Genomic DNA, 42,476 nt, shown 5'->3' on the forward strand with positions numbered 1-42,476 from the left:
GATGATCAGCGGCTCCAGCAGCGAAGTGAGTGCGTCGACCTGATTGTCCACCTCCTCTTCGTAGAAGTCAGCGACCTTGTCGAGCATGGTGTCGAGGTCGCCCGCCTCTTCGCCGATGCTCACCATCTGTACCGCCATGATCGGGAAGATCCGCGCACGGCGCATGGCGAAGGCGAGCTGCTGGCCGTTGCCGACATCCTCGCGCAGGTCGGCGATCGCCTGCTGGTGAACGCGATTGCCGGTCGCGCCTGCGGCGGTCTCGAGGGCCTCCACCAGCGGGACGCCGGCGTTGAAGGTCGTTGCCAGAGTGCGCGAGAAGCGCGCGATCGAGCCCTTGTCGAGGATGCCGCCGATCACCGGCAGGCGCAGCAGCAACTGATCGACTCGGTAGGCGAAACGCGGCGAGCGCTTGATCCCCCGACGCACGCCGACGATCACCACCACCAGTGCCAGCAGTGCCTGCCACCAGTGCGCCTGGGCCAGCTCGGAGAGGTCGATGGTGAAGCGCGTGAAGGCCGGCAGCTCGGCGCCGAAGCCCGCGAACAGGCTCTCGAACTGTGGCACCACCTTGATCAGCAGCAGGGCGGTGACGCCGATCCCCACGGCGATCACCGCGATCGGATAGTAGAGCGCCTTCTTGATGCGCCCCTTCAGGGAATCGATCTTCTCGCGATAGCTAGCCAGGCGTTCGAGCATGCGATCCAGTGCGCCGGACTGTTCGCCGGCGGCGACCATGTTGACGAACATGCGATCGAAGCGCTGTGGATGACGCGATAGCGCCTGCGAGAAGCTGGCGCCGGCGCTGATGTCGTTGCCCAGGGTCTCGACCAGGTTGCGCATCGCCGGATTGCGCAGGGTTTCGGCCACCACCTTGCATGCCTGCAACAGGGGTACGCCGGCTCGGATCATGGTCGCCAGCTGGCGCGCGAACAGGGTGATATCGCGTTGGCGGACCCGGCCAATGCCGAAGGGGCTGGTCTTGCGCGTGATGCGCTTGACGATGATCTTCTGGCGCGCCAGCTCCTGGCGCACCTCGCTGACCTCACTGGCGATCAGCTCGCCACTGACCGTGTCGCCGCGCAGATTCTTGCCGCGCCACTGCCAGCGGTGCATCACCAGTCGCTTGGGAGGCTTCGCCGTTGTTGCCATGTCGGACTCCTGAAAGCGGTGGGTCGAAAGGGGGTTGGTTCGCGTTTTGGCCGGTGGCGTGACGCGGCTCAGTCGATCGTCACGCGATTGACCTCCTCCAGGCTGGTCACGCCGCTGAGCGCCAGCTCGATACCGCTCTGGCGCAGACCGGGATAGCCGCGTTCGCGTGCCAGCTGCGCCAGCTCCAGAGCGTGGCCTTCGCGCATGATCAGCTGGCTCATGGCGTCGTCGATCGGGACCACCTCGTAGAGGCCCTGGCGCCCCTTGTAGCCCAGTGTGCAGTGGTCGCAGCCACCCGGGCGGTAGAGCGTGGCGCTGGCCAGACGCTCGCGGGTGACGCCCTCACCGAGCAGTACCTCGTCGGGCACCTGGGTTGGCACCCGGCAGTGGGGGCAGAGTCGGCGCGCCAGGCGCTGAGCGATGATCAGCGACACCGAGCTGGCGATGTTGAAGCTTGCCAGCCCCATGTTGCGCAACCGCGTCAACGTCTCGGCGGCAGAGTTGGTGTGCAGGGTGGAGAGCACCAGATGGCCGGTCTGGGCCGCCTTGACCGCGATCTCGGCGGTCTCCAGGTCACGGATCTCGCCGACCATCACCACGTCCGGATCCTGACGTAGAAAGGCGCGCAGGGCGCTGGCGAAGTCGAGCCCGATACGCGACTGCACATTGACCTGGTTGATCCCCGGAATCTTGAGTTCCACCGGATCTTCGGCGGTGGAGATGTTGCGCTCCTCGGTGTTGAGATGGTTGAGCCCGGTGTAGAGGGTCACCGTCTTGCCGCTGCCGGTCGGGCCGGTCACCAGGATCATCCCCTGGGGGCGCGCCAGGGCGCTCTCGAAGAGCTCGCGCTGGGGCGGTGAGAAGCCGAGAGCGTCGATGCCCCAGCCGGTGGCGCGGGCGTCGAGCAGACGCAGCACGATCTTCTCGCCGAACACCGTGGGCAGGCTGTTGACACGGAAGTCGATGGCGCGCTGGTCTTCGAGGCGCAGTTTCATCGCACCGTCCTGGGGCAGGCGGCGCTCGGAGATATCCAGGCGCGCCATCACCTTGAGCCTGGCCGCGATGCGGGTGCGCAGATTGAGTGGCGGGCGGGTCACCTCCAGCAACATGCCATCGACACGAAAGCGCACCCGAAAACTCGACTCGTAGGGTTCGAAGTGAACGTCCGACGCGCCGCGCTGGATCGCATCGCGCAGCACCCGGTTGACGAAACGCACGATGGGCGCATCGTTGTCGCCGCCGGCGTCCAGGGCTGCGGCTTCCTCCTCCAGATCGATCTCGCTGGTATCCAGCGTCACCGCATCACTGGCTTCATCGAGCGCCTCGAGCATGCCGGAGGTGTCCTGGTGCTGGAGGCGCCGGGCGAGGGCGCGCTCGAGCTGGTCGAACGGCACCAGGACGCCATCGATCGCCAACCCGGTGGTGAACTGGAGCTCGTCGAGCTTGGCCAGGGTGGCGGGAAAGGCGACCGCCACCGTGAGGCGGCGGTCGTCGCGCGCCAGCGGCAGCACCTGGAAGCGCTTGATCAGCTTCTCGGCGATCGGCTCGGCGATCGGCAGGCGCTCCCAGACCAGGTGCTGCAGGTCGAGAAACGGCAGGCCATACTCGCGTGCCGCGGCCTCGCCCGCCTGACGCGGATCGATACGCCCTTGGCGCACCAGGAACTCGAGCAGGGTCTGCTCTGCTTCTCTGGCCGAGTGCTGCGCGCGCTCGCACGCGGCGGCCTCGATCAGGCCGCGATCGATCAGACGGCGGGCGAGGCCGCTTTGGATGCCGGGGGAGGTGGTGGTCGGCACGTCGAGGCGCCTCTTGCGAATGAAGTGGCCGCCGCGCTGGCGGAGGTCATACCCGCGCTATCGGCACCGCCAACTTTTTCTTTAAGAATCCTGAGACGTTGCCGATAAGCGTTGCGAGTGTCACTAAATGTAACGTAGCGTATCGTTTTGACACGCACGCTGAGGCACGGCGCGACTCGATTCGCGCGGCACGGCGGCGACGCCGATCGGCACACCATCGATAAACAAGGGGATTCCCATGCAAGGGCAATACAAGCGTCGAGATCTACACCGCCAGGGCGGTTTCACTCTGATCGAGCTGATGATCGTGGTCGCGATCATCGGCATCCTCGCCGCGATCGCCATCCCGCAGTATCAGAATTATGTGGCGCGGACTCAGGTCAGCCGAGTGGTCTCCGAAGTCTCTGCGCTGAAGACGGCCGCGGAAGAGCGCTATGCACGTGGTGAGTCAACGACCGATGCCGGTGAGCTCGGCTGGACGCAGTCGAACCTGCTGGACAAAGTGAAAAACGAAGACGGTACAGATGTCGCCAACCCGGCTGTCGATATTCCGGCATCGAAGACTGATGGCACCATCACTGCGACACTCAATGGCGATGTCACCGGTGCCATCAAGGGAACGACCGTGACGCTGACTCGCAAGAGCTCAGAGAATGGCCAATGGACCTGTGCTTTCTCGGGCGACAATGACTACGCCACGGCTGCGTGCCCAGGCAAGAAGAGCTAGTGACGCGATAGTTGACACCAGGCCGGCCATTGCCGGCCTTTTTCTTGTCCAGCGCCCCACGACGCTGGACCGCCGCTCAGTAGAGCGCTTTTTCCTCGCCTACCACCTCGCGCAGCACTTCCAGGAACAGCCGGTCGGCGTCGGAGTGCTCCTTGGGGTCCTCCGGGATGTGCACGCTGGTGGTATCGGAGATCTCGTTGGCGATACGCGCCCACGCCTGTGGGTCGTTGCTGCCATCCGAGTGGCGCTTGGCGATCTCCAGAGAACTCTCCAGAATGCCCGGCTCCTGCAGCAGTTTCTTGATGAAGGCGCGCAGCTCGTGAATGACGCGAACCTTCTGCATTTCCGAAGCGGAACTCATGGCACTCTCCTTGCTCGAGTCGGGAAGATGGCGCCACGATAGCACAGCCGCCGGCGCCGCCGTACTCGCCTGGGTCGGGTGTCGTCACTGGCGTCCCGGCTCGCGCGCGGCGCCCGGCGTGTACCCTCGACGGCAAGTGGCAGTGTCGCAGCGTGGCCGATTGGCCTATCATCGCCAGTCGTTTGGCGCGTCGACAGCCGCTGGTGTGGCGTGGCGGCGAAGTGAAGTGCGCATCGAAGGGGAGAGAGACGTTGCAAGACGCCAAGCCGATTCTCAAAGTTCTGGCGCTGTTGTTGATCGTGCTGGCCGTGTTCATGCTCCCGCCGATCGTGCTGTTGAAGCTGGAGAACGATCCCGACCTGTGGGCCTTCCTCAAGTCGATGGCGCTGGTCGCGGCCACGTCGGCGGGGCTGCTGGCGTGGACCTGGCACACCCCGGTAGAGCTCAAGACCCAGCACATGTTCATCCTGACCACCTCGAGCTGGGTGGTGATCAGCGCCTTCGCCAGCCTGCCACTGGTGCTGGGGGCGCCGCAGCTCTCGTTCACCGATGCGGTGTTCGAGTCGATCTCGGCGATCACCACCACCGGCTCGACCGTGCTCTCGGGTATCGAGCACCTCTCCGATGGCCTCAAGCTGTGGCGCGGTCTGATGCAGTGGCTGGGGGGAATCGGGATCATCGTGATGGCGATCGCGATCCTGCCGTTTCTCAAGGTCGGCGGCATGCGGCTGTTCCAGACCGAGTCTTCGGATTGGTCGGACAAGGTGCTGCCGCGGGCCGGAGGGATCGCCAAGGCTTCCGCCGTGATCTACCTGGGGCTGACGCTGGTGGCGATACTGAGCTATCGGCTGGCGGGCATGCAGACCCTGGATGCGATCGTGCACGCCATGAGTTCGGTCTCCACTGGCGGCTTCGCCAACTACGACGCCTCCTTCGGCATCTACGAGAATCGCCCGTTGATCCTGTGGCTGGGCTGCGCCTTCATGCTCGCCGGGGCGCTGCCGTTCGTGCTCTATATCCGCCTGATCCGAGATTCCCGCGGCGCGCTGTGGCAGGACCAGCAGGTACGTGGCCTGCTCATGCTGCTGGTGGTGGTGATCGGTACCCTGACCCTCTACAGGGTGGTGGCCTTCCATGATGCGCCGTTCAGCGCCCTGACTGCGGTCGCCTTCAACGTGATCTCGGTGGTGACCACCACCGGCTATGCCAGCCAGGACTACAGCCTGTGGGGGCCGCTGGCGGTGACCACCTTCTTCTTTATCACCTTTGTCGGCGGTTGCAGTGGCTCGACCAGCGGCGGGATGAAGATATTCCGCTTCCAGATCGGCGGGCTGATGCTGCTCAATCAGCTGCGTTATCTGGTACACCCCAGTGGGGTATTCGCCCAGCGTTACAATGGCCGTCCGCTCAATGACGAAGTGGTGCGGGCGGTCATCGCTTTCTCGTTCTTCTTCTTTCTGATCTTCGCGGTGCTCTCGCTGGCGTTGGCTGCCCTCGGGCTGGACATGGTCACTGCAACCACCGGTGCGGCCACCGCGCTGGCCAACGTCGGTCCTGGCCTGGGGCCGATCATCGGCCCAGCGGGCAACTTCGCCAGCCTGCCCGAGGCGGCCAAATGGATTCTCTGCGTGGGCATGCTGATGGGCCGCCTGGAGATCCTCACCGTGCTGGTGCTGCTGATGCCGTTCTTCTGGCGCAAGTAGGTTCGCGTATGGCGTCGCCCGTGGCGACGTCTGGCCGCTCGATGGCGCGGTATACGGGGGAAGTGGGGAGGAGAGCGGGGGCACGCCTTGTGCGGCGAAGCCCCGCGCGGCCGCTGATCGAAGCCGTGTCTCTCGAGGGGGGGATCTCGACGGTCTATCGCTTGTCGAGATAGCCTCAGGGCGTATCGCTGTCCAGGCGCCCGGCACGGTTGAGGATCGGGTTGGCGTACTGCTTCAACCACCACGGGCGCAGCTCGGCCGGTACCTGCGCCAGCCGCGTCTGGAAGCGTTCGCGATCTTCCGCGGTGACCGCAGAGAGGTCGACCAGATCGGGGGCTAGCCCGGTCTCGGCCAGGGCCAGCTGATGGCTCGGGAACAGCGGATAGTTCGACAGCACCTGGCGATCGATCTCCGCCGCCACCGCGTCGGCGGCGTCGAATTCGGCCGACAGCGGGGTGCCGAAGGCCAGCTTGACCCGCCCCTTGTCGCCGATGATGCCGGAGACGATCGAGCGTATGTCCTCGAACTCGACCTTCTGGTAGCGGCCGTCGGTCTCCTTGGCGTGCAGCTCGCGCGCCTTGAGCAGATCGCAGGGGTCGTACTCGTAGCTGATCGACACCGGCACGATCTGCAGCTCGCGAACCGCGTGGCCGATGTCGGGATCGTTCTCTTCCAGGCGCCGCGCCATGCACAGCATCTTGACGATGGCGCTGTCGGTGCGATCGATGCCGTCCTTGGCGCGGCCCTCGCGCTGGGCCAGCCAGACCGAATGGTTGTCGTCGCTGATCGAGTGGCGGATATAGCCCGAGAGTGACTGATAGGCCGCCAGCATGGCGCGCTTGCCCTTGACCGAGCGCGGCACGATGAAGCTCTTGTTGAGCCGCATCAGATCGGTGACGAAAGGCTTCTGCAAAAGGTTGTCGCCGATCGCGATGCGCACGGTGTCGTGGCCGCCGACATAGAGCGCATAGTTGACGAACGCGGGGTCGAGGGCGATATCGCGATGGTTGCCGATGAACAGGTACGCCTTGTCCGGCGACAGCCGATCGAGCCCTTCGACGCTGAAGCCCCGCGTGGTGCGCGCAATCATGTGGGCCATGTAGTCGGCGATGCGCAGCTGGAAGTCGCGGATGGTGGCGACTCCGCGCACTTCGCGGCGCAGGCGGAAGCTGGCGAGCAGGCGCGCCAACGGCGGAGCGAAGCGCGCCAGCCGCGGCAGGCGATAGCGAGTGATGGCGTCGAGCAGCTCGCTGTCCTGGGCCAGGCGCGCCAGCACGCCGGCCACCTCGTCGTCGTGATAGGGGCGGATATCGGCGAAACGATCGAGATCGATCGCAGCCTCGGCGCTGTTGGGCGGCGTGGCGGAGCTTTGCGTCATGGCGTCGGGGCCGACATCTCGGCTTCACCGCCGAGCCAGTCGATCAGTTGTTCGATGAAGGTCGCGAGTGCCTGCGACATGAGCGCGAAGTCGGTCTCCAGCGCCACCGCGGGATCGTCGCCGTCTTCGGTCTGGCTGGCTTCGTCGAGCAGGGCGTCGTCGAACTGCAGCGACTTCAGTGCCAGGTCGTCGTGCAGCACGGTACGCAGCTGGCCCTCGCTGCCGATGCTCAGCTTGCTGGCCTGCCGGCCGCCCTCGAGCAGTGACTGGATCTCCTCGCTGTCGAGATCGACCTGACGTGCGCGCAGCACGCCGTCGTCCTCGGCGGCGCGCAGCTCGACCTGATCGCCGAGCAGCAGGCTCGCCGGGCGGCTGCCGGCATCGCTCAGCCACTGGGTCATGCCGCGCGACGGCGGGGTGCGGGTCGCGAGCGGCGTGACCTTGAGCGAGCCCAGGGTCTGGCGCAGCAGATCCAGCACCTCCTCCGCACGCTTGCGGCTGGAGGCGTTGATGCCGATCAGCCGGCGCCGGGTGTCCCACCACAGTTCGACGCGCTGGGTGCGGGTGAAGGCCTGCGGCAGCAGCTCCTCCATCACCTGCTCCTTGAGCAGCTGGCGCTCGCGCCGCGGCAGTGGCTGGCCCTCGGCCTGCTCGCGCGCCTCGGCGCGCTCCGCGACCTCTTCGTTGACCACAGACGCGGGCAGCAGGCGCTCCTGGCGCAGCATCGCCAGTAGTCGATGACCCTGAATCTCGTGCACGCGCTGGTCGCTGCCACGGCCGGCCGGGGCGCTCCAGCCGACCCGGCGTGCCTCTCGCGGCGAGACGGGTCGAAACGCGAATTCTGCCAAGGCGCTTTCCAGATCCTCCAGGGCGAGAATCTCGACGTCATGGCAGCGGTAAAGATGACAGTGCTTGAACCACATACGCCCGTGTTTCCGTTTGAAAGGAGGCACATTATGTCGAAAGGACCCAGCTGTTGCCACCGAGGTAGACCATTGGTATTTGCAGCCTTGTTTCAAACGAGCGTATGTTTCGAAGTCAGGGGCGGCGCGTGATCGGCGTCGCCAATGACCCGGAGATTCGCATGGATTCACGCATCACCCATACCCAGGTTCGCGTCCGTGGCTTTCATCTGGACGGCTATGGCCACGTCAATCACGCCCGCTATCTCGAGTTCCTGGAGGAGGGGCGCTGGGCCTTCGCCGACCAGCATCCCGCTTTCGCTGCCGGCATGGCCGAGGGCGTGGCGCTGGTCGCGGTCAATCTCAATATCGATTACCGCCGTGCCGCGGTCATCAATGACGATCTCGACATCGAGACCTGTCTCTCGCATATCGGCGGGCGCAGCGCCCGAGTAGCCCACCGTATCGTGCATCGTGACAGTGGCGAACTGGTGGTGAGTGCGCTGCTGACCTTCGTGCTGCTCGATCAGCGCAGCGGCGAGGTGGTGCCGCTCGAAGGGGTGTGGCGCGAGCGTCTCGAACCGCTGCTGGTCGCCGAGGCAGAAGCGCGCTGAGCCCTCTACACCACCCGGGGAAAAGACGTCAATGCCTGCCTTTGGAAGCCCTGAAATGGTATGATCGGTAGATTGTGCGGCCGAGGGTCTCGGTCGCCTTGTCGGGGCTTCATTAACGCTGCCACGGTCGTCTTCGGCCGTGGCAGCGGCGCAAAGGATTTGACGACCCATGGGTGATATCGCCAGAGAAATTCTGCCAGTCAACATCGAGGATGAACTCAAGCAGTCCTACCTGGACTACGCGATGAGCGTCATCATCGGGCGCGCACTGCCCGACGTCCGCGATGGCTTGAAGCCGGTGCACCGGCGCGTGCTCTACGCCATGCACGAGCTTGGCAACGACTGGAACAAGCCGTACAAGAAATCGGCGCGCGTGGTCGGCGATGTGATCGGTAAATATCACCCCCACGGCGACAGCGCGGTCTATGACACCATCGTGCGCATGGCGCAGCACTTCTCCATGCGCCACGTGCTGATCGATGGCCAGGGCAACTTCGGTTCCATCGACGGCGATAACGCCGCCGCCATGCGTTACACCGAGGTGCGCATGGCGCGGCTCTCCCATGAGCTGCTGGCGGATCTCGAAAAGGATACGGTCGACTGGGTCGACAACTACGACGGCACCGAGCGGATTCCCGAGGTGCTGCCGACCAAGGTGCCCAACCTGCTGATCAACGGCGCCTCGGGCATCGCGGTGGGGATGGCGACCAATATTCCGCCCCACAACATGGTCGAGGTGATCAGCGGCTGTCTGGCACTGATCCAGGACTACACCCTGACGGTCGACGACCTGATGGAGTACATCCCCGGGCCCGATTTCCCCACCGCCGGCATCATCAACGGCCGCGCCGGGATCCTCGAGGCATACCGCACCGGGCGCGGGCGCATCTACGTGCGGGCCCGCCACACGGTCGAGTTCGACAAGAAGAGCGGACGCGACCAGATCGTCATCACCGAGCTGCCTTATCAGGTCAACAAGGCGCGGCTGATCGAAAAGATCGCCGAGCTGGTCAAGGAGAAGCGGGTCGAGGGCATCGCCGAGCTGCGCGACGAGTCCGACAAGGATGGTCTGCGCGTGGTGATCGAGATCAAGCGCGGCGAGTCCGGCGACGTGGTGGTCAACAACCTGTTCGCCCATACCCAGCTCGAGACCGTGTTCGGCATCAATATCGTCGCCCTCCACGACGGCCAGCCCAAGACGCTCAATCTCAAGGAGCTGCTGGAGGCGTTCATCCGCCACCGCCGCGAGGTGGTTACCCGGCGCACCCTGTTCGAACTCAAGAAGGCGCGCGAGCGCGGCCATATCCTCGAGGGCCTGGCGGTCGCCATCTCCAACATCGACGAGGTGATCGAGCTGATCAAGGCTTCGCCCAATGCGGCCGAGGCGAAGGAGAAGCTGATCGCCCGCGACTGGCAGCCGGGGCAGGTGACCGGCATGCTCGAGCGTGCCGGTGCCACCTCGTGCAAGCCCGAGGATCTCGACGAGGGCTACGGGCTCACCGACGATCGCGCGCTCTACCGGCTCTCGCCGGCCCAGGCGCAGGCGATTCTGGAGCTGCGCCTGCATCGTCTGACCGGGCTCGAGACCGAGAAGCTGCTCGACGAATACCTGAGCATTCTCGAGCGTATCGCCGAACTCAACCATATCCTGGCGTCACCGGATCGGCTGCTGGAGGTGATTCGCGAAGAGCTCGAAGGTATTCGCGATCAGTACGGCAACGCCCGCCTGACCGAGATCCAGACCAGCCGTCTCGATCTCACCATGGAGGATCTGATCGCCGAGGAGGACATGGTGGTCACGCTGTCGCGTGGCGGCTATGCCAAGACTCAGCCGATCTCCGACTATCAGGCGCAGAAGCGTGGCGGGCGCGGCAAGTCGGCCACCAGCATGAAAGATGAGGACGTCATCGAGCACCTGGTGGTGGCCTCGACCCACGACACCATGCTGCTGTTCTCCAACCGCGGCAAGGTCTACTGGCTCAAGACCTACGAGATGCCCAACGCCAGCCGTGGGTCGCGGGGCAAGCCGCTGGTCAATCTGCTGCCGCTGGACGACGGCGAGTCGATCAGCGCCATTCTGCCGGTGCGTGACTACAACCCGGAGAGCTACATCTTCTTCGCCACCGCCAGCGGTACGGTCAAGCGCACCTCGCTGGACCAGTTCTCGCGGCCGCGCAGCGTTGGCTTGATCGCGCTGGATCTGGAGGAGGGCGATCGCCTGATCGGCGCCGCCATCACCTCCGGCAGCGACCATGTCATGCTGCTGTCGTCCAACGGCAAGGCGATCCGCTTCGAAGAGGGCCATGTGCGCGCGATGGGGCGGACCGCCCGCGGTGTCCGCGGCATGCGTCTGGCCCCAGGGGCCGAGGTGATCAGCCTGATCATCCCGCAGAGCCAGACCATCGATGCCGACGCCGACAACGAGCTTGACGGTGATGCCACCGCCAGCGCCGACGGCAGCGACGAGCAGATCTATATTCTGACCGCTTCCGAACACGGCTATGGCAAGCGGACCCGGCTCGAAGAGTTTCCGATCCGCGGTCGCGGCGGCCAGGGTGTGATCGCGATGCAGACCACCGAGCGCAACGGCGCCCTGGTGGCGGCGATGCAGGTTCGTGACAGCGACGAGATGATGCTGATCACCGACCGCGGTACCCTGGTGCGCACCCGTGTCGGCGAGGTGTCGATCACCTCGCGCAACACCCAGGGGGTGACCCTGATTCGCACCAGCGAGGGGGAGCACCTAGTCAAGACGGTGCGGGTCGACGAGCCCCAGGACGATGGGCTCGACGAGCTGGAGGTACCGGACGAGACCGAGGTTACTGCGGACGAAGCGCCGCCGGAGAGCGGTGACACAGCGCCGGCGGACGACGACGCCTGAGGCCGCTGCGCCCCCGCCCGGTCTGGGTCGGGGGCGCATTGCCGACGGGCGCGAGGTTCTGCCCCCTGGCCCGATGTGCGGGCCTGGGGCGACGACATGCGGTTGGATGACAGGGGGTGGTGACACACCACCAAGACTCGTCTTGATGAACAAGCCCGGACGAACGCAAGCGCCCGGGTCGAGTGAAAGAGCCCACGGGGAATTCCGAGAATGACACGTCTGCACAATTTCTGTGCCGGTCCGGCGGCCATGCCGACGGCGGTGCTGGAGCGCGCCCGCGCCGAGATGCTCGACTACCAGGGGCAGGGCCTGTCGGTGATGGAGATGAGTCACCGCAGTCCGACCTTCGAGGCAATTGCGGCCAAGGCCGAGCGTGATCTGCGTGATCTGCTCTCGATTCCCGACAACTACCGGGTACTGTTCATGCAGGGCGGTGCCACCCTGCAGTTCGCCTGCGTGCCGCTCAATCTGCTGGGGCAGGGCGGGACACCCAACTATCTCGATACCGGCATCTGGTCGAGCAAGGCGATCAAGGAGGCGGATCACCTGGCCGCTTCACATATCGCGGCCTCGAGCCGCGAGTCCGGTTACGTGCAGGTGCCGCGCCAGGGCGACATCGCGCTCTCCGCGGATGCGGCCTACTTGCACTACTGCCACAACGAGACCATCGGCGGCCTGGCCTACGATTACGTGCCGGAGGTCGACGTGCCGCTGGTGTGCGACATGTCGTCGTCGATCCTCTCCGCGCCGCTGGACGTGAGTCGGTATGGGGTGATCTATGCCGGGGCGCAGAAGAACATCGGCCCCGCCGGCATCACCGTGGTCATCGTGCGCGAGGATCTGCTCGAGCGGGCGCAGCCCTCGGCGCCCTCGCTGCTCGGCTGGAAGGTCTACGCCGACAACGACTCGATGATCAACACGCCGCCGACCTACGCCTGGTATCTCGCCGGTCTGGTGTTCGAGTGGCTCAAGAACGATATCGGCGGCGTCGCCGAGATGGAAGCGATCAACCGGCGCAAGAGCGAGGCGCTCTACGCCGCCATCGACGCCAGCGACTTCTATGCCAATCCGATCGCACCGGCCAACCGTTCGCTGATGAACGTGCCGTTCACGCTGGCCGATGCCGCGCTCAACGGCGACTTCCTCGCGGATGCCGAGGCCGAGGGGTTGCTCAACCTCAAGGGGCATCGCAGCGTCGGCGGCATGCGCGCGAGTCTCTACAATGCCGTCAGCGAGGCCGACGTGCAGGCGCTGATCAACTTCATGGCCGATTTCGAACGTCGCCGCGGCTGAGTGGCGGCCGCATGCAGCCAGGACATGCCCATGACTGACAACACCGACAAGCCGCTGGATCTCGCCTCCTTGCGCCAGCGTATCGACAGCATCGACAGCGAGCTGCTGCGCCTGATCAGCGAGCGTGCCGATTGCGCCGCCCAGGTCGCCCAGGTCAAGACCGCCGACGATCCCGATGCCGTGTTCTATCGCCCCGAGCGCGAGGCCCAGGTGCTGCGCCGGGTGATGGAGCGCAACCCCGGGCCGCTCAACGGCGAGGAGATGGCGCGGCTGTTCCGCGAGATCATGTCCGCCTGTCTGGCCCTGGAGAAACCGATCAAGGTCGCCTATCTGGGCCCGGAGGGCACCTTCACCCAGCAGGCGGCGCTCAAGCACTTCGGCCACAGCGCGATCAGCCTGCCGATGGCGGCGATCGACGAAGTGTTCCGTGAGGTCGAGGCGGGCGCGGTCAACTACGGGGTGGTGCCGGTGGAGAACTCCACCGAGGGGGTGGTCAACAACACCCTCGACTCGTTCATGGACTCCGGGCTGCACATCAGCGGCGAGGTGGTGCTGCGTATCCACCACCATCTGCTGGTCTCCAACATCACCCGTCAGGACAAGATCTCGCGGATCTACTCGCATCCACAGTCGTTCGCCCAGTGCCGCAAGTGGCTCGATGCCCACTACCCCCACGCCGAGCGGGTGGCGGTCTCGTCCAACGCCGAGGCCGCACGGCTGGTCAAGACCGAGTGGCACAGCGCGGCGATCGCCGGCGACATGGCGGCCCAGCTCTACGGTCTCGACCGCGTCGCCGAGAAGATCGAGGATCGCCCGGACAACTCCACGCGCTTTCTGATCATCGGCAATGAGTCGGTGCCCCCCTCGGGCCATGACAAGACCTCGATCGTGGTCGCCATGCGCAACCAACCGGGGGTGCTGCACGGTCTGCTCGAGCCATTCCACCGCCACGCCATCGATCTCACCCGGCTGGAGACGCGCCCATCGCGTAACGGTGTCTGGACCTACGTCTTCTTCATCGACTTCAAGGGGCATGTCGACGACCCCGCTGTCGCCGGCGTGCTGGAGGCGGTGAAGCAGCACGCCTCCGACATGAAGGTGCTCGGCTCCTACCCGGTGGGTGTGCTCTAGGATGCCGGGAGAGACAGCACCTACGCTGCTCATCGTCGGGCTGGGCATGATCGGCGGCTCGCTGGCCGCCGCGCTCAAGGCGGCGGGGTATCGTGGCACGCTGCTGGGTTGCGACCGCAATGACGATGAGATCGCCACCGGGCTGGCCATGGGGGTGATCGACGACGGCGGCAGTGCGCTCGCACCGCTGGTGGTGCGTGCCGACATCGTGGTGCTGGCGGTGCCGGTACTGGCGATGCCGGCGGTGTTCGAGGCGCTGGCCCCGGCGCTGGGGTCGCGCATCGTCACCGATGTCGGCAGCACCAAGCGCGCGGTATGCGACGCCGCACGGCAGGTCTTCGGCACGCTGCCGTCGCGTTTCGTGCCTGGTCACCCCATTGCCGGCTCGGAGAAGAGCGGCGTCGCCGCCGCCAATCCGACGCTCTATCGTCATCACAAGGTGATCCTGACCCCTGAAGCGGAGACCGACCCGGCGGCGGTACAGGCCGTGCGCGGGCTGTGGGAGCTGTGCGGGGCCCAGGTGCTGGAGATGCCGGTGGCGCGCCACGACCAGGTGCTGGCGCGTACCAGTCATCTGCCGCACCTGCTCGCCTTTTCGCTGGTCGATACCCTGGCGCGCCAGGACGAGCGGCTGGAGATCTTTCGCTACGCCGCCGGCGGCTTTCGCGACTTCACCCGCATCGCCGGCAGCGATCCGGTGATGTGGCGCGACATTTTCACCGCCAACCGTGACGCGCTGCTCGGCGCGCTGGACGACTTCGAGGTCGGGCTGGCGCGGCTGCGGCGGGCGGTCGAGCAGGGTGACAGCGACGCCATGCTGGGCACCTTCGACCGTGCCAGCCACGCCCGACACTATTTCGAAACGCTGTTGAATCAGACGAGTTATCAAGCCATGGAATCACGACAGGTGCAGTATCGGGTCTCGCCCGGCGGGTCGGTCAGCGGCCGTATCCGCGTGCCCGGCGACAAGTCCATCTCCCACCGCTCGATCATGCTCGGCGCCCTGGCCGACGGGGTGACCGAGGTCAAGGGTTTCCTCGAGGGCGAGGATAGCCTGGCCACGCTGCAGGCGTTCCGCGACATGGGCGTAGCGATCGAAGGGCCCCACCAGGGTCGCGTGACCATTCATGGGGTCGGTCTGCACGGCCTCAAGCCGCCCGCCGGACCGCTCTACGTGGGCAACTCCGGTACCGCCATGCGGCTGTTCGCCGGGTTGCTCGCGGGGCAGGCCTTCGATACCGAGCTCACCGGTGACGCGTCGCTGACCAAGCGCCCCATGGCGCGGGTGGCCGACCCGCTGCGTCTGATGGGGGCACGTATCGATACCGCCGAGGGGGGGCGTCCGCCGCTCCGGATCCATGGCGGTCAGCCGCTCAAGGGCATCGACTACGACATGCCGATGGCCAGCGCCCAGGTCAAATCCTGCCTGCTGCTGGCGGGGCTCTATGCCGAGGGCGAGACCCGCGTGCGCGAGCCGGCGCCGACCCGTGACCACACCGAGCGCATGCTCAACGGCTTCGGCTACGCGGTTGCCCGCGAGGGTGACGTGGCGCGCCTGAGCGGCGGCGGCAAGCTCACCAGTGCGCCGATCGACGTGCCTTCGGACATCTCCTCGGCAACCTTCTTCCTGGTCGCAGCGGCGATCACGCCGGGTGCCGACCTGGTGCTCGAGCACGTTGGCGTCAACCCGACGCGCATCGGCGTGATCAACATTCTCAAGCTGATGGGCGCCGACCTGCGTCTGGAGAATCCGCGCGAAGTCGGCGGCGAGCCGGTGGCCGACCTGCATATCCGCTATGCGCCGCTCAAGGGAATCGATATCCCGGTCGACCAGGTGCCGCTGGCGATCGACGAATTCCCGGCACTGTTCGTCGCCGCGGCCAATGCCGAGGGCACCACCCGGCTGCGCGGTGCCGAAGAGCTGCGGGTCAAGGAGTCCGACCGCATTCAGGCGATGGCCGATGGCCTGGCGATCCTGGGCGTGGAAGCCACGGTATTCGACGATGGCATCGACATCGTCGGCAAGGGCGGCGAGAGCGCCAACTATGGCGGCGGCCGGGTCGACAGCCTCGGCGATCACCGCATCGCCATGGCCTTCACCGTGGCCGCGCTGCGCGCCAGTGCGCCGATCGAGATCGACGACTGCGCCAACGTGGCGACCTCTTTCCCCGGCTTCGTGGCACTGGCCGAGCGCGTGGGGCTCACCCTCGAGGAGGTCGAGGCATGAGTCAGACCGCTCCCGTCCTCACCATCGATGGCCCCGGTGGCGCCGGCAAGGGCACCATCAGTCGCATGATCGCCGAACGCCTGGGCTGGCACCTGCTCGATTCCGGTGCTCTCTATCGGCTCACCGCGCTGGCGGCGCTGCGCAAGGAGGTCGCGCTGGACGACGTCGAGCGGCTGACCCGCCAGGCCCAGCGGCTGGACGTGGTCTTCGCGGTGGAGGACGGTGCCATGCGTATCCTGCTCGAGGGCGACGACGTGACCCGGGCAATCCGCCGCGAAGAGGTGGGCAATGCCGCCTCGCAGGTGGCGGCGCTGCCGCCGGTGCGCGAAGCGCTGCTGCAGCGGCAGCGCGATTTTCGCCAGGCCCCCGGGCTGGTCGCCGACGGTCGCGACATGGGGACCGTGGTGTTCACCGATGCGCCGCTGAAGATCTATCTCACCGCCTCGGCCGAGGAGCGTGCCCAGCGTCGCCTGCGCCAATTGCGCGAGGCCGGTGAAGATGCTAGACTCGCGACCCTTTTGGAAGAAATCCAAGCGCGCGATGCGCGTGATATGCAGCGTGCGGTAGCCCCGCTCAAGCCGGCCGAAGATGCCGTCGAGCTGGACACCACGCAGCTGGATATACCGGAAGTCGTGGAGCGTATCGAAACGCTGCTGGCCGAGCGCGGCCTGACCTGAGAGCTTCTCGGGTCGCGCTGGCCGGTGGAATGACGACACACTTCCGCTCCCGGGGCCCCTGGCAAGATGTGAAGACGTGCAGCGACACCGACAGTCAAGTCGCGGCAGGTCGAACCAGCGCCAACATCCCCAGGGATATGTCGATAAGGCCCGTACTCGCTGGTGGTACGGAGGAAGGCGGCCCGCCCGCCATCAACGTTGATCACGTAGGAATCACATGAGCGAAAGCTTTGCTGAACTGTTCGAACAATCTCTCCAGGACATCAACATGGAGCCCGGTGCCATCGTCATGGCAACCGTGGTCGACATCGAAGGCGACTGGATCACCGTCAACGCCGGTCTGAAGTCCGAGGGCCAGATCCCTGCGGCACAGTTCCGCGACGACAACGGTGAGATGACCATCGCGGTCGGTGACGAAGTCAAGGTCGCACTGGAAGCCGTTGAAGACGGTTTCGGTGAAACCCGTCTGTCGCGCGAGAAGGCCAAGCGCGCCGAAGCGTGGAAAGAACTGGAAGCGGCCTTCGAGAAAGACGAAATCGTCAAGGGCGTGATCAACGGCAAGGTCAAGGGCGGCTTTACCGTCGACGTCTCCTCGATCCGTGCGTTCCTGCCGGGTTCGCTGGTCGACGTGCGTCCGGTTCGCGACACTGCGCACCTGGAGCACAAAGAGCTGGACTTCAAGGTCATCAAGCTCGATCCGAAGCGCAACAACGTCGTCGTCTCTCGCCGTGCCGTACTCGAAGCCGAGAACAGCGCCGAGCGTGAAGCGCTGCTCGCCACCCTGCAGGAAGGCCAGCAGATCAACGGTATCGTCAAGAACCTCACCGATTACGGCGCTTTCGTCGACCTCGGTGGCGTCGACGGCCTGCTTCACATCACCGACATGGCGTGGAAGCGCATCAAGCACCCGAGCGAGATCGTGGCCGTCGGCGACGAGATCAATGTCAAGGTGCTCAAGTTCGACCGCGAGCGCAACCGCGTTTCGCTGGGCCTGAAGCAGCTGGGCGAAGACCCCTGGGTCAACATCGTCGACCGCTATCCGGAAGGCACCAAGGTCAACGCCCGCGTCACCAACCTGACCGACTACGGCTGCTTCGCCGAGCTGGAAGAGGGTGTCGAAGGTCTGGTTCACGTCTCCGAAATGGACTGGACCAACAAGAACATCCATCCGTCCAAGGTGGTTCAGGTCGGTGACGAAGTCGAAGTCATGGTGCTCGACATCGACGAAGAGCGTCGTCGTATCTCCCTGGGTATCAAGCAGTGCACCACCAACCCGTGGGAAGACTTCAACGCGCGCTACAACAAGGGCGACCGCGTTGCCGGTACCATCAAGTCGATCACCGACTTCGGTATCTTCATCGGTCTGGAAGGCGGCATCGACGGTCTGGTGCACCTCTCCGACATCTCCTGGAGCGAAGCTGGCGAAGAAGCGGTACGTCAGTTCAAGAAGGGCGACGAAGCGGAAGCCGTCATCCTCTCGATCGATCCGGAGCGTGAGCGCATCTCGCTGGGCATCAAGCAGCTCGAAACCGATCCGGTCTCCGAGTTCCTGGCTGTCAACGACAAGGGCTCCGTGGTCACCGGCCGCATCATCGAAGTCGATGCCAAGGAAGCGCACGTCGAACTGGCTACCGATGTCATCGGTATCCTCAAGGCCTCCGAAATCAGCGCCGACCGTGTCGAAGACGCGCGCAACGTGCTGAACGAAGGTGATAGCGTCGAAGCCAAGATCGTCAACGTCGATCGCAAGAGCCGCGCCATCAACCTGTCGATCAAGGCCAAGGATCAGGTCGACACGCGTCGCAACATGACCAAGCTGCGCGACCAGGATGTCGAGACCAACGGTCCGACCACCATCGGTGATCTGATCAAGCAGCAGATGGGCCAGGACTGATCCTTCGGATTCGGTCTCCCCATGAAAACAGCGCCTTCGGGCGCTGTTTTTTTATGTCTGTCACTCGCTGAACGGCGCGGCCTGTCTGCGTGGGACGAACACCGTTTCAGCGTGGCTAGCGTCTGAGCCAGCCGCGCCAGCCCCTGTCGCTCTGCGCTGCGCGCACGGCCGCGGCCTGATGGCCCGAGAGCTCGGCAATGGCCTGCTTGAGCGGCTGGATGATGGCATCCAGATGGTAGCTGCAGAGCGAGGGGTCCAGGGCAGCCGGGCATTGCGCCATCAGCAGGCCGCAGTGATAGGTGGCAACGTCCAGCGAGGCGTGTACCGGTGGGAAAGGGGAGGCCTCTTCCCGGCAGCGCTTGAGCTCGCGCAGCAGCATCTTCAGCATCTCGGCGTCTAGCCAGCAGGGCGCTGCCGCGGGGGTGGCGGCGGGTAGCGATTGGCGCACGGCCTGAAAGGAGACCAGCAGAAAGACGCAGGTGTAGTGGAGTCGGGAGCGCTCTGAATGCATGGGTCACCATCACTCTGTTGATGAGAGTGATTACCATTCTCTATGGCTTCTGTCTCCCTGTCAAAAGATGTCGTCAATCGCGGCGTTCGAGCGCATTGAGTACCCCGCGCAGGATCGAGAGCTCCTTGCGGCTGGGCTCGGCGCGGGCGAACAGGGCTCGCAGGTGCGCTTCGGTCTTGGCATGGGGCTGGGTGAGGAAGCCGGCGCTGTCGAGTGCCCGGTGCAGGTGGGTGTGGAAGTGTTCGAGCTGGTCGAGCGTCGGGTAGATCGTGTCCCGCGATGCTGGCGTCTCGGCGACGGCGGTGCGACTGGCCCGGCGGAACGCCTCGTAGGCGACGATCTGGACCGCCTGGGAAAGGTTGAGCACACCGTAGTCGGGGTTGGCGGGAATGTTGAGCTGATGCGTGCAGTGGCCGATCTCGTCGTTGGTGAGCCCCGAGCGCTCGCGCCCGAAAACCACCGCCACCGGGCCGTCTGGTAGGCGCTGCCAGGCCGCCTCGATCATGGCATCGGGGGCGTGGTAGCAGGGCAGCGGCAGGCTGCGCAGGCGCGCGCTGGCGCCAATCACCTGCACGCAGTCGGTCACCGCCTCGCCCAGCGAGTCCACTACCCGGCAGCCCTCGATCAGATCGACGGCGCCGGCCGCCAGGCGGGTTGCTTCGGGGTCAGGGAACTGGCGCGGCGCGACCAGCACCAGATCGCCCAGGCCCATGGTCTTCATCGCCCGTGCGCTGGCGCCGATATTGCCGGGATGATAGGTCTGGACGAGGACGATACGAATACGCTCGAGCATGCGAGAAGGCTCCTGAAACGAGACGGCGGGAGCGGCAGCATCGCGGAACGCGCGCTGAACCCAAGACCCTGAACCAAAAAAAGCCCCGCCAGTGGCGGGGCTTTCCATGATACCTGAAAGTCTCAGGCGATGGCGGGGGAGGCTTACATCATGCCGCCCATGCCACCCATGCCGCCCATGTCCGGTGCGCCGCCACCAGCGGCTTTCTCTTCCGGATCCTCGGCGATCATCGCTTCGGTGGTGATCATCAGGCCACCCACGGAAGCGGCGGACTGCAGCGCGGTGCGGGTCACCTTGGCCGGGTCGAGGACGCCCATCTCGAACAGGTCGCCGTACTCGCCGGTCTGCGCGTTGTAGCCGAAGTTGCCTTCGCCGTCCTTGATACGGTTGATGATGACCGAAGCCTCTTCACCCGCGTTGGTGACGATCTGACGCAGCGGAGACTCCATGGCACGCAGCGCGATGGCGATGCCGTGGGTCTGGTCTTCGTTGTCGCCGGTCAGGCCGCGGACCATGGTCAGCACGCGCACCAGGGCGGTACCGCCGCCAGGCACGACGCCTTCTTCGACCGCTGCACGGGTGGAGTGCAGGGCGTCTTCGACGCGGGCCTTCTTCTCTTTCATCTCGAACTCGGTCGCGGCACCGACGCGGATGACGGCAACACCGCCAGCCAGCTTGGCGACACGCTCCTGCAGCTTCTCGCGGTCGTAGTCAGAGGAGGTTTCCTCGATCTGCGCGCGGATCTGGCTGACGCGAGCTTCGATGTCGGACTCGACACCGGCACCGTCGATGATGGTGGTGTTCTCCTTGGACATGGTGACGCGCTTGGCGCTGCCCAGGTGGTCCAGGTTGGCCTGCTCGAGGTTCAGACCGACCTCTTCGGAGATCACGGTGCCGCCGGTCAGGATGGCGATGTCCTGCAGCATGGCCTTGCGGCGATCGCCGAAGCCCGGTGCCTTGGCCGCAGCAACCTTGACGATGCCGCGCATGTTGTTGACCACCAGCGTGGCCAGCGCTTCGCCTTCGATGTCTTCGGCGATGATCACCAGCGGCTTGCCAGCCTTGGCGACGGATTCCAGCACCGGCAGCAGTTCGCGGATGTTGGAAACCTTCTTGTCGACCAGCAGCAGGTAGGGGTCTTCGAGCTCGACCGCCATGGTTTCCTGATTGGTGACGAAGTAGGGCGAGAGGTAGCCGCGATCGAACTGCATGCCTTCGACCACTTCCAGCTCGTCTTCGAATCCGCGACCTTCGTCGACGGTGATGACGCCTTCCTTGCCGACTTTTTCCATCGCTTCGGCGATGATCTCACCGATGCGCGCATCGCCGTTGGCGGAGATGGTGCCGACCTGGGCGATCGCCTTGGCGTCGGTGCAGGGTACGGAAAGCGACTGGATGTGCTTGACGGCTTCGGCGACGGCCTTGTCGATGCCGCGCTTCAGATCCATCGGGTTCATGCCCGCAGCGACGCCCTTGAGGCCTTCGTTGACGATCGACTGGGCCAGGACGGTGGCGGTGGTGGTGCCGTCACCGGCGGCGTCGGAGGTCTTGGAAGCGACTTCCTTGACCATCTGCGCGCCCATGTTCTCGAAGCGATCCTTCAGCTCGATCTCTTTGGCGACAGAGACGCCGTCCTTGGTGACGGTCGGTGCGCCGAAGGATTTCTCGAGCACGACGTTGCGGCCTTTCGGGCCCAGCGTGGCCTTGACGGCATCGGCGAGAACGTTGACGCCGCGAACCATGCGCTTGCGGGCATCATCAGAGAACTTGACTTGTTTAGCTGCCATTGTCCGATCTTCCTAAATGCGATACGTGGAAACGTGATGAATCAGCGAGTCGAGCGATCGATCAGCCTTCGACGACGGCCAGGATGTCGCTCTCGCTCATGATCAGAACTTCTTCGCCGTCGACCTTCTGCTTCTCGACGCCGAAGCCTTCCTTGAAGATGACGGTGTCGCCGACCTTGACGTCCAGGGCGCGAACTTCGCCGTTGTCGAGGATGCGGCCGTTGCCGACGGCGAGGATCTCACCGCGGGTCGGCTTCTCCTGGGCGTTGCCCGGAAGCACGATGCCGCCGGCAGTTTTCTGCTCTTCTTCTGTGCGACGTACGATGACGCGATCGTGCAAGGGACGGATTTTCATTGCTCACGTTCTCCTGATGGTTGCATGTTGCAAATGCACGTTCCCGGTGAGCGTTGCCCAGCGGGAGAAGGCTTGCGCCTTCCGGTTAATGGGCCTGATGGCCTAAAGCTATCGCTGCTGCCTTGATTGGGTCGGGCAAGACGCTTTCAAGGGTACAGCGCAAATTTTTTGTCCAAATCAGCCCGTGGAAAGATCTTGCTGGCTCACGCTCAGCGCGAATCGCCGTCACGCCCGCTGCTGTCGCGTCCGATGAAGTCACCCTCGAGTGGGCGCGACTCGGACCCATCGCGTGGCGCCGAGTCACGGTGGGCGGTGCTTGCCGCTGGCCCCCACTCGCTGCCCCCTTGGCCCTGCGTCCGACCACCGCCACTCGCGGCGCGGGGAAACCAGCGTCGTGCGAGCTGGCCGCTCCCCGGCAGCAGACACACCAGGCCCAGCAGGTCGGAGAGAAAGCCCGGGGCCATCAGCAGCACGCCGGCCAGCACGAAGGTGGCGCCGGCCAGCAGCTCGTCCGAAGGCAGTTCACCCAGGGCCAGACGTTCGCGGGCACGCTGCAGGGTGAGCAGGCTTTCACGCCGGATCAGGTGCAGGCCGAAGGCCGCGCTGAGCGCGATCCAGAGCAGGGTCAGCAAAAGCCCGAGCTTGGCACCCAGCGTGAACAGGACGATGAAGTCCGCCAGCAGGAACAGCGCGAGCAGAAAAAGCAGAGGCATGGTGTCTCCCGGGATGACCGACTCTCCCTCAGATGGAGACGACTGCGGGGAAATGCAAGCACCGCCGCTCCCTGGCGGTGATCGGCCGGAGACGCGGCGGGGTCAGAGGGTAGCTTCGTCCTTGAGCTTGGCGACCGTGGTGGCGCCGATGCCGTCGACGCGGGTGAGCTCGTCGAGGGACTGGTAGGGGCCATTGGCCTTGCGGTCCTCGACGATCGCCTGCGCCCTGACCTTGCCGATCCCCGGCAGTGTCGCCAGGGTCTCGGCATCGGCCTGGTTGAGGTCAACCGGCTCGGCGAGGGCCGGCAGGCTGGTGGCCATGAACAGCGACAGCAGGGCGATACCGAACAGCTTTTTCATGTCGATCTCCTCTTCTGTGTCGATCTTGTCGTGACGATCTCTCGCGTGATGACGATGCCGGCTGGCCAGTGCGGTGTGGCGTGCCGACGTGGTGGGGCGGCAGGGTGGCCTACCCACCTATCAGCTATCGACGCGATGGCGCCTCCCTTGACGTCGAATTCGCCCTCGATTGACGTAAGCGATCGCCTACGACTTGAGGCTGCCGCCGCTGGCCGCTGAGTCGCGGCAGCGGGGTGGCAACTCCGGTATACTCCGGCGCGAATTCACAATGCCGGAGATTCCGCCCATGGCCGCCACCCAGTCGCCGCTCATCATCGCCCTGGACTACCCGGATCTGGCCTCGGCCACGGCGCTTGCCGATGCGCTCGACCCGGCGCGCTGCCGGGTCAAGATCGGCAAGGAGCTGTTCACTCGGGTCGGGCCACAGGCCATCGAGGCCATGCACCGGCGCGGCTTCGAGGTGTTTCTGGATCTCAAGTTTCATGACATCCCCAACACCGTCGCCGGTGCGGTCGAAGCGGCGGCGGATCAGGGGGTGTGGATGGTCAACGTCCACGCCGCCGGCGGGCGTCGGATGATGGAGGCGAGTGCCGAGCGGCTGCGCCAGCGTGGGCTGTCGACACGGCTGATCGCGGTCACCGTGCTGACCAGCATGGCTGACGACGAACTCCAGGAGATCGGAGTGGCGGGGGACGCCATGAGCCAGGTCGAACGCCTGGCGCGGCTGACCCAGCAGAGTGGGCTCGACGGGGTGGTGTGCTCGGCACGCGAGAGCGAGCGGCTGCGCGCGATCTGTGGCGAGGGGTTTCTCAAGGTGACCCCGGGCATCCGGCCGGCCACCGCGGCGACGGGGGATCAGCGTCGAGTCATGACACCGGAGGCGGCCATGGCGGCGGGTAGTACCCACCTGGTCATCGGTCGCGCGGTGACCCAGGCCGCCGAGCCGATGGTGGCGCTGGCCGAGATCGAACGCGCGCTGGACGCGGGTTGATCACTCGCCTTCGAGACCCGTGATCGGTTTGCTGGTGCCCCAGCTGTGGCAGCTGGGGCACTGCCAGTTGAGCTGCTCGGCAGCAAAGCCGCAGCGCTGGCAGCGGTAGCGCGGGCGGATGCTGAGCAGCTGGTGGGTGTGCTGCTTGAGCAGCTCCAGGCGGTCGCGTTCGCCGGGGTCGCTATCGGCCAGATAGAGATCCATCAGATAGTCGACGCCGCGCAGGCTGGGGTGGTCACGCAGCTGATCGCTGACGAAGGCGCAGGCGATCTCCGCCCCCTGGCGACGGTGCAGTGCGTCGGCGGCCATGATCACCACGCTGGTGGGCGGCGTGCGCTGCAGCTGCTGCTCGAGAAACTGCCACCAGCCGTCATCGTCGTCGAGCAGGCGGTAGGCGTCGCGCAATGGTTCCAGGACCAGCGTGGTGAAGCTCGGGTCCTGTTCGGGCACGCGCTGCCAATAGCGGATCGCGCTGCGGTACTGGCCGATATCCCACTCCAGCTGGCCCAGAATCCAGTTGGCGCGTACGCAGGCCGTGTCGATGTGCAGTGCCTGGCGCAACGCCTTGCGTGCCAGCGACGGGCTGGCGTTGCGGCGGTGCTGGAGCGCCAGCTCGCACAGCCAGTGCGCGGCGGCGCGGCGCATGTCGGGATCCTGGCGCACCAGCTGCGGCTGTGCGATCTCGAGCGCTTGGCTCCACTCCTTCTCGCGCTGGAACAGATCCACCAGCAGGCGCTTGGCAGCGAGCTTCTGCTCATCGTCGACGTTGGCCTTGTGCAGCGAGAGCAGCAGCCGCTCGGCGCGGTCGAGCAGGCCCAGATTGAGAAAGTCGCGGGAGAGTTCCAGCTGGACCTGGCCGCTCTGGGCGGCGGTCAGTGCTGGACGGGCGAGCAGATTCTGGTGGATGCGCACGGCGCGGTCGGCCTCGCCGCGAGAGCGATAGAGGTTGCCCAGCGCGATATGCGTCTCGACCGTTTCACTGTTGACCTCGAGGGCCTGGGTGAAGGTCTCGATGGCCCGGTCGGGCTGCTCGTTGAGCAGATAGTTGAGCCCCACGAAGTAGTCGCGGGGCAGGGGGGTAGAGGGCGGGGCGCGCTGCGTGCGTTGGCGACTGCCCTCCCAGCGCCCCAGCCACCAGCCAATGGCGATGGCTGCCACCAGCAATGCCAGTAGCAGAACGTTCGCCATATCAGGTGCTTTCCTTGAACTCCTGCGTGCGCAGGCGATCGAGTTCCTTGCGCTGTTGCTGGTTGTGGCGCTGAGCCCGGGTCAGCAGCGTGCGCAGGCGCAGGTACATGCCGGTCATCGCCAGCATGCCGAGGATCACGCCGCTGGCCAGGGCGACCAGCAGCCATAGCGAGAGCGATGCAGGGGGCAGCTCGACCCAGATGAGGTCCAGCGGCAGCGGCTGCTGATTGTTGACGGCGAAGAGAATGCCGAGCAGCAGCACGACGATCAGAACGATGGCGAGGAAGACGCCTTTGAACCAGCGCATAGTGATTTCCAATGACGAGCCGCGATGTCACCTTCGCCCACGGGGGCGGTAGGCGGCGTCACGACGCGGTGACTGATCGATCAATAGCCCAGCGCCCGGCTGGCATTGACCTGCTCGCGCAACTCCTTGCCCGGCTTGAAATGCGGGACGTACTTGCCGTCGAGATCGACGGGGTCGCCGGTCTTGGGGTTGCGGCCGGTGCGTGGCTCCCGGAAGTGAAGCGAAAAACTGCCGAAACCACGAATCTCTACGCGCCCGCCCTCGGCCAGCGCGTGGGTGATATCGTCGAGTATGACGCGCACCGCCGCCTCGACTTCCTTGGCCGATAGTTCGGGTCGGCGAGAAGCAATCTGCTCGATCAATTCAGACTTGGTCATCGACACTCTCCGTGAGCCGTCTGCCCGGCGGTGACGGACGCTGCCCCAAGGGGCATCCGACCTCTATTGTTGTCGCTTCAGCATACTGCGCAAGTTTCGAGAAAACAACGCATTACGCGGCGCAAAAAGCGTATGTCGGCAGCGCCAGAGCAAAAGCCCCGGAGTCCAAGGTGGGCAGGGCCTGGCCGCTACCCGCACGTGCCCCGGCGCGGGGCAGAGGTCCGCCAAGGCGTCTACCCACTGGCAGTCGCTCGGTGGCGGTCTCGCTAGTGGCTCGGTGGCGAGCATAGTGGGCGCGCAGCGCCTCGGCTATAATGGCCCTCGACCCCGTCGCCCAGGGCGCCAGATCGTATTGCGGTAGGGTGGCTTCGGCGTGGCAGGCAATTTCAGCAGTAAGGAGCGTTCGTGGCCGATAACGATGAAGACATTGCGCGCAAGCGTCTCTACTGGCACTCGCGTCGCGGCATGTGGGAGCTCGATCTTCTGCTGGTGCCGTTTCTCGAGGCGCGCTACGACGCGCTGAGTGCCGAGGATCAGACCCGCTATCGCGAGCTGATCGCCGAGGAGGACCAGGACCTGTTCGTATGGCTGATGCGTCGCGAGTGGCCCAGCGACCCGGAGCTGCGGCGCATCGTGCAGATGATCGTCGAGCATGCCGAGAACACTGACCGCGATCGGCGTCAGGCGCTCTAGACTGGCGCTGGCACTCGGCGCCGGGTGGGTCGTGGCGCTGACGCTGTTTGCCGTGCGCTTCCTTGCCCCGGAAGTGGCACTGAGCTTGGGGCTCGCCGGGCTGGCGGGATTGGTCTGGGAGTGGCTGCGCCAGCCGCCGTTGTACTATTTACGCTGTCGCGAAGAGTATGGTCGGCAGCAGTGGGAGCTATCGACCGATGCGCGGGAGTGGCGCAGCGTGCATTGTCGCCCGCTGCGGGTGGCCCCTTGGGTGTGTGGTCTGGCGCTCGATGGTCGACACTGCTGGCTATGGCCGGACGCCTGCGATGGCGCAGCGCTGCGCGCCCTGCGTCTGTGTCTGATCGCGGCTTCAGACGCGCGCGACGAGAGCCCGTCGACGACACCGTGACCGCGTTAGCCGCGCCATGCCCTGACACGCTGTCGGCCGCTGTTCGCGGCCGACGTGGGTTCTTGGGTTGCCCTTCGGGCGATACCTGTTGGCCTGCAGGGCTAAGGCGGCCCGGCGACGCTCGTCGCCGGGCCGCGGAGGGCTCAGCGACGGCCGACAAAGAAGCCGATCGCGAAACCGGCCAGCGCAGCGACCCCGATACCGCTCCAGGCGTTGCGGTGAACGTAGTCATCGGTATCCCGCCACGCCTCTCCGGCGTGTTCCATCAGGTCCTGGCTCATGTCGTCGGCGCGCTGGCGCGCGCGCTGCACGCCGGCACGTCCGCGTTGCTTGGCGTCACGGTAGTAGTGACGGGCGTCGTCTCGATAGTGTCTGCTCATGGATCTTCCTTAATCGAAGTGGGTGACTCGCGGGCGAGAGCGTCGCGTTTTCAGTGTAGTTGCAGTTTCATGACGCGCTAGGGGCGAAGCGAATCAGGGCGCGGCGAACACGATGTGGCGAAAAGGGCTCGGCATGGCGTCGCCTGCCGATTCGCCCACGCCGCCGGGCGAATCGGCGTTTCCCTGTTAGAATGCGCGCCCACTCAATGCCGCCGGGAGCCGTCAAGCCATGCCATCTTACGACGTCATCGTGATCGGTGCCGGCGCCGCCGGGCTGATGTGCGCACTCACCGCGGGCTATCGTGGGCAGCGGGTTCGGGTCATCGACCACGCCAACAAGGCCGGCAAGAAGATCCTGATGTCCGGTGGCGGGCGCTGCAATTTCACCAATCTGGCCACCGCGCCACGGCACTTCTTCTCGGGCAATCCGCACTTCGCGATCTCGGCGCTCAAGCGCTATACCCCGCAGCACTTCGTCGAGCTGGTCGAGCGCCACGGCATCGAGTATGTCGAGAAGGCGCCGGGGCAGCTCTTCTGCGCCGACTCGGCCAAGGCGATCGTCGAGATGCTGCTCACCGAGTGCGCCTGGGCGGGGGTCGAGGTCTCGCTCTCGACCACGGTCGAGCGGGTCGAGCGCCTGGGTGAGGGCGTACGCCTGAAGAGCTCCGCCGGCACGTTCGACGCCGGTGCCGTGGTGATCGCCAGCGGTGGGCTGTCGATTCCGACCCTGGGTGCCAGCGGTTTCGGCTACGATCTGGCGCGCCAGTTCGGGCTGGAGGTGACAGCGACCCGGGCGGCGCTGGTGCCGTTCACCGTGACGTCTCAATGGAAGACGGCGCTCGCCGCGCTCTCCGGGCTCTCCTGCCCGGTGGCGGTGAGCTGTGGCGATGGCCACTATCGCGAGCCGCTGCTGTTCACCCATCGCGGACTCTCCGGGCCAGCGATGCTGCAGGCCTCCAGTCACTGGGAGCCGGGCATGGCGCTGACGATCGATTGGCTGCCGCAGCTCGACGTGGCGGAGGCCTTGCGACAGGGTCGGCGCGAATCGCCGCGCAAGCGTCTCGCCGGTTGGCTCGGCGAGCAGTTGCCGCGCCGTCTGGCCCAGGCGCTGGGCGAGTGGCAAGGGTGGCCGGATACATCCCTGGCCGATCTCTCCAACGCTCAGATCGACGCCATCGCCGAGGCGCTGGCGCGGTGGCAGTTCAAGCCCGCCGGTACCGAGGGGTGGCGCACGGCAGAGGTCACATTGGGGGGTGTCGATACCCGTGCGATCTCGTCGAAGACCTTTGCGGTGGAGGGGCTGCCGCAACTGCGCTTCATTGGCGAGGTACTGGATGTCACCGGCCAGCTGGGTGGCTTCAACTTCCAGTGGGCGTGGGCTTCGGGGGTGGCCTGCGGTCAGGCGGTGTGAATCCTGGGATGTGGCACAAGAGACGACGGCCGCCGGAGAGGGGGCCGTCTAAAAACGTGTAGGTGCCGGCGCTGGCCGCGGCTCAGCGTCGGCGCCCACGGGTGGCGCGGTAGAGCGCCTTGCCGCGGTTGTACATCATCAGCCCGGTCAGCGCGCGCCGAAGCATACGGCCGGTCGCGCGTGGCTTGCGCGCGCTGCGCAGGGCGAACAGGCTGCCGGCCGCCATCAGCGGCACCCGCCAGCTCATCAGCTTGTCCCAGGCGTTGTCGATCGGCGCGGTGGCATCGCGCCATTCGCGCATGGCGGCAGTCATCTCCAGGCGCTGCTGCAGAATCTCGTGCTCGAGCGCCTCGATCCGCTGGCGGTGGCTGCGTTCACTCATGATCCGGCCTCAGTGCATCACGGTCGTGTTCGAGGTGTCGCAGCGTCGCCGCCATCAGCTTGCGCCGGCGGGCCACACGACGGGCGGCAAGGATCAACCCGGCGGCAATCACGAACAGAGCGCCGGCGCAGATCGCGATCGCCTGAAGACGATTCTCGTCCCAGTACATCACCACGATCAGCAGCAGCAGCATGCCGATGGCGAAGGAGAGCATGATCAGCCCCGCGCCGGCCAGCAGCAGCAGCGTGAGCAGACGCTCGCGCTCGGCTTCCCACTCGACCACGGCGAGACGCAGGCGCGTCTCGCCGGTATCGATCAGGTTGGCGATCAGTCGCCGCGCCGCACCGATCACATTCTCGGCGGGCCCCGCCATCAACGCCGCCCCAGCAGCAGCCCCAATACGACGCCGGCAGCCGCACCGATCCCGATGCTGGTCCACGGGTTGTCGTGCACATAGCGATCGGTGGCGTCGATCTGCTCCCGGGCGCTGTCATAGAGCGCCTCGCCGCGCGCTTCGAGCCGCTCGCGCGTATCCTGCAGGCGCTGCTGGGCGCGCTCGCGCAGCTCGGCGATATTGCTGCGCGAGTCATCGGCGGTGGCGTGGATCAGCTCCTCGACCGTCTGCGACAGGTGGCGCAGATCTTCCTTGAGCTGTTCGGTGGAGGCTTCGCGCTCACGTCCGGAGTGCTGGCCACCGGTGGGTTGCATGGTCATGGGTGTCTTCCTTTGACGATCGATTGGCGTGGTTATGACGAACAGCAGTCAGCATAGTCAGCCCGACGCCAGGCATCAACGCGTGCCGGGAATTCCGGCGAGGAAGGTGTTGATGCTGAAGCCCAGCCCGAAACGCTGCACGTCATGGTCGTAGTCGATCAGACTCTCGCCGTAGCCGCGGTAGTACTGCACGTAGCCGCGCACCTTGCCGAACAGCGGGAAAGAGTAGTCGAGCTGGCCGCCGTAGTGGGCTTGGCCCGGGTTGCCGCGCACCATCAGTGACACTTCCTGATCGCCGATCGCGCGCACCAGGGTGAAGTCGCCGTAGCCGATGTAGTCCTCGAGATCCGGGTTGTCATCGTCGCGCGCCTTCTCGGGAATGCGCCAGTGAGGCGCCAGGCTGAAGGCCCAGTCGCCGCGCTGGAAGATCGTCTCCGCGTAGAGGCGGTTCCAGCTACGCGACAGCGGGTCGGAGCGGCCATTGGACTGGTGAGCGAAACCGACCCGGTTGATGGTGTTGGTCCAGCCGAGCACGGTCCAGCTGTTGTCGAAGCTCATGAAGGCTTCCGGCTCGTAGTTGGTCTCGCGGAACGGTGATGAGGCCTCGGAGTTGTAGGCCTGCCACCAGCTGCGCTGGGTATAGGCGAAGTAGAGATCGCCATTGTGGCCGAGCACGTCGTCGAGCAGCTTGACCTTGAAGCTGAGCTGGAACTTCACCTCCGAGTGGTCGACGCCGCCATCGGTGGAGATCTCGCGGAAGTCCGCTTCGTCCGGGTTGGTGTTGTAGGTCCACGGCATGACGTAGTTGCGCCGGTAGGCAGTGATGGCCAGCGGATTGTCGGCCGTCTCCGCTTCCAGGTCGCGACGAATCTCCGCCTTCTCGCTCGCCTGCTGGACCGGGTTGGGGGTTGCCTCCGGGGTCTGTGCCAGCGCCAGGGGTGCCATCAGCGTGCCCATGACTACAAGGCTTGAGAAGGAGAGTGAGCGGATTGGCGTCATGAGACTGTCCTGTCGATAGAGTCCTGGTCGCGAAGGTCGGCCATGGCGAGTGCCGAGGCGCTTCGTGGGTCGTCGCGATATCCGGTGGCTGCGGCCCCGGAGTGCCATCGGTGGCGAGCCGGGGCGATCCGCGCATGCATGTGATGCGCCACGCCCGGGCTGATGATAGAGCCAAGCGGGTCGGTGTGGCGAGCGGCGCTGGCGATCGTCGCTGAAACCCTGGAAAATCGCCCCGACGATTCCAGGGACGTTTCCCCGGGGGACGGTGTTTACAAGGAGTTGGCATGTCGGATCATCCGCTCGGGTCGCTCGCCGGGCGTGCGGCCCCTGGCGCCGCGCAGCTTATCATGCGCACGCTGCTGGCAGTGTGCCTATTGCTGGCCAGCGTGGTTGCGCTGGCGCAGCAGCCGACGGATCTGCCGTCGCGGCAGCGACTCGAGGCCGAGCTCGACAAGCTCAAGCAGATCGAGACGCCGGACGAGCAGCAGAAGGCCGACCTGGAGCAGCTGCGGGCGGCATTGCAGGCGCTCGATGGGCTGGAGGCGACGCGCAAGGATCTCGATACGCTCGAGCGCAACGTGCGCCAGGCGCCCAAGGAGCGGCGCGAACTCCAGCGTCAACTCTCGGCGCTGAGCGATGATCGGCCACCGGATGCCGCGGCGCTCGACAAGCTCTCGGTGGATGCGCTGGTCGAGCGCACCACCGGCGCCCTCGACCAGCTCGAGACGCTGCAGAACCAGCTGGCCACGGTCAACGCCCGCTTGATCAGCGCCGAAACGCTGCCGGAGCGGGCGCAGTCGGCGATGGCCGAGGCCATGGATCGGGCCGAGAAGGCGCGGGGCGAGGTGCGGACGCGCAGCGATGACGAGGACGCTGCCTTCGACCCCACCCAGGCGCGCTATCGGCTGGCGCTGGCCCTGGCTGAGCAGCAGACCGAGTACCACCGTCGCGAGCTGGCCAACAACACCCAGCTGCGCGAGCTCGACGTGCTGCGCCGGGACCTGCTGGCGCGCCAGGTGGCGGGGGAGGAGGCGCGCCTCGACGCGCTGCAGGCGGCGCTCGACCGCGCCCGTCGGGCACAGTCCGAGCAGGCGGTGGCGGATGTCAGCGAAGAGGACGCCAGCACCATTGCCGAGCATCCGGTGCTGAGCGAGATCCAAGCCACCAATCGCGACCTCAGCGATCGCCTGCTGACGGTGACCGACCGCACCAACCAGCTGATTCGGCGGGCGATCGACGTGCGTTCTCAGCTCGATCGCGTGCGTCAGGTGCGGCGCACCCTCAACGAGCAGATCGAGGCGATTCGCGGCAGCCCCTTGCTCTCGCGCATTCTCAACGAGCAGCGCCACGCGCTGCCCGAGCTGGATACCCTGGGCGGGCTGCAGCAGGAGATCGCGCAGACGCGGCTCAGCCAGTTCGATCTCGTCGATCAGCGTGACGCGCTGCGCCAGCCCGAGGCGCTGGCGAAGAAGAGCCTGGAGGACGCCGGGATCACGGTGACGCCGTCACTGGTCGAGGCGCTGGTCAAGCTGTTCCGCTCGCGCAGCGAGATCCTCAAGCAGCTCGATGCCGAGTACGGCAACCTGCTCACCGTGGCGATCGATCTGCAGCTCAATCAGGAGCAGTTGGCGGGCATCACCACCTCGCTGCGCGGGATCATCGAGGAGCAACTGTTCTGGGTCGCTAGCGCACGCCCGCTGACGCTCTCCTGGTGGCGCGACATGCCCGTCGACATGGCGCGCCAGGTGAGCCGCGGCGAATGGCAGCAGGCTCTGAAGAGTCTGTGGCAGGTGCCCGATCTGCGCGCCCTGGCGGTGATCCCGGTGGTGCTGATCACCGGCGTGCTGCTGCTGCTGCGCCGGCGCATCAAGGTGCGTCTGCTCAACCTTCATGAGCAGATCGGGCGGCTCAAGCGCGACACCCAGATGCACACCCCGCGGGCGATCTTCTACAACGCCCTGCTGGCGGCCCACGGCCCGCTGCTGCTGGCGGCGGTGGGCGGTCTGCTGCGTCTCGGCGGAGACGATTTCGCCGAACGCCTGGGCAGCACGCTGCTGCAGCTGGCGCTGGCCTGGGGCGTGCTCGGCTGGGCGCGCCGGCTGCTGGTCGCCGATGGCGTCGCCACGCGTCACTTCCACTGGGCCTCGGGCTATGTGGCGCGATTGCGTCGGCTGCTGCTGTGGCTGGGATTCTCGCTGATCCCGGTGATTCTGATCAGCGGCATCTCGCCGGGCAGTCAGGCCGAGCTCTCGAGCCGGCCGCTGTCGCTGCTGCTGCTGCTCGCCGGACTGCTGGCCATGAGCGCGATTCTGGTGCGCCTGATCCTGGCCCACGTGCCCTATTTCGGGCTCAAGCTGTTCCGCCTGCTGCTGGGGTTGGGGCTGGCGCTGGTGCCGCTGATCCTGGCCGGGATGATCGCGCTCGGCTACGAGTACGCGGCGCTGCGGCTGATCGGACGCTTCATCAATTCACTCTATCTCTTCGGGCTGTGGATTCTGGTCGAGGCGACGGTGGTGCGCGGGCTGGCGGTGGCGCAGCGGCGGCTGGCCTATCGGCGTGCGGTGGCGCGGCGGCGGGCGCAGATCCAGGAGGGCGCCGAAGGCGGGCTCGAGGTGGTCGAGGAGCCGCCGCTGGACATGGAGCAGGTCAACCAGCAGTCGCTGCGACTCTCCAAGCTGATCCTGTTCATCGGCTTCACCTTCGCCTTCTATCTGATCTGGTCGGATCTGCTCGAGGTGTTCTCCTATCTCGATCACGTGCGGGTGTGGGAGATCCAGCACGGCCAGGGCGAGGCGATGACGGTCGATCCGATCACCTTCGCCGATGTGATCATCGCCCTGATCACGCTGGCGCTGACGATGATGATGGCGCGTAACCTGCCGGGGTTGCTCGAGGTGATGGTGCTGTCGCGGCTGAGCCTCAAGCAGGGCAGCGCCTATGCCATCTCGTCGCTGCTCTCCTACACCATCGTCGGCACCGGGGTGGTTGCGGCGCTGGGGACGCTCGGGGTGTCGTGGGACAAACTTCAGTGGCTGGTGGCGGCACTCGGCGTGGGTCTCGGCTTCGGTCTGCAGGAGATCTTCGCCAACTTCATCTCCGGCCTGATCATCCTGTTCGAACGCCCGATGCGGATCGGCGACACCATCACCCTGGGGCAGCTTCACGGCTCGGTCAGCCGGATTCGCATCCGTGCCACCACGGTGACCGACTTCGACCGCAAGGAGATCATCATCCCCAACAAGACCTTCGTCACCGACCAGCTGATCAACTGGTCGCTGTCGGACAACGTTACTCGGGTGGTGCTGACCTATGGGGTCGCCCATGGCTCGGATCTGGACACGGTGCACCAATTGCTGCGCCAGGCGGCCGAGGCCAACCGTCGGGTACTCAAGGACCCCGAGCCGCAGGTGTTCTGTATCAGCTACGGGCCGACCGCGTTCAACTTCGAGCTGCGTATCTTCGTCAATGATCTGCTCGACCGGCTCTACGCCAGCGACGAGATCAACCGCGAGCTCGACCGGCTGTTCCGCGAGCACGGCATTCGCGTCGCCTTCAACCAGATGGATGTGTGGCTGCACGGCGACAACGGCCAGGCGGCCAAGGTCCAGACCCGCCGCCCCGACGAGACGGTGGCGCTGGGCGAGCCCAGCCGGCGCCAGGCGCGCAGCGGCGACGATGGCCACCTGGGTGACGCCGACGTGGGCGGCGCCGGCCCGGATGGCGGTGACGGCGGCGGGGATGGCGGACGCTGACGCGAGCGCCTGACAGGTGCCATCAGGGCGCGGGTTCGGGCGCCTATGAAGAGCGCCCGGCGTTCAGGCGCGCCGGGCGTGGAGCAGGAACTCGCGATTGCCGTCGCCACCCTGGATCGGGCTCTCGCACCAGTGGGTCAACTGCAGCCCGACGGCGCGGCAGTGGGTCTGCAGGGTCTCGGCGACCTGCTCGAAGAGCGCGGCGTCGCGCACGATGCCGCGGTCGTCGACCCGCCCCGGGCCGACCTCGAACTGCGGCTTGACCAGCGAGAAGAGCTCGCCGCCCGGCGTCAGCACCTGGGCGATCTGCGGCAGGATCAGCGTCTGCGAGATGAACGAGACATCCATGACCACGGCATCGATGCCGCCGGGCGCCAGCTCGGCGAGCGCAGCGTGGGGCAGGGCGCGGGCATTGACTCCCTCCAGGCAGGTGACCCGCGAATCCTCGCGCAGGCTGGCGTCGAGCTGGCCGTGACCGACCTCGATACCGATCACCCGAGCGGCGCCGAAGCGCAGCGCGCAGTCGCTGAAGCCGCCGGTGGACTGGCCGATGTCGAGCACGCAGAGGCCGTCGAGGCGACGCTCGAGGGCGCTCAGCAGCGCCTCCAGCTTGAGCCCGGCGCGCGAGACATAGCGCTCCTCAGGAGCGGACTCGATCTTCAGTGCGGTCTCCTCGGGGAGCTTCTCGCCGGGCTTGTCGGCGACCCGCCAGCCGCGGCCATCGTCGATGCTGACGTAGCCCTGGCGGATCAGCCGCTGGGCACGGGTGCGTGACCGCAGCTGGGCGGCCACCAGTTGGTCGAGACGTTTCATGGAGAGGGGGATTCCTTGTCGGCGTCAGGCAGTGGCGCGGGGTCGGCCAGCGGCCCGTCGGAAAAGGTGGTGCGGTTGGCAAAGGCCTGCTGCCACTGTTCGAGCAGGGTCTGGCGCTTGAGCGTATCCAGGGTGGCGAGCAGGCCGGGGCCGATCTGGACCGGCCGGATGGCGTCGCCGAGACGTTCGCGCAGGGCGCTGGCGGTGCCGGGACCGCTGACCCCGGGGTCTACCGCACCCAGCGTGGTGCGGGTCGCCAGCAGTGTCTGCGCCGGGCGCCCGAGCAGGAAGTCGATGAAGCGAGCGGCGGCTTCCGGATGCGGCGCGCCACGCTGGCGCATGACCAGGCGCTGCAGTACCAGGGCATAGTCGCGCGGGATCACCATCTCGAGTTCCGGGTGATTCGCCACGTAAGCCTGGGCGTAGGAGCCGATCAGATTGTAGCCAATCCAGTAGCGGCCCGCGCTCAGCCCCTCGAGCATCGCCGACGTGGTCGCCTCGAGCGCGGTGTGGCTGCGGCCGAGAGCCGCCACCAGGTCCCAGTAGCGCGCCGAGATGCGCGCATCCTCGATGGCATAGGTGTAGCCGGCGCCGCTCAGTCGCGGGTCGTAGGTGACCACCCGACCCTTGAGCAGATCGGTATGCGCGTCCAGCCGCGCCAGCAGTTCGGCGTGGCTCTCGGGCGGCGGCATGTGCGCGGCGAGATCGCGCCGATAGACCATCACGATCGGCTCGAAGGTAAAGCCGAACAGCTCGTGGCGCCAGCGTGCCCAGCGCGGCCAGGCGGCGGTGATGGGGGAGTCGAGCGTGCTGGAGAGGCCGGCGTTGGCCAACTGGTACTGCCACGGCATGGCCGGCGACATGATCACGTCGGCCTGGGGAGCGTCCTGTTCGGCTAGCACCCGCTGATGCAGCGCCAGGGTGTCCATATGGTGATAGACCAGCGCGATCTCCGGATGGTGCTGCTTGAACGCCGCCAGCAGTGGACGCGCCTGGGGCGGATCGAGGACGCCATAGATCGTCAGCGGCGTTGCCGGTGTGGTGCTGGCAGCGAACTCCAGGGTGCCGGCCAAGGCCGGCGCGCCCAGGGCGGCGGTACCCGCCAGGCCCAGCAGAGCGCCGGTCAGGCGGCGTCGGGAAAGGTCAGGGTGATGCATAGGCCAGGGCGTTCCGGGTGAGCGGGGTCGCTGTCCGCGAGGATGAGGCGGCAGCCGTGGGCGCGGGCGATGCTGTCGACGATGGCGAGTCCCAGGCCGGTGCCGCTGCCCCCCTCGCGGCCGCGATGGAAGGGGCGCAGCACCAGCAGGCGCTGCGACTCGGGGATCCCGGGGCCATCGTCTTCGACGCGCAGTCGCGGCGGACCGGCGAGCACGCTGACGGTGACGCGCCGGGCGCCGTAGAGGGCGGCGTTCTCGAGCAGATTGGCTAGTGCTTCCTCGAGCTGCCAGGCGGTGGCGGCGACCACCACCGCCTGGGCCGGTGTCTCCACCCCCAGATCGACCCCGCGCCGGTCGAAGCTGGCGAAACCGCTGCGCACCGCGCGCTGGGCCAAGGCACAGAGGTCGACCGGAGTGTGTGCCGGGGCGGCCTCGGGGTTGTTGAGGCGGGTCAGCGACAGCAGCTGGCCGGCCAGGCGGGCGGTCTGGGCGGCGGTGCCGTGCATGCTGTCGAGGGCGCTGCGCCACTGTGCCGGGTCGGTCTGGCGCAGCGCCAGCTCGGCGCGGGCGGAGAGCCCCGCCAGCGGTGTGCGCAGCTGATGCGAAGCGTCGCCGATGAAGCGCTCCTGGTTGGCTCGCACGCGGCGCATGCGGGCCAGCAGCTCGTTCAGGGTCTGGCGCAGTTCGTCGAGCTCTCGCGGTAGCTCGAGCGCCAGGGGGGCCAGCGTACGCGGGTCGCGCTGGCGGATCGCCCGGCGCAGCCGTGTCAGTGGTTCCAGCGCAAAGCGCGCCGAGAGCAGGACCACCACCATCGCCAGCAGCGCGATCAGCGCCACGTTGAGCAGGCTCGCCAGGAACAAGCGGTTGGCCAGCGCCGTGCGCCCCCCCTGAGAGTGGGCCACGCGTACCTCGAAGCGGTCGCTGCGATCCCATCCTTCCAGACGCGAGCGGCGCACGCCCAGGCGCAGTGCCAGGCCGCCAACGTCGACATCGGCGTAGCTCATCTGGCCGCTGGGCGGGGGCGGCAGCGCGGGCAGGGTGCGGTTACCGGTGACGAAATGCCCCTGGGCGTCGTAGAGGGCGTAGAAGACCCGCTCTTCGGCATCCGTCGCCAGCATCTCCAGCGCCGACGGGGGCAGGTCCATCCACAGGCGGCTCTGCTGCCAGCGCACCTGCTCGGCGATCGACAGTGAGGCGGCATCGAGCAGCCGATCGAAGGCGCGGTCGGCGGCGGCCCGCGAGGCGAACCAGCTCTGCCCCAGGATCAGCGCCGCGACCAGCGCCAGCGGACAGAGCAGCAGCACCGTCAGGCGGCGGTAAAGGCTAAGGTGCGCCAGACGAAAAGGCGTGCCGGCGGTCACTGGGTCTCCAGCAGATAGCCGATGCCGCGCACCGTGCGCAGGCCGATGCCCGAATCGGCCAGACGCCGACGCAGGCGGTGCACATAGACCTCGATGGCGTTGTCGCCCACGGCCTCGCCGGCGAACGCCTCGTCGATCAGGCGCGCCTTGTCCACCGGCTCGCCGGCGTAGCGCAGCAGACAGGCGAGCAGGCGGTGCTCGCGGGGCGGCAGGGGCAGCGGCGTCTCGCCCAGGCTGAAGCGCTGACGCTGCGGATCGAGGCGCAGCGCGCCCAGGCTCGGTGGCTCGTCCGCGCTGCGCCGGCGCAGCAGTGCACGCACGCGCGCCTCCAGCTCGTCGAGCGCGAAGGGCTTGGCCAGATAGTCGTCGGCGCCGAGATCGAGCCCCTTGACCCGGTCCTCGATCGCCGCGCGGGCGGTTAGAATCAGCACCGGGGTATGGCGATCCACCGCGCGCAGGGTGGCCAGCACCTCCAGGCCGCTGCGCGTGGGCAGATTGAGATCGAGCAGCACCAGCGCATAGGTGTGGGGCTCGCCGAGGCGCGCCGCAGCGACCCCGCCGTCAGCGATGTGCTCGACCTGCTGTTCGGGCGTGGCGAGGGTCGCGACGAGGGTGTCGGCGAGCAGCGGATCGTCCTCGACCAGCAGCAATGTCGGCGGCATGGCAGCGGCTCCTGCAGGGCTGTGGCGGTGAGTCTCGGGGCGGCCAGGCGATTGTAAACGATCGTGATGGGTGCGCATTCAACTTTAGTTGGCATTTGCCGCTACGCCGTTGACCGGGTGAAAGCGGGGCGCCTAAATTCCGCCTACGGGAACAGGGTTCTGCCTTACAGAATTGTAAGGTTCGCTCGCTCCGCGTCGGGCGTCACGCTGGATGTGCTGCTTCAACGGCAGCGCGGCCTGTGGCATGACGACGTTCGCTCAAGGACAACATTTGCTTCATCACAATGCTTGCTTCATGAAAACAAAGGAGAAGCCATGATTTCCTCCAAACCCTTGAAATGGGTCGCCGCCGCCGCCCTCACTCTGGTCGCCTCCAGCGCCATGGCCTTCCAGCCCTCGGGCAAGGTCGAGTGTATCGCGCCGTCCGATCCGGGTGGCGGCTGGGACTTTACCTGCCGCAGCGTGGGTAACGTGCTCGAAGAGCTCAAGCTGGTGCCGGCCAGCGTCCAGACCATCAACATGGCGGGCGCCGGCGGCGGCGTGGCGTTCGCCCACACCGTGAGCAAGCGCAAGGGCGACGACCAGCTGCTGGTGGCCGCATCCACCGCTACCACCACACGTCTCGCCCAGGGCCAGTTCCCGGGCATGAACGCCGACATGGTCAACTGGATCGGGGCCGTGGGTGCCGACTACGGGGTGATCGCGGTCTCCAAGGATTCGCCTTATCACAACCTCAACGAGCTGATGGACGCGATCAAGAAGGACCCGCGGGCGGTCAAGTTTGCCGGCGGTAGCGCCAACGGCGGCTGGGATCACCTCAAGGTGCTGATCGCAGCCAAGGCGGCCGGGGTCAAGAACCTGCCGCGGATTCCCTATCTCTCCTACAACAACGGCGGCGAAGCGATGACCCAGGTCATCGGCGGCCACGTCGACGCCTTCACCGGTGACGTCACCGAGACCCAGGGCTTCCTGAAGTCCGGCGACCTGCGCGTGCTGGCGGTGCTCTCCGACGAGCGTCTGCCGGGCGATCTGTCCAACATCCCCACTGCCAAGGAGCAGGGCATCGACGCGGTCGGCCCCAACTGGCGCGGTTTCTACATGCCTGCCGGGATCGACGACGACGCCAAGCAGTACTGGGTCGATGCCATGGACAAGCTCTATGCCAGCGATCAGTGGAAAAAGGTCATGGCCAGCAACGGTCTGATGCCGTTCCACCCCAAGGCGGATGAGTTTCAGGCCTTCGTCAAGCAGCAGATCCAGGACATCAAGGCGCTCTCCAAGGAAATCGGGCTGATTCAATGAGCAAACTCAATGACCGTGTCTTCGGCCTGGTCATGCTGGTCGTCGCCGTGGCCTATTTCTACGGCGCTACCCAGTTTCCGGTCCCCTTCGGGGGATCGGAAGCCGTTGGGCCCGAGACGTTTCCCAAGATCCTGGGGGTGGTGCTGGCGATCTGCAGTCTCTACATGATCGTCAAGCCCGATCCCGATAACCACTGGCCCGCGCTGCGTACCTTTGCCGAGCTGTGCATCGCCGTGGTGGTCCTCATCGTCTATGCGCTGCTGCTGGAGCCCCTCGGCTTCATCCTCGCCACCACGCTGGCGGTGGGTACCCTGTGCTGGCGCATGGGCGCCAAGCCGCTCAAGGCCTATCTCACCGGGCTGATCAGTGGCGCCGTGGTCTTCGTGCTGTTCACCTACGGCCTCGAACTGCCGCTGCCGCTGGGCTTGCTGGAGTTGAACTGATGGAAACGCTGCACTATCTGTCGCTTGGCTTCGGTGTCGCGCTGCAGCCAGAGAATTTGATGTTCGCGCTGATGGGGTGCTTCATCGGCACCCTGATCGGCGCGCTCCCCGGGCTCGGCCCGGCCAACGGCGTGGCGATCCTGATCCCGCTCGCCTTCACGCTGGGGCTCAAGCCCGAAACCGCACTGATCATGCTCACCGCGGTCTACGCCGGGGCGATGTACGGCGGACGTATCTCATCGATCCTGCTCAATATCCCCGGTGACGAGCCGGCGATGATGACCTGTCTCGACGGCTATCCGATGGCGCGCAAGGGCAAGGCCGCCGAGGCCCTGGCGATCTCAGCCATCGCCTCCTTCATGGGCAGCCTGATCGCCACTGTCGGTTTGATCCTGCTGGCCCCGATGCTGGCACGCTTTGCGCTCACCTTCGGTCCGGCTGAGTACTTCGCGCTGTTCGTGCTGGCTTTCGCCACCCTGGGTGGGATTACCGGCAAGAACCCGATGAAGACGCTGATGGCCGCGGCCATCGGGCTGATCATCGCCACCGTGGGGATCGACCTCTCCACCGGCACCCAGCGCTACACCTTCGGCGTGCTCGAGCTCTACGAGGGGATCGATTTCATCATCGCCATCGTGGGTCTGTTCGCGGTTTCCGAGCTGCTGTTCTTCATCGAGGAGAAGGCCGGCAAGGGGCGCGAGATGATCAAGATCAATCCGCTCAAGCTCAACTGGCGCGACATCGCCTCGATCTTTCCGACCACTCTGCGTGGCGGGGTGCTGGGCTTTATCGCCGGGGTGCTGCCGGGGGCCGGGGCGTCGCTGGGCAGCTTCATCACCTACACCCTGGAAAAGAAGATCCTGGGCAAGAAGGGCTACTTCGGCGAGGGGGACCCGCGCGGCGTGGCGGCGCCCGAGGCGGGTAACAACGGTGCCTCCAGCGGTGCACTGGTGCCCATGCTGACCCTGGGCGTGCCGGGCAGCGGCACCACCGCGGTGCTGCTGGCGATGCTGGTGTCGCTCAACATCACGCCCGGGCCAATGATGTTCACCCAGAACGCCGACCTGGTGTGGGGTGTCATCGCCGCGCTGCTGGTGGGCAACTTCATGCTGCTGCTGCTCAACATTCCGCTGGTCGGGGTGTTCGTGAAGATCCTCTCGGTGCCGCCGATGTATCTGCTGCCGATCGTGACCATGGTCGCGTTCGTGGGCATCTACTCGATCAGCCACTCGACCTTCGATCTCTACTTCATGATCGCCTTTGGCGTTGCCGGCTATATCCTGCGCAAGCTGGAGATTCCGCTGGTGCCGGTGATCCTGGGGCTGCTGCTGGGGCCAGAAATGGAGAAGAACCTGCGCCACGCGATGCAGATCTCCGATGGTGACTGGTCGATCCTGTGGAGCAGTGGGCTCTCGATCGGGCTATGGCTGGTGGCGATCCTGGGGCTGCTGTTGCCGGTGATCGTCGGTCCGATCCTGCGCAAGCGCATGCAGGCAGCCAAGACACAGATCGGCGACTGATGCCGCTGGCCGCACGTCAATCACGCCCCGGTGCTGGTCACCGGGGCCTTTGCGTGAGGGCCGATGAGGCGGGATTTATCCTCACCGGTTGCTGCCGCGCGGATACGCTGATATAGTTTGCGCCGCTCGACAACGCCTCGGCGTTGTCGGCAACGATGCAAGGTGGCGATGGCTGTTCGATCGCGTCGCGATCGGCACCTTCAAGCGCCCAGCATCGCGTTTATGGTGGCCCTTGCCGGTCCTCCCGCAACGCTAAACCGCAAACCCCGCCAGGCCCGGAAGGGAGCAACGGTAGTGGTGGCCGCGTGTGCCGGGATGTGGCTGGTCGGGGCCGCCTCCATTTCTGGCCTGTGTTTCACGCCAGTCTGCGTTCTTCTCCCCCGC

General features: G+C 66.2%; 40 protein-coding genes and 1 other RNA gene (1 of these 41 cut by a window edge). 18 read left to right on the forward strand and 23 right to left on the reverse strand.

The genetic code is table 11. The features are described from left to right. A protein-coding gene (locus DOM66_RS11920; protein WP_110690241.1) for a type II secretion system F family protein crosses the window boundary here: on the reverse strand, positions 1 to 1,149 show its 5' portion. It extends 78 nt beyond the left edge of the window; the window shows 1,149 of its 1,227 coding nt (coding positions 1-1,149); its start codon is at positions 1,147 to 1,149; its stop codon lies beyond the left edge, outside the window. A gap of 68 nt (positions 1,150 to 1,217) precedes the next feature. Further along, positions 1,218 to 2,945 (reverse strand): type IV-A pilus assembly ATPase PilB, encoded by a 1,728-nt coding sequence (pilB, locus tag DOM66_RS11925; protein ID WP_245392420.1) that lies wholly within the window; start codon positions 2,943 to 2,945, stop codon positions 1,218 to 1,220. Positions 2,946 to 3,183: 238 nt separating this feature from the next. On the opposite strand from pilB, the gene DOM66_RS11930 reads away from it, so the two are divergent. Further along, positions 3,184 to 3,672, forward strand: coding sequence for a pilin (locus DOM66_RS11930; protein WP_110690244.1), 489 nt, complete (start codon positions 3,184 to 3,186; stop codon positions 3,670 to 3,672). Positions 3,673 to 3,748: 76 nt separating this feature from the next. Here DOM66_RS11930 and DOM66_RS11935 read toward each other — a convergent pair whose 3' ends face one another. Further along, a complete protein-coding gene (locus DOM66_RS11935; protein ID WP_110676238.1) occupies positions 3,749 to 4,033 on the reverse strand; it encodes a hypothetical protein in 285 nt (94 codons plus the stop codon). A gap of 251 nt (positions 4,034 to 4,284) precedes the next feature. On the opposite strand from DOM66_RS11935, the gene DOM66_RS11940 reads away from it, so the two are divergent. Beyond that, entirely contained in the window at positions 4,285 to 5,736 is a 1,452-nt protein-coding gene (locus tag DOM66_RS11940) for a TrkH family potassium uptake protein (RefSeq protein WP_280951263.1), read from the forward strand. A 175-nt stretch (positions 5,737 to 5,911) separates the two neighbouring features. On the opposite strand, the gene DOM66_RS11945 is transcribed toward DOM66_RS11940, so the two are convergent. Together DOM66_RS11945 and DOM66_RS11950 are read right to left on the reverse strand one after the other, a co-directional pair. Continuing rightward, positions 5,912 to 7,114, reverse strand: a complete 1,203-nt coding sequence (locus DOM66_RS11945; protein WP_110676236.1) for a 1-acyl-sn-glycerol-3-phosphate acyltransferase — start codon at positions 7,112 to 7,114, stop codon at positions 5,912 to 5,914. Then, positions 7,111 to 8,037, reverse strand: coding sequence for a recombination-associated protein RdgC (locus DOM66_RS11950; RefSeq protein ID WP_110676234.1), 927 nt, complete (start codon positions 8,035 to 8,037; stop codon positions 7,111 to 7,113). The genes DOM66_RS11945 and DOM66_RS11950 overlap by 4 nt, the downstream gene beginning before the upstream one ends. A gap of 161 nt (positions 8,038 to 8,198) precedes the next feature. Between DOM66_RS11950 and DOM66_RS11955 the strand changes: the two genes are divergently transcribed. The 7 genes from DOM66_RS11955 to rpsA all read left to right on the forward strand — a co-directional run bounded on the left by DOM66_RS11955 (position 8,199) and on the right by rpsA (position 18,733). Then, positions 8,199 to 8,630, forward strand: a complete 432-nt coding sequence (locus DOM66_RS11955; RefSeq protein ID WP_110676232.1) for an acyl-CoA thioesterase — start codon at positions 8,199 to 8,201, stop codon at positions 8,628 to 8,630. 169 nt (positions 8,631 to 8,799) lie between these two features. Next, positions 8,800 to 11,511 (forward strand): DNA gyrase subunit A, encoded by a 2,712-nt coding sequence (gene gyrA, locus DOM66_RS11960; RefSeq protein ID WP_110690246.1) that lies wholly within the window; start codon positions 8,800 to 8,802, stop codon positions 11,509 to 11,511. 210 nt (positions 11,512 to 11,721) lie between these two features. Continuing rightward, complete coding sequence (serC, locus tag DOM66_RS11965) at positions 11,722 to 12,804, forward strand: 3-phosphoserine/phosphohydroxythreonine transaminase (RefSeq protein ID WP_110690248.1); 1,083 nt, start codon at positions 11,722 to 11,724, stop codon at positions 12,802 to 12,804. A gap of 30 nt (positions 12,805 to 12,834) precedes the next feature. Further along, a complete protein-coding gene (pheA, locus tag DOM66_RS11970) occupies positions 12,835 to 13,935 on the forward strand; it encodes a prephenate dehydratase (protein ID WP_110690250.1) in 1,101 nt (366 codons plus the stop codon). Between the two features lies 1 nt (position 13,936). Beyond that, positions 13,937 to 16,162: a bifunctional prephenate dehydrogenase/3-phosphoshikimate 1-carboxyvinyltransferase gene (locus tag DOM66_RS11975; protein ID WP_110690252.1), complete on the forward strand. Its 2,226-nt coding sequence runs from the start codon at positions 13,937 to 13,939 to the stop codon at positions 16,160 to 16,162. Continuing rightward, a complete protein-coding gene (gene cmk, locus DOM66_RS11980; protein WP_106420464.1) occupies positions 16,159 to 16,839 on the forward strand; it encodes a (d)CMP kinase in 681 nt (226 codons plus the stop codon). The genes DOM66_RS11975 and cmk overlap by 4 nt, the downstream gene beginning before the upstream one ends. A 217-nt stretch (positions 16,840 to 17,056) precedes the next feature. Next, a complete protein-coding gene (rpsA, locus tag DOM66_RS11985; protein ID WP_110676223.1) occupies positions 17,057 to 18,733 on the forward strand; it encodes a 30S ribosomal protein S1 in 1,677 nt (558 codons plus the stop codon). Between the two features lie 115 nt (positions 18,734 to 18,848). Here rpsA and DOM66_RS11990 read toward each other — a convergent pair whose 3' ends face one another. The 6 genes from DOM66_RS11990 to DOM66_RS12015 form a co-directional block, all read right to left on the reverse strand. Further along, complete coding sequence (locus DOM66_RS11990; RefSeq protein WP_110690253.1) at positions 18,849 to 19,244, reverse strand: hypothetical protein; 396 nt, start codon at positions 19,242 to 19,244, stop codon at positions 18,849 to 18,851. A gap of 73 nt (positions 19,245 to 19,317) precedes the next feature. Beyond that, on the reverse strand, positions 19,318 to 20,037 hold the full coding sequence (locus DOM66_RS11995; protein ID WP_110690256.1) for an RNA methyltransferase: 720 nt from the start codon (positions 20,035 to 20,037) through the stop codon (positions 19,318 to 19,320). 143 nt (positions 20,038 to 20,180) lie between these two features. Beyond that, positions 20,181 to 21,824 (reverse strand): chaperonin GroEL, encoded by a 1,644-nt coding sequence (gene groL, locus DOM66_RS12000; RefSeq protein ID WP_106420460.1) that lies wholly within the window; start codon positions 21,822 to 21,824, stop codon positions 20,181 to 20,183. Positions 21,825 to 21,885: 61 nt separating this feature from the next. Next, positions 21,886 to 22,179, reverse strand: coding sequence for a co-chaperone GroES (locus tag DOM66_RS12005; protein ID WP_035473701.1), 294 nt, complete (start codon positions 22,177 to 22,179; stop codon positions 21,886 to 21,888). Positions 22,180 to 22,388: 209 nt separating this feature from the next. After that, positions 22,389 to 22,892 (reverse strand): FxsA family protein, encoded by a 504-nt coding sequence (locus DOM66_RS12010; RefSeq protein WP_110690258.1) that lies wholly within the window; start codon positions 22,890 to 22,892, stop codon positions 22,389 to 22,391. A gap of 102 nt (positions 22,893 to 22,994) precedes the next feature. Next, positions 22,995 to 23,252, reverse strand: a complete 258-nt coding sequence (locus tag DOM66_RS12015) for a ComEA family DNA-binding protein (protein ID WP_110676214.1) — start codon at positions 23,250 to 23,252, stop codon at positions 22,995 to 22,997. Between the two features lie 286 nt (positions 23,253 to 23,538). Here DOM66_RS12015 and pyrF point away from each other — a divergent pair, with 286 nt between their 5' ends. After that, positions 23,539 to 24,243: an orotidine-5'-phosphate decarboxylase gene (gene pyrF / locus DOM66_RS12020; RefSeq protein ID WP_110676212.1), complete on the forward strand. Its 705-nt coding sequence runs from the start codon at positions 23,539 to 23,541 to the stop codon at positions 24,241 to 24,243. Here the strand turns inward: pyrF and lapB are convergent, their stop codons facing one another. From lapB to DOM66_RS12035, 3 genes are all read right to left on the reverse strand, one after another. Further along, a complete protein-coding gene (gene lapB / locus DOM66_RS12025) occupies positions 24,244 to 25,431 on the reverse strand; it encodes a lipopolysaccharide assembly protein LapB (RefSeq protein WP_110690260.1) in 1,188 nt (395 codons plus the stop codon). 1 nt (position 25,432) lies between these two features. Beyond that, complete coding sequence (locus DOM66_RS12030; RefSeq protein WP_110676208.1) at positions 25,433 to 25,738, reverse strand: lipopolysaccharide assembly protein LapA domain-containing protein; 306 nt, start codon at positions 25,736 to 25,738, stop codon at positions 25,433 to 25,435. 80 nt (positions 25,739 to 25,818) lie between these two features. Continuing rightward, complete coding sequence (locus tag DOM66_RS12035) at positions 25,819 to 26,115, reverse strand: integration host factor subunit beta (RefSeq protein ID WP_035473690.1); 297 nt, start codon at positions 26,113 to 26,115, stop codon at positions 25,819 to 25,821. Positions 26,116 to 26,580: 465 nt separating this feature from the next. Between DOM66_RS12035 and DOM66_RS12040 the strand changes: the two genes are divergently transcribed. Both DOM66_RS12040 and DOM66_RS19580 read left to right on the forward strand, forming a co-directional pair. After that, positions 26,581 to 26,808 (forward strand): FAD assembly factor SdhE, encoded by a 228-nt coding sequence (locus DOM66_RS12040; RefSeq protein ID WP_232825242.1) that lies wholly within the window; start codon positions 26,581 to 26,583, stop codon positions 26,806 to 26,808. After that, a complete protein-coding gene (locus DOM66_RS19580; protein WP_157958854.1) occupies positions 26,768 to 27,196 on the forward strand; it encodes a protein YgfX in 429 nt (142 codons plus the stop codon). The genes DOM66_RS12040 and DOM66_RS19580 overlap by 41 nt, the downstream gene beginning before the upstream one ends. Before the next feature lie 143 nt (positions 27,197 to 27,339). Here the strand turns inward: DOM66_RS19580 and DOM66_RS12045 are convergent, their stop codons facing one another. Next, the gene (locus tag DOM66_RS12045) at positions 27,340 to 27,576 is read right to left on the reverse strand and encodes a DUF883 family protein (RefSeq protein WP_106420455.1); all 237 of its coding nucleotides are present in this window, start codon (positions 27,574 to 27,576) and stop codon (positions 27,340 to 27,342) included. A gap of 229 nt (positions 27,577 to 27,805) precedes the next feature. On the opposite strand from DOM66_RS12045, the gene DOM66_RS12050 reads away from it, so the two are divergent. Next, a complete protein-coding gene (locus DOM66_RS12050) occupies positions 27,806 to 28,987 on the forward strand; it encodes a BaiN/RdsA family NAD(P)/FAD-dependent oxidoreductase (RefSeq protein WP_110676205.1) in 1,182 nt (393 codons plus the stop codon). Positions 28,988 to 29,069: 82 nt separating this feature from the next. Here the strand turns inward: DOM66_RS12050 and DOM66_RS12055 are convergent, their stop codons facing one another. From DOM66_RS12055 to DOM66_RS12070, 4 genes are all read right to left on the reverse strand, one after another. Next, positions 29,070 to 29,369, reverse strand: a complete 300-nt coding sequence (locus DOM66_RS12055; protein ID WP_110676203.1) for a YqjK-like family protein — start codon at positions 29,367 to 29,369, stop codon at positions 29,070 to 29,072. Continuing rightward, entirely contained in the window at positions 29,362 to 29,742 is a 381-nt protein-coding gene (locus tag DOM66_RS12060) for a phage holin family protein (RefSeq protein WP_188115179.1), read from the reverse strand. The genes DOM66_RS12055 and DOM66_RS12060 overlap by 8 nt, the downstream gene beginning before the upstream one ends. Further along, the gene (locus DOM66_RS12065; RefSeq protein ID WP_110676199.1) at positions 29,742 to 30,083 is read right to left on the reverse strand and encodes a DUF883 family protein; all 342 of its coding nucleotides are present in this window, start codon (positions 30,081 to 30,083) and stop codon (positions 29,742 to 29,744) included. The genes DOM66_RS12060 and DOM66_RS12065 overlap by 1 nt, the downstream gene beginning before the upstream one ends. A 75-nt stretch (positions 30,084 to 30,158) precedes the next feature. Further along, positions 30,159 to 31,082 carry a phospholipase A gene (locus DOM66_RS12070; protein ID WP_110676197.1) on the reverse strand — a complete coding sequence of 308 codons (924 nt, stop codon included), beginning with the start codon at positions 31,080 to 31,082 and terminating at the stop codon, positions 30,159 to 30,161. Positions 31,083 to 31,366: 284 nt separating this feature from the next. Between DOM66_RS12070 and mscK the strand changes: the two genes are divergently transcribed. Further along, positions 31,367 to 34,834, forward strand: a complete 3,468-nt coding sequence (gene mscK / locus DOM66_RS12075) for a mechanosensitive channel MscK (RefSeq protein ID WP_110690262.1) — start codon at positions 31,367 to 31,369, stop codon at positions 34,832 to 34,834. Between the two features lie 63 nt (positions 34,835 to 34,897). On the opposite strand, the gene DOM66_RS12080 is transcribed toward mscK, so the two are convergent. Genes DOM66_RS12080 through DOM66_RS12095 form a run of 4 tightly spaced genes read right to left on the reverse strand, consistent with a single transcriptional unit; the run spans position 34,898 to position 38,827 of the window. After that, a complete protein-coding gene (locus tag DOM66_RS12080) occupies positions 34,898 to 35,647 on the reverse strand; it encodes a TlyA family RNA methyltransferase (RefSeq protein ID WP_110690263.1) in 750 nt (249 codons plus the stop codon). Then, complete coding sequence (locus tag DOM66_RS12085; RefSeq protein ID WP_110690265.1) at positions 35,644 to 36,804, reverse strand: ABC transporter substrate-binding protein; 1,161 nt, start codon at positions 36,802 to 36,804, stop codon at positions 35,644 to 35,646. Before DOM66_RS12085 ends, DOM66_RS12080 begins: the two co-directional genes overlap by 4 nt. Next, the gene (locus DOM66_RS12090) at positions 36,771 to 38,165 is read right to left on the reverse strand and encodes a sensor histidine kinase (protein ID WP_245392421.1); all 1,395 of its coding nucleotides are present in this window, start codon (positions 38,163 to 38,165) and stop codon (positions 36,771 to 36,773) included. Before DOM66_RS12090 ends, DOM66_RS12085 begins: the two co-directional genes overlap by 34 nt. Next, complete coding sequence (locus DOM66_RS12095; protein WP_110676192.1) at positions 38,162 to 38,827, reverse strand: response regulator transcription factor; 666 nt, start codon at positions 38,825 to 38,827, stop codon at positions 38,162 to 38,164. Before DOM66_RS12095 ends, DOM66_RS12090 begins: the two co-directional genes overlap by 4 nt. A 315-nt stretch (positions 38,828 to 39,142) precedes the next feature. On the opposite strand from DOM66_RS12095, the gene DOM66_RS12100 reads away from it, so the two are divergent. The 4 genes from DOM66_RS12100 (at position 39,143) to ffs (ending at position 42,422) form a co-directional block, all read left to right on the forward strand. After that, a complete protein-coding gene (locus tag DOM66_RS12100; RefSeq protein WP_110676190.1) occupies positions 39,143 to 40,129 on the forward strand; it encodes a Bug family tripartite tricarboxylate transporter substrate binding protein in 987 nt (328 codons plus the stop codon). After that, entirely contained in the window at positions 40,126 to 40,572 is a 447-nt protein-coding gene (locus DOM66_RS12105; protein WP_110676188.1) for a tripartite tricarboxylate transporter TctB family protein, read from the forward strand. Before DOM66_RS12100 ends, DOM66_RS12105 begins: the two co-directional genes overlap by 4 nt. Next, positions 40,572 to 42,092 carry a tripartite tricarboxylate transporter permease gene (locus DOM66_RS12110; protein WP_110690267.1) on the forward strand — a complete coding sequence of 507 codons (1,521 nt, stop codon included), beginning with the start codon at positions 40,572 to 40,574 and terminating at the stop codon, positions 42,090 to 42,092. The genes DOM66_RS12105 and DOM66_RS12110 overlap by 1 nt, the downstream gene beginning before the upstream one ends. Positions 42,093 to 42,325: 233 nt before the next feature. Further along, positions 42,326 to 42,422: signal recognition particle sRNA small type (ffs, locus tag DOM66_RS12115), an RNA gene on the forward strand. Positions 42,423 to 42,476 lie beyond the last annotated feature (54 nt).

The sequence above is a fragment of the Salinicola endophyticus genome, from assembly GCF_003206575.1.
In the GTDB taxonomy this organism is placed as follows: Bacteria; Pseudomonadota; Gammaproteobacteria; order Pseudomonadales; family Halomonadaceae; genus Salinicola; species Salinicola endophyticus.

What these genes read in the sequence shown, in the direction of transcription:
- DOM66_RS11930 (WP_110690244.1), top strand. Translation starts at nt 3,184, where the DNA reads ATGCAAGGGCAATACAAGCGTCGAGATCTACACCGCCAGGGCGGTTTC.
- DOM66_RS11935 (WP_110676238.1), bottom strand. Translation starts at nt 4,033, where the DNA reads ATGAGTTCCGCTTCGGAAATGCAGAAGGTTCGCGTCATTCACGAGCTG.
- DOM66_RS11945 (WP_110676236.1), bottom strand. Translation starts at nt 7,114, where the DNA reads ATGACGCAAAGCTCCGCCACGCCGCCCAACAGCGCCGAGGCTGCGATC.
- DOM66_RS11950 (WP_110676234.1), bottom strand. Translation starts at nt 8,037, where the DNA reads ATGTGGTTCAAGCACTGTCATCTTTACCGCTGCCATGACGTCGAGATT.
- DOM66_RS11955 (WP_110676232.1), top strand. Translation starts at nt 8,199, where the DNA reads ATGGATTCACGCATCACCCATACCCAGGTTCGCGTCCGTGGCTTTCAT.
- gyrA (WP_110690246.1), top strand. Translation starts at nt 8,800, where the DNA reads ATGGGTGATATCGCCAGAGAAATTCTGCCAGTCAACATCGAGGATGAA.
- serC (WP_110690248.1), top strand. Translation starts at nt 11,722, where the DNA reads ATGACACGTCTGCACAATTTCTGTGCCGGTCCGGCGGCCATGCCGACG.
- pheA (WP_110690250.1), top strand. Translation starts at nt 12,835, where the DNA reads ATGACTGACAACACCGACAAGCCGCTGGATCTCGCCTCCTTGCGCCAG.
- DOM66_RS11975 (WP_110690252.1), top strand. Translation starts at nt 13,937, where the DNA reads ATGCCGGGAGAGACAGCACCTACGCTGCTCATCGTCGGGCTGGGCATG.
- cmk (WP_106420464.1), top strand. Translation starts at nt 16,159, where the DNA reads ATGAGTCAGACCGCTCCCGTCCTCACCATCGATGGCCCCGGTGGCGCC.
- rpsA (WP_110676223.1), top strand. Translation starts at nt 17,057, where the DNA reads ATGAGCGAAAGCTTTGCTGAACTGTTCGAACAATCTCTCCAGGACATC.
- DOM66_RS11990 (WP_110690253.1), bottom strand. Translation starts at nt 19,244, where the DNA reads ATGCATTCAGAGCGCTCCCGACTCCACTACACCTGCGTCTTTCTGCTG.
- DOM66_RS11995 (WP_110690256.1), bottom strand. Translation starts at nt 20,037, where the DNA reads ATGCTCGAGCGTATTCGTATCGTCCTCGTCCAGACCTATCATCCCGGC.
- groL (WP_106420460.1), bottom strand. Translation starts at nt 21,824, where the DNA reads ATGGCAGCTAAACAAGTCAAGTTCTCTGATGATGCCCGCAAGCGCATG.
- DOM66_RS12005 (WP_035473701.1), bottom strand. Translation starts at nt 22,179, where the DNA reads ATGAAAATCCGTCCCTTGCACGATCGCGTCATCGTACGTCGCACAGAA.
- DOM66_RS12010 (WP_110690258.1), bottom strand. Translation starts at nt 22,892, where the DNA reads ATGCCTCTGCTTTTTCTGCTCGCGCTGTTCCTGCTGGCGGACTTCATC.
- DOM66_RS12015 (WP_110676214.1), bottom strand. Translation starts at nt 23,252, where the DNA reads ATGAAAAAGCTGTTCGGTATCGCCCTGCTGTCGCTGTTCATGGCCACC.
- pyrF (WP_110676212.1), top strand. Translation starts at nt 23,539, where the DNA reads ATGGCCGCCACCCAGTCGCCGCTCATCATCGCCCTGGACTACCCGGAT.
- lapB (WP_110690260.1), bottom strand. Translation starts at nt 25,431, where the DNA reads ATGGCGAACGTTCTGCTACTGGCATTGCTGGTGGCAGCCATCGCCATT.
- DOM66_RS12030 (WP_110676208.1), bottom strand. Translation starts at nt 25,738, where the DNA reads ATGCGCTGGTTCAAAGGCGTCTTCCTCGCCATCGTTCTGATCGTCGTG.
- DOM66_RS12035 (WP_035473690.1), bottom strand. Translation starts at nt 26,115, where the DNA reads ATGACCAAGTCTGAATTGATCGAGCAGATTGCTTCTCGCCGACCCGAA.
- DOM66_RS12040 (WP_232825242.1), top strand. Translation starts at nt 26,581, where the DNA reads ATGTGGGAGCTCGATCTTCTGCTGGTGCCGTTTCTCGAGGCGCGCTAC.
- DOM66_RS19580 (WP_157958854.1), top strand. Translation starts at nt 26,768, where the DNA reads ATGCCGAGAACACTGACCGCGATCGGCGTCAGGCGCTCTAGACTGGCG.
- DOM66_RS12045 (WP_106420455.1), bottom strand. Translation starts at nt 27,576, where the DNA reads ATGAGCAGACACTATCGAGACGACGCCCGTCACTACTACCGTGACGCC.
- DOM66_RS12050 (WP_110676205.1), top strand. Translation starts at nt 27,806, where the DNA reads ATGCCATCTTACGACGTCATCGTGATCGGTGCCGGCGCCGCCGGGCTG.
- DOM66_RS12055 (WP_110676203.1), bottom strand. Translation starts at nt 29,369, where the DNA reads ATGAGTGAACGCAGCCACCGCCAGCGGATCGAGGCGCTCGAGCACGAG.
- DOM66_RS12060 (WP_188115179.1), bottom strand. Translation starts at nt 29,742, where the DNA reads ATGGCGGGGCCCGCCGAGAATGTGATCGGTGCGGCGCGGCGACTGATC.
- DOM66_RS12065 (WP_110676199.1), bottom strand. Translation starts at nt 30,083, where the DNA reads ATGACCATGCAACCCACCGGTGGCCAGCACTCCGGACGTGAGCGCGAA.
- DOM66_RS12070 (WP_110676197.1), bottom strand. Translation starts at nt 31,082, where the DNA reads ATGACGCCAATCCGCTCACTCTCCTTCTCAAGCCTTGTAGTCATGGGC.
- mscK (WP_110690262.1), top strand. Translation starts at nt 31,367, where the DNA reads ATGTCGGATCATCCGCTCGGGTCGCTCGCCGGGCGTGCGGCCCCTGGC.
- DOM66_RS12080 (WP_110690263.1), bottom strand. Translation starts at nt 35,647, where the DNA reads ATGAAACGTCTCGACCAACTGGTGGCCGCCCAGCTGCGGTCACGCACC.
- DOM66_RS12085 (WP_110690265.1), bottom strand. Translation starts at nt 36,804, where the DNA reads ATGCATCACCCTGACCTTTCCCGACGCCGCCTGACCGGCGCTCTGCTG.
- DOM66_RS12095 (WP_110676192.1), bottom strand. Translation starts at nt 38,827, where the DNA reads ATGCCGCCGACATTGCTGCTGGTCGAGGACGATCCGCTGCTCGCCGAC.
- DOM66_RS12100 (WP_110676190.1), top strand. Translation starts at nt 39,143, where the DNA reads ATGATTTCCTCCAAACCCTTGAAATGGGTCGCCGCCGCCGCCCTCACT.
- DOM66_RS12105 (WP_110676188.1), top strand. Translation starts at nt 40,126, where the DNA reads ATGAGCAAACTCAATGACCGTGTCTTCGGCCTGGTCATGCTGGTCGTC.
- DOM66_RS12110 (WP_110690267.1), top strand. Translation starts at nt 40,572, where the DNA reads ATGGAAACGCTGCACTATCTGTCGCTTGGCTTCGGTGTCGCGCTGCAG.